This is a genomic window from Bacillus sp. FSL R5-0593, assembly GCF_038603755.1.
Lineage (GTDB): Bacteria > Bacillota > Bacilli > Bacillales > Bacillaceae > Bacillus > Bacillus velezensis.
This window is the reverse complement of record NZ_CP152011.1, coordinates 917501-974862: the sequence shown is the minus strand read 5'-3', so window position 1 is coordinate 974862 and position 57362 is coordinate 917501. Positions and strand designations below refer to the sequence as shown.

Here is a 57362-nt window from a genome sequence, read left to right as displayed (position 1 = left end):
TTTACCGAAGAAATGATAATCAACCGTTTTCGCGTACACATGAGAAGACGGTTTCACTTCCGGCAGCATTGATTTCGGCACGCCTAAAATATCAAGCAGCTCGTCATCCCATTTTAATTCATGTATATTAAACATCAGCGTTCTTGAAGCGTTGGAATAATCCGTTACGTGCGCCGCCCCTCCGGACATTTTCCAGATGAGCCATGAATCAATCGTTCCGAACAGAAGACTTCCGTTTTCCGCTTTTTCCCGCGCGCCTTCTACATTGTCAAGAATCCATTTGACTTTCGTTCCTGAGAAATAAGGGTCGATCAAAAGTCCCGTTTTTTCTCTGAATGTATCATTATATCCTTTTTCACGAAGCTCTTCGCAAATGCCGGATGTTTGTCTCGATTGCCATACAATCGCATTGTATACCGGCTTTCCGGTATCTTTATCCCATACGACCGTCGTTTCCCTTTGGTTCGTGATGCCGATGCCGGCAATTTGATCAGCGCTGATTCCGGACTCGGAGATCACAGTCGCGATAACGGCGAGCACCGATCCCCAAATTTCGTTCGCATTGTGCTCCACCCAGCCCGGCTGAGGGAAATGCTGTGTGAATTCCTTTTGAGCGGAATGCACGATTTTTCCTTCTTTATTAAAAAGAATCGCTCTTGAACTTGTTGTGCCTTGGTCAATTGATAAAATATAGGTCTCCATGATGCCGCTCTCCTTTTTAAATATATTCAGAATTTGATAATGTTTTCTGTGATTGAGATTTCTTGGTATAAAGATAAAGTATGAAAAGCACTACAACCATTATAACGCTTACAAACCAAAAGCTAGGTGTCACATTTCCTTTAAACGCGGCATTGTAAAATACGCCGCCGAACGCACCGCCCATGATCGGACCGATTACGGGAATCCAGGCATATTTCCAATTTGACGGCCCTTTTTTCGGAATCGGCAAAAAGGCGTGAGCGATTCTCGGCCCCAAATCCCGCGCAGGGTTGATCGCATATCCGGTCGTCCCTCCAAGAGAAATCCCGATGGCAACGATGAGGAATCCGACAATCAGCGGGTTCAGCCCTTTTGTAAATTCATTCGCTCCGATTGCCAAAATGCCGAGCACAAGCACAAACGTACCAATGACTTCACTTATCATATTCCCAAATGTATGAGGAATACTCGGGCCGGTCGAGAAAACGCCCAGTTTAGCGGCCGGATCATCCGTCGCCTTCCAATGCGGCAGATAATGAAGGTACACAACAACCGCACCGATCATTGCTCCGATCATCTGTCCTGCAATATAAACAGGGACCTCTTTCCAAGGAAAGCTGCCTTCAAGCGCAAGGCCTATCGTTAAAGCCGGATTCAAGTGGGCGCCGCTGATGCTGCCGACGGCATATGCCGCCATGGCTACTCCCAATCCCCAGCCGAATACAATAACAATCCATCCGGATTGGTATGAAAGCGATTTCTTTAAATTGACTCCCGCACAAACGCCGCCGCCGAAAATAACAAGCAGCATTGTACCGATTACTTCTCCCCAAAATGCTGTCATCATCATTCCTCCTAAATGACATAATAGCAGGTTTGACAGAGTTATAGAGAATAAAAAACCCACAACAAACCGCTTTACGCTTTATTGCTTCCGTAAAGAGCTGTTGTGGGTCTCCGGGTCTCCATCACATAGTATTAACCTAGGTCTATTGTAACAATGGGTGTAAGCGGTGTCAATCTTTTTTTGTCATAGAATGTTCATATTTAGCCCATAGGTCGGTGTCTGAAGTCGTCACGGCCGTGGCTCCTGCCTGCAAGGCGTTTTCAACGTCCTGCTCCGTGCGGATGAAGCCGCCGGCAAAAATCGGAATCCCCGTCATTTCTTTAATTTCTCTGATTAAAGTCGGAACGATGCCCGGGAGAACCTCGATAAAGTCAGGCTTATGCTTTCCGACGAATTCCATGCTTTTCTCCATGGCGCTCGTATCCAAGAGAAACAGACGCTGGATCGCGTATATTTTCTTTTGTTTCGCTTTGACGATGACTGATGATCTCGTCGAAATGATGCCCGCGGGCCGGATATCCTGGCAAATGAACTCCGCACCGTATTCATCATGCTTAATGCCGTGGATTAAATCGACGTGAACCATCAGAAGTTTTCCGTGTTTTTTCGCTTCATTCACGACACCTTTTAATTGACCGAGGTGGATATCTAAAATGACGCCGTATAAGAACGGACTTTCTAAAAATGCATCGAATTGCTTCATGTTCCGGATTGCCGGTAGAATCTGCTGGTTGTGAAAACTCATGTTTTACTCCTTTACATTAAAAATCAATGCTCAGCACGCTTTCCTTGACGGTCGAAATGATGAAAGAGAGCTCCTCGTCCGACAGGCAAAAAGGCGGAGACAGCTGAATGACATTATTATATCCCGCTACAGTATCGCCATTTTTCCCGACAAGCAGGCCTTTTTCTCTGCACGCGGTGATGACGTGCTGCACAAGGGCGGCATCAGCGGGTTCCTTCGTGATTTTGTCCTTGACGAGCTCAATGCCGGCAAGAAGGCCCTTGCCCCGTACATCTCCGACCGCCGGATGTTCTCTGAGCGGCTCAAGCTCACGGAGCAGCCTTTCTCCAAGCTCCCGGGAGCGGGCGATCAGATTTTCGTCCTCCATCAATTGCAGGTTTTTCAAGGCCAGGGCGCAGGCTGCCGGATTGCCTCCGAATGTATTCACGTGCCGGAAGCGGCCGTACGGCTCACCGCCCGAATACGCCTCAAAAATCTCCCGTTTTACTGCCGTTGCCGACAGCGGCAGATAAGCGCTCGTAATGCCTTTAGCCATTGTGACGATGTCCGGTGAAACGCCGTAATGCTGAAATCCGAACGGCTCTCCCGTGCGGCCGAAACCGCAAATGACTTCATCACTGATCAGAAGCGCGCCGTGGCGGCGGCAAATGTCCTCTACCTTTGCCATATACCCGTCCGGGGGCATCAGTATCCCTCCGCCTGTAATAATCGGTTCCATAATAACGCCGGCAATCGTTTCGCTTAACTCCCACGTCATGATCCGGTCGATTTCATGCGCGCTTTCCAATGTGACGGCATCGCCGGGATTCCGATAGAGATCAGGCGGCGCCGCGTGCAAAAAACCTTGTGAGAGCGGCTCATATTTATACTTTCTCTGCGCCTGGCCGGTAGCGGCGAGCGCCCCCATCGTATTGCCGTGATAGCCTCTGTACCGGGAGATGAATTTGAAGCGGCTGTGATCGCCGTTTTCAATGTGGTATTGGCGGGCAATTTTGAACGCGGTTTCATTTGCTTCCGATCCGCTGTTGGAAAAGAAGATTACATAATCGCCGCCGAGCCATTCATTCAATTTTTCCGCAAGCTCAATCGCGGGTTGATGGCTTTGGGTCAGCGGATAATAAGGAAGCTCCTTCAATTGGCTGTAAGCCGCATCGGCAAGTTCCTTTCTGCCGTATCCGATATTGACGCACCACAGGCCTGACATGCCGTCCAAATACCGTCTGCCGTCAATGTCCGTAACCCAGGCGCCTTCCCCTTTTTGGACGATTATGCTGTCATCCGGCTCCGCCCCTTTCATCGCGTGCCAAATCAGCTCTTTATCCTTTTGTTTGAGTGACTGATTTTTTTGTACATGTTCCACACCGCTCATCTCCCTTTCAATATCATTGCACTGTATCGAAAGCTGCCCGGCTTCTGACGCCGATTCTCTTGGTGAAGTTTTCCTCTTAATAAGAATATAAAGGCGCGGCATGGGCGAGTCAATAAAGCGGCGGCAATTAAAAAAACGCTTTCTCCCAGAAAGCGAAAGGGCTACAAGAGCATATCCCGAAACCGGGGCCGGTGCAAGTGTTTTTATAAAAAAACCCGCCCCTTAAGCGGAGCGGGCGTTTTTTTATTTCAGGTGCGTAATCCGGTAAATGTCTTTGCGCCGGTCTTTCAGCTGGCGCACGGTTCCGTTTTCACGCTGCCTTCTTAAGATTTCAAGGTCCACGTCCCCGATCACGACCATTTCGATATTCGGATTCGTTTCACCGACAATTCCGTCTCTGGCAAATTCAAAATCAGACGGAGCAAAAATAGCTGACTGCGCGTATTGAATATCCATATTTTCTGTTTGCGGCAGGTTTCCGACCGTACCTGAGATGACGGTGTAAATTTGGTTTTCAACCGCTCGCGCCTGAGAGCAGTACCTTACGCGCAAGTAGCCTTGGCGGTCTTCAGTGCAGAACGGCGTAAAGATAATTTTCGCCCCTTGATCCGCGGCAATTCTCGCAAGCTCCGGAAATTCGATATCGTAACAGATCTGAATGGCGATCTTTCCGCAGTCCGTATCAAATACGCGCACCCTGTCTCCGGCGCTGATGCCCCACCATTTCCGCTCATTCGGCGTAATGTGAAGCTTATATTGTTTTTCAATCGTGCCGTCACGTCTGAATAAGTACGCGATGTTATAAATTTTCCCCTCTTCTTCAACGAAGTGGGAGCCGCCGATGATGTTGACGTTATATTTCACCGCGAGATCTGTAAAGAGGCTGATATAGTCCTCGGTATATTCGGTAATCCTCTGAATGGCCAGACTCGGAGAACGCTCCTCGAGGAAAGACATGAGCTGCGTCGTGAAAATCTCCGGGAACACTGCGAAATCAGATCTCGCATCGGAAGCCACATCGACATAATATTCAACCTGATTGGCAAATTCCTCGAAGGAGTAAATCTTTTTCATTTCATATTGAATGACGCAGATGCGCACCGGAAATGCCGATTTGTAATAGCGCTTCGATTGCGGCAGGTAATCGACATTGTTCCATTGCATTAATGTCGCATATTTAATGGACGCGGTGTCATCCGGGAGATAATTCGGATTGATCCGCATGAGCGTAAATCCGTTCATCAGCTGGAAAGAAAGCACCGGATCATAAATCTGATGGCGCGTCACCTGTTCGACATAAGCTCTCGCCGTCATTTCTTCCGCATACTTATGATAATTCGGAATCCGCCCGCCGATAATGATGCTTTTCAGATTCAATCGTCTCGCCAAGTCTTTTCTCGCCTCATACAGCCGGTGTCCGATTTTCATCCGTCTGTATTCCGGGTGAACCATTACCTCAATCCCGTACAGATTCAATCCGTCCGGGTTGTGGTTCGTGATATAACCGTCGTCTGTAATGTCCTGCCACGTGTGGCGGTCATCATATTCATCGAAATTGATGATCAGGCTTGAGCATGAACCGATAATTTCCCCTTCGTACTCGGCGCAAAACTGACCTTCCGGAAAGTGCGCGAGATGGCTGATTAAATGCTCAGGCTCCCACGGCTCCATCCCCGGAAAACAATCCTTTTGCAGCTCAATAATTTTGTTGATATCTTTCTCTTCCATATTCCGTATGACCATTTTCTTTTCAAAACGGGTCAGATCAAGTTTCTCAGACAATGCTGCTTCCCCCTGCCGGTTCGTTTTGATCGTTCAATCGCTGTAAGAGTAATTCAAGTTCCATTTCCGCCATCGATTCCAGTCTGTGATCGTATTCTTCAAATAACAGGGCGCTTGTTACCTTATTCGGCACGATGACACATTTCATACCGGCGCGTTTGGCTGCGATTGAGCCGTTGACCGAATCCTCAAAGGCCAGACATTCAGATGGTTCAACGCCTAAATGTTCCGCAGCTTTCAGATAGAGTTCCGGATTCGGCTTCACTTCTTCTACGTCGTCAGCCGTCTGAATCACTTCAAATTCATCAAACAGGCCTAATTCCTTCAGGTGGCCCGATACCCATTTAAAATCTGAGCTGGAAGCGAGCCCCACCTTCAATCCTAATTCTTTTGCCGCGGCTAAATAAGCCTCCACCCCGGGGCGCGCCGTTTCCGTCTTCATCCGCTGTTCGAAGCGCCCGCGCCTGATCGACGTCAGTTCATCATGATCGAGCTTTCTTCCCAGCTGCTCCTCTAAATATGCGAACGGCTTAAACCCCGCGGCCGTTCCGATCACCTTTCCCCAGACGGATAAAGGCAATGTTGAACCGTGTTCCTCAAACATTTCCTGCAGCACTTCATATTCATGGGTTTCTGTATCTAAAATTAACCCGTCAAAATCAAAGATTAATGCTTTTATCAATGGTTACAGCTCCTTTAGCTAAACGTACTGACCTATGTATACACTATACCGTGAATTTCTTTCGTGTTCAAAATGTAACATTCTCACGGAAAGAAGAGCCTGCATGAGTGCAAGCTCTCTTCATCCGTTACTGTGTGTTTTGACTGGAAATATTGGAAAGAGCTGCTCCCGCAGACTCATTTGAACGCTGATCGACCGCTAAGTCTCCAAGCGCAACGATCCCGACCAGATGATTTTGATCGACAATGGGAAGGCGGCGGATTTGGTGTTGGGCCATCAGATGTGACGCCTCTTCAAGACTCATTTCCGGGTTTCCGGATACAACTGCAGAAGACATCACGTGTGAAACAGGTGTTTGGCCGTCGCGGCCTTGAGCCGTTGTTCTCAATGCGATATCACGGTCTGTCAGCATTCCTTTTAATTCGCCTCCGTCAACGACGGGAATTGCTCCGACATTATGCTGGTGCATCAGCGCAGCCGCTTCCTGAATCGTTTGATTGGGAGAAACGGTAGCCACGTGGGTAGTCATTGATTGTTTGATTGAACTCATTGTAAAGCACCCCTTTCGACATTTATTATGCTCGGGGATTTGTCTCATTATAAAGGGAGTTAGAGGAAAGAAATTGTGGTATCATGTCAAGGAAGCAAAAAAGAGCCTGTCAAAAGGCTCTTTATACCCGTCAGATCAGCCTTCTGCGACCGCAGGCTTCTGATCCGGCCCCTGTCTCGAAATCATCATAGGTAAAGGGAAAATTCATTCCGCATTCATTCAGCAAAGCGCAATTTTTATCAAACAGCGCCCGCTCTTTGACGTCATATACCGGGTGCGGCTTTGACAGCATGATATGTACCGTTTGCAGACAAGCCATAATTTGAAACGCTTCTTTTAAAGTTCCTTGGTAACGTTGGTTTTGTAATGATAATACGCCCCTTTTTTTAAAGCGCTGAATTTCCAGTTCGGAGAAATAAAGAGGAAAGACATTTTGAAACAATTCAGAGGAAAGCTCTTGTATCGCGCTTTCTTGTCCGTCAGTCGCTGCGTTCACAATTCTCACATCAATCACCTTTCTTGCCATGTGAATATCCTTAATCTTTATCAAGAATAGCATAGAAAAAAACGCGAAAGCTAAGGTAAGTGTTTCCTATTGAAACAGCCGCTTTCCGCTTGAAAAGGAGCTTTATGAAATGAAACAAAATGACCGCGGTCTGGAACTTCTGATTACGGAAAAGCACGCCGGACAATGGCTGTTTTCAGTCCTGAAATCTGAATTCCAGGCGTCAAAACCCGTAATTACGGAATGGATGAACCAAGAAAGCATTCAGGTGAATCGAACATCCCCGAAAAACAATATCATACTGAAGACCGGAGATCGCTTATTCATTGATCTTCAGGAAAAAACGGGTTCTTCGGTGACTCCGGAATACGGAGAGCCGGACATTTTATTTGAGGACAATCATATGCTGATTGCAAATAAGCCGGCGGGAATGCCGACTCATCCAAATGAAGAGGGTCAGACCGGCACCCTCAGCAACCTGATCGCTTACCATTTTCAAATCAACGGCGAGCAGGCGAAAGTGCGCCACGTTCACCGTCTTGACCGTGACACGTCAGGCGCGGTCGTTTTCGCGAAACACCGCCTGGCCCATGCAATCCTTGACCGTCAGCTCGAAACCAAAACATTAAAACGCACCTATATCGCCGCGGCGGAAGGAAAAGTGACGCCGAAAAAAGGCACGGTTGACTCGCCGATCGGCCGCGACAGGTCACATTCCGTCAGACGGCGCGTATCACCCGGCGGACAAGCCGCCGTCACCCATTACAAAGTGAAAGGCTATCATCCCGGTGCGCAGCTTACATTGGCAGAGCTTGAACTGGAAACCGGGAGAACACATCAAATCAGGGTGCATATGGCAAGCATCGGCCATCCGTTGGCGGGCGATGACCTGTACGGCGGAAGCAGGACGCTGTTTCACAGGCAGGCGCTTCACGCAAAAAAAGTCAGTGTCGTCCATCCGATCTCAGGAGAAGAAATCGTTGCCGAGGCGCCGATGCCGGCTGATCTGGCTCATTTTACCGAAACGTATTTTTCTTAAACAGGGTCGGCATATATAATATATCGTTTCGGCGCATTTCCAATGTAAGAAAACGGATAGCAAGTGGTCAGGATCAGTTCCTCCCGCTTGTGCTGAAGTGTGATGACAGATGTATCATCCCGGCTGACGATTTTTGTACGGCTGATTTTATAAGAAAACGTGCCGTAAGACAAAATCACGTTCAGTCTGTCTCCTTTTTTCAGTTCGCCGGTCCGGCGGAACACCGTGTCCCTGTGGCCGGATAACACAATTTGGCCGTGATCGCCCGGATAATAGCTGTCCTTATAATGTCCGACGCCTTTTGCTAAATCATCTGCGTCAGTCCCTTCGACGATCGGGAGCTCAGCGTCGATTTCAGGGATTTCTAAAATGCCGCTTGCCTCACCCGTTTCGGGGTGAAATTCTTTTTTGCGCTGTGTCAGCACAGCGCTTTTTGTTTCGTTCTTTTCCAATACAGGTTCTGTTGCTTTTTTTGCTTCTTCAAGCGATTGGTTCGTTTTCATATGTGAATCAATGATCTTCCAGCTTCCGTAACATGTGATGATGATACCGGCGATGATGACGAGAAGCGGAATATGTTTCAGTTTGTTCATCGTGTGCGGGTTCCCCTTTTCTTTCTGAAAAGCCAATATACGCCGGCACCCGTGATCACCAGGCCGGCCAATGCCGTCTGATGGCTGCCCGCTGAAGTATCAGGCAATGGGCGGCCTTTTTGTGTGCCGCTTTCAGTCTGTTTTGTGCTTTGTTCCGAATTTGCGGCAGACGCCGGACGGGATTCGGGAATTGACTGCACTGTATCAGATGCTGTTTCTTCTACGACAGGACGTTCAGGTTTTTTGGTTTGATCAGGCTGTTCTGCTGCATCCGGTTTTTTAGCGGGTTTTTCCGCTTGAGGTTTTTCTCCTTTATCAGGCCTGGTGCCGCCCGGTGTTTCCCCGCTTCCCGGCTGATTGCCGGTGTCATCAGGTGTTTCGGCGGCTGATGCCGTGCGGATGCGGCCGTCGGTTTGATAAGAAATCGGTGCGGAAAAGCTTTTGACATAGTCTACTGTCGCTTCCAAATCCTCAGGCCCCGTCACCGGATTCTTGCCGAGTTTCCCGATCGGACCGTATTTTGCCCCCGCTGCCGTCGCCATAAATTGATTGACTGTTACTGTATATCCTTTTTCGGGCTGTATGTCTGTCCCGTCCGCCATTTTCATTTCAACCGCTTGTCCGGTTTCCGGGTTCCATGTATAGGAAAATCCGCTGATGCTGTAATCCGGACCGTACACCGGAGAAATTTGCGCGTTAATGATCTCCCGCAAATCTTTTCCTTTGATTTCAAGCTTCGTCAGCACATTGCCGAACGGCTGTACATTATAAAGGTCTCCCCATGTAATCGTCCCTTTTTTTATACCGTCCCGGATGCCTCCTCCATTCATAAGTGCAAAATCGGATTTCATCTTCGCTTTCATACCGTCGGCAATCAGATTTCCGAGCGCCGTGTCGCCGTCATTTGAATACCCGCCCGTTATATCATGGGCCGCTTCCCCGACCGCTTCGCTGATAATCGGTTTCACTTTCTCTTCATATTTGCTTAATATGCCTGCCGCAGCCGGGTCAGGCTTGATTTTATTTTGATCGATATATTGGATTTCCGCTGATTTTTTCACGATATCCTTCGACTCTTTATCAAGTTCAAGATCGGCGATTCCGATTGCTTTTCCGTATTCAAATGCCTGCACGATCAGCTTGCCGTCGATTTCTCCGTTTACGACTTTATGATTGTGCGCGGCGAAAATCACGTCAATCTCTGAGTCTGTTCCGCTTGCAAGCTTTGCGGATTCTCCCGTGATGGCTGAGCCATTTTGTTCAGCAGACATATGGGCGAGCACGGCGATTGCTTTAATTCCTTTTTTCTTCAGGTCAGCAGCGGCGTCATTGACGGCCTTTACCTCATCCGTAAACGTAATATTTTTAATTCCGTCCGGGATGACCATGCCTGCCGCCGATCTGGTTACAACCCCGATAAATGCGACCGGAATTCCGGAAACGTATTTAATTTCATACGGCGGCAGAAAGGACTCCCCTGACTTCAGTTTACAGTTGGCGCAGACGAGCGGGAAATTTTGGCCGTCATAACCGCTTGTCCCCTTACCGTCCGGATGATCTCCTCCATTGATGATCCGTTTAAGCTCATTCGTTCCTTCATCGAATTCGTGATTGCCGACAGTTCCGACATCAAAACCGATGTCTTCCATCAATTCTACTGTCGGTTCATCCTGAAAAAGGGCTGACACGGGAGAGCTGCCCCCGATCATATCGCCCGCATGCACGACAAAGGCGTGTTCTTTCTCGGCTTTCGCCTTTTTAATGTACGCTGCGGCGTAGTCCATCCGCCCGAACGTGCCATCCGGTTTACCGTCTCCGTTAAGGTCAAGCTCATATTGCTGATCAATTTTTCCGTGCAGATCATTCATGCTGATGATTCTGAGCGGGACACGGCCGGAGTCTTCTGTCTGCTGTTCTTTATAGGCCTTATCTGTTTCAGCTTCATTCAGTGATCCTGCTTGTCCGATTGCTTCCGCATCTTTCACGCTGAACATCATAAAACAAACCGTCAGCAAACAGCACGAAAGACGCATACCCCTTTTTTTCTTCATTCATTTCCCCCCTGTCTTCTAAGAAATACGTTAGCTTATTTTCTTAAAAATCACATCACTTTTTTGTAAAGATTGTCTTCGCTGGCGCAAAATAGTAAATAATCCCCACGTAACGAAACAGGTCTTGATGTATAACGGATCGGCTTTTTTCACATCTTAATGATGATTTGACATGAAGGAGGAAAACAACCAGTGGAACAGCAGCAGAATCAGCAGCAGCCGCCAGTAAATCAAGGGATCCCGGATTCACCGCAAGTGAATCACGGAGGACATGAGCTTTTCGATATGCATGAAGTGCTGGCCGGAACAGTCGGCGTTTTGGATCAATTTATGATGCTCAGACAGTTTATACAGGATCAGCAGCTGGCCGACATCCTTGACCGCCAGTATCAATTCATTCTCGGACTCTATAATCTGACGGCAGAATGCTTTAAGACCGGCCAAAAGCCTTCTCAGGAAACGTCGACATATATGATGAAGGAACAGAACCAGGCCGTCTACGGTATAAAACCGACTCAGCCGAAAAAACCGAATCAATCATTAAATGATGTCAAAGATCTCGGGATCAGCGGCCATATGCTCGGCCTGATTAAAGCTCAAGCTTCTCTCTTGACGATGAGCTCGCTTGAAATGACCAATCCCGTCACTAGAAGAGTGCTCTCCGCCCAAATTCAGCAATATGTCGAAATGGCGTATGAAATCTTCTTATACCAAAACAAACACGGTTATTATCAGGTTCCTCAGCTCAATGCACAAGATATGCAGACCATGCTGAATTCATTTGCACCGGCTCAGGGACAGCCGCAAATGCCTCCGATTAAAGGACAAATGGGACAGCAGCAGCAAAACCTCCATTGATTAAAAAACGGCGTTGGAAACCTGACTCTCCAACGCCGTTTTCTTTTTTTCATATGCTTTTGTGAAATCATGTTCAAATCGTTTCAGGCTTTCTTTCGTAGCCGCTTCAAAGCCTTTTTCAAAATCCTGTGTTTCGGCGGTTTTATTGATAATGGTTAAGATAATGCCTTCTCCGAATGTTTCGGTTAAGTCCTTTATCATATAGAAGCTTTGCAAATAGACATCCGTTTCATATTCCATACGCGATTTCTGCCATTTTCGGTCGGTCGTTAATTGATCAAACGGCACGACGGAAAATGCAATCGGATCAATGACTACATCATAATGCGCGACCCACTCGCTCAGCCCCTCATGAAACCAAAGCGGAAATACAGACGTATCCGTCCCCAATTGCCGCGTTTTTTGATGAAACGCATAGTGTGTATATTCATGTATAATCAATTGCTTATACATGAAAACGGCCAGCTCATCTTTTTTCAAAAGCTGTTTTTTCTCTTCAGGCAAAAGCCCCATCATCTGCTCCTGTTCTGAATAAAAACCGACTACATTTTTCAATCCTGAATATTGCTCCATTTCATCTTCATCCGAAAAGAAAATGAGTTCAAGCGGCGCTGCACCTTTATAACCGACAATGATTTGATTGATACGCTTTGCGTGGTCCAGCGTAAGCTTGGTCAGATCCAAGAGCGGCTTTTCATCCGCCGTATAGTAAATCGCTGTATGTTTGTAAATTTCTTTATTCATGTGTTCAGTCACTTGTTCCTTCGTCGGAACAGAGCGGCTGTTTTGGCCTGACAGGACGTACATCATACTTACTGAAACGGCTGAACTGACAGCCAATATGACAAGGACTCCGCACAGGATCAGAGTGAATGCCGCCCGTTTCCCCATGCCGTCACGCAAACAAGCTCCCCTCCCCGATCCTTTCATTTTCATCTCATTCTTTACTTTATGCTCAGGAGCGCTGGGTCGTGACGGCAGATAAAATAAAAAAGCCGCAGCAAATGCGGCTTTTCCATTCAGTTATTTATTGGGGTTTGGGAATACACGCTGCACCATTTGGCCGAATTCATCAAACAGACCGGATACAGGATGTCCGTTTTGGATTCGTTTTCCGTAGCCTTGCATGCGTTCAACGAAGTCCGGGTTCGCTGATACATATACAGTCCGGACATGTTTATCGGCTGATTTCACCTTATCGGTAATCTTATTTTTCAAATGGTTGGCGATGGCGCCTTTTTGCCCGTTTGTCAAAACAACGGCAACATATGCGCTGTTTCCGGCAACGATCACAGTCGCATTTTTAACCTCTTTTAAATCAGTCACCTTGTCGGCGGCCTTATCAGCCACTCTCAGGTTACGATTGTCATTGTGATCGGTGTTTTGGTTATGACGGTTCACTGTATTCATATTTGTCGCACCGTCGTTAGGCGTGTTGCGGTAATTTACATTCTGGGTGCGGTTGTCATTTCGTTTTCCTTCTCCTTGGTTCCCCATACTGCACCCTGCGGTAATCAGCATCGGCAGAAGAAGGGCAGAGATAACTGCTTGCTTTTTTATCATGTGAATTCCTCCTTTCTCACTTTACGTATAGGTTTTTCTATTCGGCGGGATTTATGCACGCCGTTTGCATCCTGAGCGGTTTGGATAAATATCAGAAGGAAAGGGAAAGGTAAGCGTAATCAATTGAATGAGGAGGGATTTAACTTGTTCAGAAAAAAAAGCGGTATCAGCCCGACAGCGCTGCTGATCGGATCATCGATTCTGATTGCAGCTTTATCACCCGAAATCCGCCGGAAAATCTCCGGAATGGTTTCAGGCAGAATGCAGCATAAAGATGGCACACACTCCATGCAGCCTGCTGACCTGATTCAACAGGCGTTCGGCGGGGAATCCGGCGGACAGCAGCACGCAGACAAAGCCCGGCATTCACAAACCGGCTCATTGCAGCCTGCCGAGCTGATCAAACAGGCGTTCGGCGGCGAATCCGGCGGACAGCAGCACACGGACAAAGCCCGGCATTCACAAACCGGCTCCATGCAGCCTGCCGACCTGATTAAACAGGCTTTCGGCGGCGAATCCGGCGGACAGCAGCATGAGCAGACTTCCCGCAATCACTCCGGCTCATCCCATACGGACGGACAGGCAGACCGCAGCCGCAGTAAAGAAACTTCGCCGAAGCCTCACTATACCGAGCCGATTCACTTCGAAGAAAGCGCGGTGAATGTTTTAAATGACAGCACCGTGATGAATATGCTGGAAGAAATTGAACCCGGAAATCATTAGAAACGAAAAAAATCCTTCATTCGTTCAACGATGAAGGATTTTTCGTTTTAGTGCTATCTGCTTTTTTATTAAGCTTCTTCAGTTTCAATGACGATTGTGGAATCATTGTACACCGCGGTATCGGTTTCCTTCGTCATTTTACTTGTTAACAGCCCTGCGGTCATACTGCCGCTGACATTTAAGGCGGTGCGCCCCATGTCAATTAACGGCTCAATTGAAATGAGCAGTCCGGCAAGCGCGACAGGCATGTTCAAAGCGGATAGGACGAGCAGAGCCGCAAATGTCGCGCCGCCTCCCACGCCTGCTACACCGAATGAACTGATTGCCACGATGGCGATGACGGAAATGATAAATCCCGGTTCAAACGGGTTTTGCCCTACTGTCGGCGCAATCATCATCGCGAGCATCGCCGGATAAATACCGGCACAGCCGTTTTGACCGATTGATAAGCCGAATGAACCGGCGAAGTTCGCAATGCCTTCCGGTACGCCCATACTTTTTTGTGTTTTAATATTGAGCGGCAAAGCCCCTGCGCTTGAACGGGACGTAAACGCAAACACCATAACCGGAAATGCTTTTTTCACGTATGTGATCGGATTTAAACCGCTGAACGTGATCAGCAGCAAGTGAATGATAAACATGGCGATAAGCGCGGCGTATGAAGCGATCACAAACATCCCCAGTTTCGCAATGCTGTCGATGTCGCTTGTCGCGATCGTCTTGGTCATAATCGCCAATACCCCGTAAGGCGTCAGTCTTAAAATTAATGTCACAACGCGCATAATAATCGCGTATACCGCATCGACAATTCCGCTGAAAGTCGCAGCGTGCTCCGGCTGCTTCCGTTTCACGCCCAGAAAAGCGATGCCGAGGAAAGCGGCGAAAATAACGACTCCGATGGTGGAAGTCGGTCTGGCCCCCGTGAAATCAAGAAACGGATTCCCCGGCAGAAGCTCAACGATTTGCTGAGGCAGCGTTTTGGCCGTCATATCCTCAGATTTTTGCTGCAGCTCCTGACCCCTTGATAACTCAGTGCTCCCCTGGTCGATATGAACGGCTTTCAGATCAAAGGAAAGCGCCGAAACAATTCCGACTGCCGCGGCAATTGCTGTCGTAGCAATCAAAATTCCGATGATCAGTCCGCTGATTTTCCCAATGTTATGGGTCAGTTTAAGCTTCGTAAATGCGCCGAGAATAGAAATAAAGACTAGCGGCATGACGATCATCTGAAGCAATTTGACATAACCGCCGCCGGCAATATTAAACCAATCGGCCGTTTGTGTCACGACATGTGAGGCCGGCCCGTAAATCAATTGCAGTGCAAAACCGAATACAATGCCTAATCCGAGTGCGGTAAAGACACGTTTAGAAAAGGAAACGTGTTTCTTTTGCATGACAAACAGACCTGCTATAAGCAAAAGCATAATGAAAACATGTAAGACTATAAATAAATTCTCCAAAACAGGTAAACACTCCCTTGCTCATTTATCCTTTAACACTATATTATATGAATTCCGATCGGTCAAGTAAGAATTGACAAAATATGTATTTCTATAGACTTTTCTCTTTTCTTTCCACCCTTTCTCTAGTAACTTATATAAGGGTGATTGTTATGCTGAAGGAACTGTTTCTTAATTTAACGATTTTAATTACATTTAATTATCTCTTCACCCTTCTCTTTAAAGAGTCGCTTTCGTATAAAGAAGACCGTCTGATGTTTCAATTACTGAAGGGGACGGTCTGCGGGCTTTTAGGGGTTTTTCTGATTGCTTTCGGCTTTTCTTACTCCGATTCCATCATTGATCTCAGAAATATCCCCATTATCATCGCCGCTCTTTACGGAGGCTGGGTGTCTACGGCAGCCGCCTTTGCGATTATCGTCGCAGGCCGTATCCTGATCAATTTCAATGCCAGCGCCATTTTTTCCATCGTCGCCGTCGGGGTTATTGCGATACTTTCTGCAGCCGTCCTCAGAGGAAAAAAGCCGGATCACAAAATGGCGTTCGTTATGCTGCTTTTTTCAAATGTTATTTTCACCCTGACGCTGCTGTTTCTTATGCCCGAACAGCCTGCCGGGGCTCTCGTTTATTATTGGCTCATTTCCGTCTTGGGCGGAATGCTGTCGCTGTATATCATTAAACACGAAGCCGATGCCCGCCTTTTGTTCAAGCAATACAAGTTTCAAGCGAATTATGATTTTCTGACGGGGATTTTTAATAAGAGAAAATTCGAGGAAGTCTCGCGCGTTCTGTACGATCGGGCGTCTCAATCCCCCTCGTCTCAGCTCTCGCTTATTTATTTGGATATTGATCACTTTAAGCAAATCAATGATCAATACGGCCATTATGAAGGGGATCAAGTACTGAAGGAACTGGGGACGCGTCTGAGGTTCTTACTCAGCAGTTCTGATCCGTCAGCCCGCATCGGCGGGGAAGAATTTGCCGTGCTTATGCCCAATTGCACGTATACGAAAGGGCTTCACCTCGCAGAAGAAATCAGGCAGACGATTGACGCGAACCCGATTCTGCTGACGAGCGGAGATACAATTCCCGTGACCGTTTCCCTCGGCATCGCGCATTATCCGACAAATACATCGGATCCTCAGACATTGCCCCTGATCGCGGACCGGATGCTGTACAAAGCGAAAACATCAGGGCGCAATCAAGTGTGCAGCACTGAAAAAAAAGAATGATCGCCCGAAGAGGAAATCATTCTTTCTTTTCAGTGAGAAAACCGCCCCTCAGGAAAACAGGAATCAGGCTGCCCTCATATTCTTTTTCAATAAACGCCGCGGTATCATCTGATTGATACAAAGACAGGAGTTTTTGCATCCGTTCATCATCTTTATTCTCAGCTCTGACGGCGATCAGATGAATATATGCTTCCTTCATTTGCGCCGATCGGATCAGCGCGTCCTTCTCCGCATGAAATCCTGCTCTTTTCGCCTCGCTTTGACTGAGAACTGCTGCGTCAGCATGTTCCGCCGCCTGATAGGCGTTCTTTTTTGTTTCCGTTTTTAAGGTCAGATGCTTCGGGTTGTCCTTGATCATATCAGTTGAACCCGTACCGGTGAATCCCTTTTTCAATGTCATCAGTCCGGCCTCCTGCATGAGAAAAAGCGCCCTGCCGAAGGCCGCCGCTTCACCAGGCACGGCAATGACCGCTCCGTCCGGTATATCCTTCAGCCGTTTATGTTGCTTGGAATACACCCCCAGCGATGCCGCATATGTCGTTCCTAAAGGAGCCAGCTTCTTTTTCATATGAGGCGGCAAAGATTGAAAATAAGAAACGGATTGAAACGCATTGGCGTCGAGATCCCCACCGGCAAGCGCCAAATCGGCCTCGGCATAATCCGAAAACGTTACCAAAGAAAGCTGCAATCCTTCCTCACCGGCTTTTTTCGCGACAAACTCCCAGATCGATTGATCAGATTCATTGATTCCGATAGTAATTGTCCGGTTCCCGTCAGGATAATGACATGAAGTAAGTGACATGATCAAAATGAAAAGAAACAGACTGTTTATAAGCCGCAGGTTCAAGTTGACCTACTCCCTATCTATTTTTATGTACAGAGGCGGCACCATGGTATTCGGGCTCATGATTACATACAATACCGATTAAAAAAAAGGTTGTCAATTGCTTCCTTAAGAGACCGTAAAGCGGTTTTTATCAGCTGAAAATGGGCTGTTCTAGTCTCAAATCAGATTTCCGTATCAGAGCGTTCCCCTCTTAAAACATGTTATTTCGAAAAAAGTTACATTTAGCAGTTGTTTTTTCTTCGAATTACTGGTAGAGTAAAGGTAATTATTTTTGTTCGAACTATCTTTAAGAAGAAAGTTTTGTAAGAGTTTTCGTCTTGGAAGTTTGTTTTAGAGCAAGAATAGTGAATTTAAGCGTTATGTCGCTTTAGGAGGAAATTTCATGTTAGAAGGTAAAGTAAAATGGTTCAACTCTGAAAAAGGATTCGGATTCATCGAAGTAGAAGGTCAAGACGATGTATTCGTTCACTTCTCTGCTATTCAAGGCGAAGGCTTCAAAACTTTAGAAGAAGGCCAATCTGTTTCTTTCGAAATCGTTGAAGGAAACCGCGGACCACAAGCTGCTAACGTAACAAAAGCATAAATTGTTTAAAAACCCTGCCGGTGTACGCCGGCAGGGTTTTTTTCATCTAAAACGAAAAGCTGTTTTGCAAAGGCAAAACAGCTTTTTTATATCAGGTGGCAATATCGCGTTTTAAGAAGACGCCGAATGCGAGCGCCAGAAAAATGATGAAGTAAATCACAAGCATCACAACCGAAAATGTCATCGTCATCCCCTCTACTAAAGGAGTCCCGTTCATATATTGCGACAAATCCGTATTGGCGAATAAAATATATTTGGTCCATTCAAATTTCGTGGCAAGAAATACAGTCGCCGTGTTCCCCATAACCAATAGAAAAATAGAAAATCCGACCGCTAATGAGCTGTTCCGGAATACCGCAGACAGCATAAACGCCATCGTCGCAAGCATAAAAGCGGAGACAGATTCATAGACATATGTTTTAGCGAGGAAAGCGATGATATTTTGCTCAAAAACATGGCCGTCTTTGTATACGAGATGAACATCAGCCGCAGTATCTCCCCCTGTACCGAAAAAGACCAATCCCAGCAGAGCGGAGCCGGCAAATAAAATCACAAGCATCAGCAGTCCGAACAGCAGCACCGTCATATATTTAGAAAGCAAAATCTGAAAACGGCTGAGCGGACGGATAGCCAGCAGCTTGATCGTCCCCCAGTTGAACTCATTCGCCACGATGCCTGCGGCAATGATAATCGTAAACAGCCCGGTCAAAACCGTCATCATCGAAGAATCAGCTACGTATGACCACACTGTGTACCCTGTATCCTCAGGAATATTATGATCCATACGGTATTCATTTATCGCGATATTCTGTTTCAGACTATCAATGACAGTCTGATTTCCGGTTTCCTTCATCTGCTGTTTCATTTCTTTGTTTTCGGCCTGGAGCTCCTGTTTCCAATTCGGATTGGCTTCGCTCGAGGTGAAATGGTTTGACAGAAGCGCAAAACCGATCATCGAAACGCCTAAAATTACAATCATAGCCCACGTGCCGACGCGGCTGAAAATTTTTATCCATTCATTATAGATCAGCTTAAACATATTGAACCTCCTCTTTCGTCCCGCCGGTAATCTCCAAGAAACGGTCTTCCAAAGATTTTGTCATGATTTTCACTTCATATAAGCGGATGTTTTCACGGACGAGCAGTGATATCACATCAGGCACTTCCTGTTTTGACAGCCTGATCTCAATGCCGTTTGTCTTCTTCATACAGTCAAACTGACTCAGAACGGCCAGAGCCTCTTCTCTTTGTTCAATATGGAAGAAGTATGTATCTTTATCCTCTTTTCCTTCATCCCTTACTTTTTGAATATCGACAAGCTCCCCTTTTTGCAGAATGCCGATTCGGTCGCACATTAACTCCATTTCTGACAGCAGATGGCTTGAGACGATGACAGCCATTCCTTTTTCACGTGTCAGCTTTTTCAGATGGTCCCTGATTTCCCTGATGCCCGCGGGATCAAGGCCGTTTGTCGGTTCATCCAGAATCAGCACCTTAGGATTATGCAGCAGGCTTTGGGCGAGGCCGAGACGCTGTCTCATTCCGAGAGAGTAGGTTTTTACTTTGTCATGTATTCTGTCCTGCAACCCGACGAGCTCGATGACCTCATCTATTTTTTCTTTCGTAACGCCTTTTACCATCCTTGCGTACTGCTGTAAATTTTTATAACCGCTCAGGAATTTGTACAGCTCCGGGTTTTCCACGATGGCTCCGACGTGCCTGACCGCTTTTGCATAGTTTTTCGTAATGGATTCCCCGCAGATTACGATGTCTCCCTGAGATAGTTTCATTAATCCGACCATCATTCTGATCGTAGTGGTTTTCCCCGCTCCATTCGGCCCTAAAAATCCAAACACTTCGCCCGCCCGGACGGAGAAGCTCAGATCATGAATAATCGTTCGTCCTTTTATCGTTTTCTTTACCTGTTGCAGTTCTAAAACCGTTTCCAATTAGAATCCCCCTTCTATTTCGTGCGCCTGCATGACGCTTCTGTACCATTGAAGCACGGACATTCCTTCCTGTTCCCGAATTTCTTCGACCTCGCGCCGTTCAGCGATTTTCCCTTTTATGAAAACCATCACTTCGTCTAACAGCGTCTCAATCTCGCCGATCTCATGCGTGGCGATGACGACGATCTGGCTGTCAAAATCAATATAAGATACGAGACTGTTGACAATCGACTCTCTGACCGCCGGATCAAGACCTGAAAACGGCTCATCCAGCAGAATGACGGATGCTTTTCTCGACAGGGCCAAAACGATTTTCAGCCTGCCCCGGCTGCCTTTGGACAGCTCTTTTATCTTCTGCTTCGCTGAAAGATTCATTTCCGTTAATAGGTTATGTGCTTTTTCCAGCTGAAAATCCGGGAATTGCGAATGATAAAATGTGAGCATATCACCGACGGTCGTCCGGGCGAAAAACATATCATGTTCGGTTAAATAAGCCGTACGAAACAGCATGTTCCTGCTTACTGCGCAGTCTCCGATCCGGACGGCGCCCGAGGTCGGGAACGCAAGCCCGGCAAGCATTTTAAGCGTTGTTGATTTACCGCTTCCGTTCGGCCCTAAAATTCCGTAGATTTTACCCGGAGACAATGAAAATGATACATCGCTGACCGCGAGCCTGCGGCCGTATTTTTTTGTTACGCGTTCAAAATCAAGATTCATCGATCGTTTGCTTCCTCCGCATATTGTTTGATCCCGTCGATCATTTCCTCAGGAGATAACCCCAGCTCCGCCATTTCCTGAATAAAGCGTTTGAAAACGTCTTTAGTCAGCCTGTCTTTCAGCTCCGCTATCAGATCGGACCTTTCCGCTATAAAGGTTCCCTGTCCTCTTCTCGTCTCCACGATCCCCAGCCTTTCCATTTCACTGTACGTTCTTTGTATCGTATTCGGATTCACTTTCATCTGTACGGCCATCTCCCTTACGGACGGCAGTTTGTCCCCCGGTGAAAGCTCACTTCGGATCAGCCGGTAATATACACGATCGGCAATCTGCAGATAAATCGGCTTGGATGACTGAAATTCATTCTCCATCATTACACCTCAACCTTTCGATTCAGCAGCATAGAGGCCAGCGCGAGACAGAGCGCCGCAAGCACGATCACTGCCAGGAAGCTGAAAAGCGAGATGTGGACGGCCTTCAGCTCCACCGTCCAGCCGGTCAATTTTGTATAGTGAAAATCAAAATCCGCATACACTTTTACCGGCCATAAATCATGTTGAGATGAAGTGAATGGCGTAATGATTTTATCGTCAATATAGGTCCAGACAAACGCAAGCACGATGCAGATCACCCACCGGAGGACGGGAACATGTTTTAATGAGTGAAAAACAGTCCAAAATACGGCCACGATCACAGATACATACGCTGAACTGATCAGCAGGTAAGCATTCAGTCCGGTTAATGTGCCGGCCAGGGGAATGGTGTGTTCCAGCGCTCCTTTTGCAGAAAGCATCCGGTACATCCAAATGCCGTAACCGGTCAGCGCCAGCTGCCCGATCAACTGATACAGCAGTGAGGCCGTCAGCTTGGAAGCCAGCAGATAAAATCCTCCATTCGGATTGTAAAGCCACAGCTGATTTTTTCCTTCTTTATGAAGGTGATAGTACATAAAAAGCGGCGCTACAAGAAATTGAAAAAACCCCATTGCCGTAAAAAAGCCGAAAATGACGAGCGGTTCTTTCTGACGGGCAGCGATGACGTGGGCTGCAAACGCCCAGCAAATCATGCCGCAAAGCCACACCGCGAGCCAAATCCATGAAACTTTCGCATCTTTTTTCAGCAAACCTAAAAACGATGTCATTCTTTCTCTCTCCATTCGGATCAAGTGTATGAGTAACATAGTACACTAGATCATCACGTATTACAATATCTTCAATAAAAAAAAAGACAAATCCGCTCTTACGCAGATTTGCCTTTTCAATTACTTCTTTTTGTTTTTTAAGGAGAGCAGCGCATCACGATAGCTGCTATCCTGCATTTTGCCGCCGCTATCAGGATCGTTTGGTTCCTGATCCGTCTCAGAAGTCTTAAACTTCTGAAGCGCCTGACGGTACACATCATCGCCCATTGTATTCTTTTTCTCACGGGGAGATTCAGATTTTACAACGACGGGAGCATGCTCGGCTGAGCGCTCCTCGGCCGGATCATGCTTTTCCGGCTGTTCGGCTGTAGTGCCGATCGCTTCTCTCTTTTCTTCTTTGACATCCTGTCCTGCAGAAGTGCTGCGGACATTGAATGTGATAAGAAGTGCAATCACAATGACAGCAGCAATAACCGCTATAATAATGGCCATATAACCCTCTCCTTACTGTCGTCCGGCAGTTAGATTACCTGTGACTTGGCTGACACGTCTGCCAAGCGCACGGCCTAATTGAAGGCCTTCTTCCGTCATCAGCACATCGCTGTCAACCGGGCATGTGACGCCCGCACCGTAGTAAGAGCCGTACAGCGCGTTTTCAGGAACGTTGCCGGGAAGTCCGACAACAATCATGCCTTGGTGAAACATAGGAGTGATCAGATTGTGCATTGTCATTTCTAATCCGCCATGTGTTGTCGCCGTCGTACAGAATACGGCGCCGACTTTATCAATCAGCTCGCCTTCAGCCCACAGATAGCCGAGTCTGTCGATCCACGCTTTTAAGCCTGAACTGATGGTGCCAAAGTGTCCCGGGCATCCCCAGATAATGGCATCCATGTCTTTCAGCTTGCGGATGTCTGCTTGATCGACATGGTCGATCAGGACTTCAGCCTCAGCGTTTTCTCGTGCTCCTTCGGCAATGGCTTCAGCAAGGTGTTTTGTATGTTCGCCTTCACTATCGTACACTACGTAAATTTTCATTCAGGAAACCTCCCATTCAGATGATTAAGATTCCTTCACTTCTTTAGGGGCCGGAAGCAATGACAGCTCCTCTTTTTTCTTCGCCCGCTGTTTGTCTTTCCGTACGTCACGCAAGAACAGGCTCAGGACTACGCCGATAACCGCAAAGATCGTCGCCCACATAAACGCGTCATTAATCCCCATAACGTTGGAATTAAGTGAAGCTGTTTTGTAGAGATATGAATAAACGGTTTGTTTCGCCGCATCAAGCGACATGTTCATGTTGACCATTAAATTCGAAACCGCGCTTTGGAACGACTGCATGAAGCTTGGATCAGCCGTGCTCGTTTTATCCGCAATCTGCGAATAGTGCATTGTCGTACGGTTCGTATAAATCGTTGTGATCAAACTTGTTCCGATTGAACCGCTGATCTGGCGGAGCGTGTTGCTCATCGCCGTGCCGTGGCTGTTCAACCGTGCCGGAAGCTGGTTCATTCCGGCTGTCATAACAGGCATCATTAACAGTGACATACCGAATGCGCGGATGGCATAGACAAGCATAATATGCGTGTAAGGTGTGTCAATTGTCAATTTTGTGTACTGGAATGTCGTTGCGACCGTGATGACCAGCCCGATAATCGCAAGCGGTCTCGGACCGATTTTGTCAAACAGAATACCGGAAATCGGCGACATGATCAGCATGACAATCGCGCCCGGCAATAGCAAGAGGCCCGATTGCAGCGCCGTAAAGCCGACTAAGTTTTGCAGGTAAATCGGAAGCAGGAACATTCCTGTGTAAAGCGCAACGGTAATAATGATGTTAATCACACTGGAAAGTGAGAAAATATCATATTTAAATACCCGGAAGTCGAGCATCGGTTTTTCAGAGCGCAATTGCTGAATGACAAACGCGGCAATTGCGATGACACCGACAATGACGGTAGACAGCACGATCGGATCTCCCCAGCCGTCGCTGCCCGCTTCACTGACTCCGTAAAGCAATGAGGCAAATCCGACAATGGATAGAATCGCACCCAAGCTGTCGAGTTTGATTTTTTGCGGTTCCACCAAGTTCTTAAAGAGGAAGAACGCTATGATAATAACGATTGCCCCGATCGGAACAAGGCCGTAGAACATAATGCGCCATGTGTAATGCTCGATGATCCAGCCGGAAAGAGTCGGTCCGACCGCCGGAGCAAACATCATCGCAAGACCGAAAATCCCCATTCCTTTCCCCCTGCTTTCAGGCGGGAAGATAAGCAGAATGGTTGTCATGACCAGCGGCTGCAGGATACCGCCGCCGACCGCCTGAATTAACCGGCCGATCAGCATGGTTGAGAAGTTAGGCGCGATTCCGCAGACTAACGTTCCCGCTGTAAAACAGAACATGGCTACGAGAAAGAGGCTTCTCTGTCCGAACCGGGTAATTAAGAACGCAGATAACGGAATCAAAACACCGTTGACCAGCATGTATCCGGTCGTAAGCCACTGAATCGTCGTCGCACTCACACCGAACTCGGTCATTAAGTGCGGCATCGCCACGTTAAGAAGCGTTTGGTTCAAGATCGCCAGGAATAACCCGGCCATAAGCACAATAAGCAATGTTTTAGGACTTTTTACTTGATTATCTGATTTAGCCACCTAAGACAACCTCCCTTCATGGTTTGATGACTGATCTGTATTATTCAGAGATTTTTACAGATGCGTTCATACCAGGAAGCACCTTGTCAGATGGGTTGCTGAGTGAAATTTTAACAGGAACTTTTTGCGTTACTTTTGTGTAGTTGCCGCTTGAGTTTGAAGAAGGCAGCATATCAAATGTTGAATTTGTCGCATAACCGATTTCTTCTACTGTTCCGTCAAATGTTGTATTAGGGTCGCCGTCAACAATTACGTCTACTTTGTTTCCTACTTCAATGTCTCTAATGTCTGTTTCTTTAATGTTTGCAGTGATGTAAAGGTGTTTCATGTCAATTTCCTGGGCAATTGTCGTACCGGCTTGCACCATTTGGCCGTTTTTCACTTCGTTTTTCACGATTGTTCCATCCATGATGGCTTTTACGTCAGCATTTTGCTGTCCTTTGATTTTTGCAACAACGTCGTTTTTGCTTACTTCTTTCCCCTCATCAAGGTTCCAGTCAGTTACTTTACCCGCAGCAGGAGCTGTGATAGCAGCCATGTCGCCGGCAACTTTTGCTTCATCGGTTTTTACATAGTGTGTGCTTTGATAATAGTAGTAAGCACCTCCGCCTATAATTGCAAGAACAACAATCAAACCGATAATGTTGGTCAGAATTAAACGTCCTCTGTTCATTTTGTTTTCTCCTTTCGTTTCTTCCTCTATCATTTTGTGGAATGATGATAAAAATATGTGGGGATTTTTTTATTTTCCGTTTTTCACTGCACAGCCGTTTGCAAGCTTCGTTAAACTTTCCGCAAGCTTGCGCAGGTACTGCAGTTCAGCGGTATTGAGCTGCCGGTATAAGACCGCCGCTTTTTCGGCATATTGAACAGCAGCTTTCTTTAGAAGTTCTTCCCCCTCTTCGGTTAACTGAATCATAACAACACGCCGGTCGTCGTGATAGTCGCTCCGAACCATTAGGCGGCGCTTATACAGAATATCGGTCATTCTCGTGACAGACGCCGGTTTCAGATCAAGCGACAAAGCCAGCCTTGAAAGCTGCGTGCTTTTGCTCTTATGTATTTTGAACATCAGCAGATACTGCAGCACTGTAATATCAAAAGGTTCAAGAACTGTCTCCAGAATCATTTTCTGCTTTTTGTAAATCGATCTGGAAGTATCAAACAGTTGTTCAAAACTGAGCAAAGCGAGCTCTGATTCAATCACCGTATTTTCACCTCATTCCCTTAATAATAGTTCACAAGATAAAATATTAATAAATGAAAGAAGGTTTGTAAAGAGAAAAGTTTCATTTTTTAAGGATTTTTTTTATGCCGTTTTTTCTCTTTATTTTTAATTTAAAAAAGCCGGGTGAAGAACCGCGGCCGCACGATTCTTCACTCGGCTTTATATTTCATACGATGCTTTGCTTACACCGGCTTCCTCATTTTTAAAAAAGCTTTTCAGCGCTTGAAATACGTCTGATTTCTGTTTCAGGATGTAGTATTTAAATTTATCATCTTTGACATTTTTATAGGCGGACATGAGGGTGGAATGCCTGTTATATTGATTGACCTCACCGTAACAGAACAGGTTCGATTTTTTCATGATGTCATTGACGAGCTTTACGCACCGGGCGTTATCCGAAGTCAGGTTATCTCCGTCTGAAAAATGAAACGGATAGATGTTGTAGCGGGCGGGGTCATATTTTTCATCAATTAATTCAAGAGACTTCCGGTAAACGGAGGAACAGATGGTGCCCCCGCTCTCGCCTTTCGAGAAAAAATCTTCTTCGGACACAACCTTCGCTTCCGTATGGTGGGCGATAAATTCGATATCAACCGTTTCATACTTTGTCCGTAAAAATCGTGTCATCCAAAAAAAGAAGCTCCTCGCCATATACTTTTCCCATACGCCCATCGAACCGCTTGTATCCATCATCGCTAAAACGACAGCTTTCGATTCCGGCTTCGTCACATCATTCCATGTTTTGTATTTCAGATCTTCCGGATAAATAGGGTAAAACGACGGCTTGCCTGTCATGGCGTTTCGTTTATAGGCCGACAGCATCGTCCTTTTCTTATCGATATTCCCTGTCAGCCCGGTTTTCCGGATATCATTGAACTCGATATCGGTATGGACGATATTGTCCCTTTCCTTTTGCTGCAGATTCGGCAGTTCTAATTCCTGAAACAGCGCTTCTTCCAGATCCATCAATGAAACTTCCGCTTCATAATAATCCTCGCCTGCCTGATCGCCGGCTCCCTGGCCTTTTCCGGCCCCCTGCTTTTTATCTGCGCCGTCTCTTGCGACGACATCGCCGACTTCGCTGTCGCCGTCGCCTTGGCCGACATGTTTATTTTTATCATAGTTATAACGGATTTTATATTCATCAAGCGAACGAATCGGGATTTTCACGACATCTTTTCCGTTGGACATAATAATGCTTTCCTCAGTAACAAGGTCCGGAAGGTTGTTTTTTATCGCTTCCTGTACTTTCTTTTGGTGGCGCTGCTGGTCGTCAAAGCCTTTGCGATGGAGGGACCAGTCTTCCTCTGAAATCAAAAAATTTCCGCTGTCATTACGGGACATGAATTCCCCTCCTTAACCGTTATGGTCGTTTTACATGTGTATTCCGGCTTGGTCCTGTTTATGAAACAAGTCCGGCGAAAAGATTTATTTTTATCTTATGCCGGCCGGACTCTCCAATTGACAAACAATTGTGAAAAACAGACAAAAGAACCCGTCCTTTTACAGACGGGCCTCTCAATGAAATCAAACATCAGCGGTTTAACAAGCTTCCGACATACTTCAGCAGTTCATTAGCGCTAGTCGAATTATAGCCGTGTTCATCTATTAACCTTGCCACTACCTCATTGACCTTTTTAAGCTGCTGCTCATCCGGCGTTTTGGTTGAGGTCGTAATTTTCACCACATCTTTTAAGTCTGCGAACAGCTTTTTCTGAATCGCTTCGCGGAGTCTTTCGTGCGAATTATAGTCAAAGCGTTTTCCTTTTCTTGCATAGGCGGATATGCGGATTAAGATTTCTTCGCGGAACGCTTTTTTCGCGTTTTCTGAAATGCCGATCTGCTCTTCAATGGATCTCATCAGTTTTTCGTCAGGATTCATTTCTTCACCCGTCAGCGGATCGCGGAGCTTATTTTTATTGCAGTACGCTTCCACATTATCTAAATAATTGTCCATGAGAGTTTTCGCGGATTCTTCATATGAATAGACGAATGCCTTCTGCACTTCTTTTTTAGCGATGTCATCGTACTCTTTCCTGGCGGCGGAAATAAAATTCATATACCGCTCTTTGTCCTCGGCGGAGATGGACGGATGCTGGTCAAGTCCTTCTTTTAAGGAACGCAGCACGTCAAGCGAATTGATCGATTCCATATTTTTTCTGATAATTGTTGAGGAAATGCGGTTGATGACATAGCGCGGGTCAATTCCGCTCATTCCTTCATCATGGAATTCCTTCTTCATATCCTCAAGATCAACGGAATTGTAACCTTCAACGCTTTCTCCGTCATAGAGCCTCATTTTTTTGACGAGATCAATATCAGAGCGGTTCGGTTCCTTCAGCCGGGTCAAAATAGAAAACATCGCGGCCACTTTTAATGTATGGGGGGCGATGTGTACGTCAGAAACATCACTTTCAGAAATCATTTTTTCATAAATCCGTTCTTCCTCTGACACCTTTAAATTATAAGGAACAGGCATCACGATGATCCTGGAGTGAAGGGCTTCATTTTTCTTATTGGCAATAAACGAGCGGTACTCCGTTTCGTTCGTATGCGCAACAACCAATTCGTCGGCTGAGATGAGCGCAAACCGTCCGGCTTTGAAATTCCCTTCCTGCGTGAGTGACAGAAGGTGCCACAGAAATTTTTCATCGCATTTCAGCATTTCCTGAAACTCCATCATTCCGCGGTTCGCTTTATTTAATTCACCGTCAAACCGATAAGCGCGCGGATCTGATTCTGAGCCGTATTCGGCAATTGTTGAAAAATCAATACTCCCCGTCAAGTCGGCGATATCCTGTGATTTCGGGTCAGACGGGCTGAAGGTTCCGATTCCGGTACGTTTATCCTCAGAGAAGAATATACGTTCAACCTTTACATCCTCAATTCTGCCGCCGTATTCTTCTTCAAGCCGCATGACATTAAGCGGAGAAAGGCTGCCCTCAATTCTGATGCCGTATTCTCTGTAGAAGTCGTCGCGCAGATGATGGGGAATGAGATGGAGAGGATCTTCATGCATCGGGCAGCCTTTAATGGCGTAAACAGCGCCGTTGTCTGTCAATGAGTAGGCTTCAAGCCCTTTTTTCAGCATGGTGACAAGAGTTGACTTTCCGCCGCTGACGGGTCCCATCAATAGTAAAATCCGTTTTCTTACATCGAGCCGCTTGGCAGCCGGGTGAAAGTATTCCTCCACGAGCCGTTCCAGAGATTCCTCAAGGCCGAACAGCTCCCGCGAGAAAAAGCTGTATGTCTTTTTACCGTCATCCTCCTCGATTCCGCTGTCTTTTATCATATTAAAAACGCGAGAATGAGCAGACTGCGCGACCAATGGATTTTCTTTTATGATCTCCAAATAATCAGCGAACGTCCCTTCCCATTTGAGACGCTGCTCTTCCTCTCTGTACTTTTCAATTTTCTTTAATATATCCATAAGAACCTCCTCTATCATGGTTAATGCACTAGAAATAAGGTACTTTGTTACAATCTATGCGGTGACGTGATAATACATGCTTTTCGTTTCTTAAAAATAAAGACGTTACAAGGCCGTCATTGACAAGGGTCCGGTGCACCGTTCATAATGAAAGAAATACAGTTTCATCCAGACTCGGACATCAAATGGAAAAGCAAAGAGGAGGAGAAATGATGAAAACGATCATTTTACTTGGGGTCATTCTCACTTTTTTAGTATCCATTTTTACGGCGGGTTACGACAGCAAACCTGAAAACAAATAACGGCAAAAGGGTGCTCTTTATGAAGAGCACCCTTTCCTGTACAACATAACAATGTTTCATATTTGAATATGTTCTTGGACAGTTGATTTTTCATGAGATTTGCAGCTTGTTTGATACTCGATTTTTTCGATTTTGCAGCCCGGGCCGATTTCCACATGTTTCCCTCTGACGATGTCTGCTTCCGTGTATTCGAGATAAATTGCGTCTCCTTCGATCAATTCAGCAGAAAGCGTGCCGGCTTTCCGTTTAAGAAAACCGGGTTTCCGTCTGACGGTGATCGATGTGCCGCCGATTTCTTTCACGCGGCTTCGGTCATAACGCAAATGGATGTTTACGTCCCCTGCGTTTAACAATCCTGCCACATTGATACATCCTGTTACATGAAGCAGCTCCGTCTCGCAATCGCCGCCGACGGTGAGACTGCCTTTTATATGACACTGCTCTCCCGCGGCCCCGCCGCCAATTTCAGCAAGTCCTTTCAGCCTCATCGTGGCGAAACGCATGGAGCCGCCGACTTTCAATGTGCCCATCACATTTGCTGAACGTGCTGATAAATCTCCTGCAACTTCATGCTCTCCGAAAATTTTCAGCCTGTTGATCTCGGCATCTCCTAGAAAAAGTCCCGTACCGAATATCCGGCAGCGTTCGCTTTGAAGTCCTTCGCCGACAGTTCCTTCCCCTTTAATGCTTACATTTTGGTAGGAGCCGCCGGAGGCGTGTCCGGCTCCGTACATTTTTAAATGACTCAATTTTTTTGTCGTTTCCATCGCAGTTCCTCCTATCGTTTCACGACTTTGTTAACCAAAGCGGAAGGATCACATGTAAAATCGCCGCTGTATTCCACAGTCCCAATGGTGCAGCCTGCGCCGATCCGCACATGATTTCCGCGGACTGTCTTCGCGTTCGTGTCCGCCAATTCAATGATGTCACCTTCAATCAGCTCCGCTGTCAGCACCGGGGCCGGCATCAGCTTAAAACGCGTTAGCACGCTCTTTCTGCTCATCACTTTCAAATGGCGGCATCCGATTTCTTTCACATGGCTTTCTCCCGCCGCCAGCTTAATACTGACTTCATCGGCATTCAGCAGGCCGCCGATCTTGCATTTGCCTTCCGAACGGAACGTCTCTGTCTCGCAATCGCCTTCAATCGCGGCTTTCCCGGATATGAAAATATCATCAGCTTTCACACCGCCGCCGAAAGATGAAAATCCCACGACGTTCAGCCGCTCCGTTTTGACATCACCTTTAATGACACCCGTTCCGTTGATACGGATGGATTCAGCTTCGGCACTGCCGCCAATTTTCCCCGAACCGCTGATCGTCAGCGTTTGCGTCTTGACATGTCCGTCTGTTTTTCCGCTGCCGTTAAACAAAAAGCTCACGCACTCCACATCACCTGACACCGTGCCGCTTCCGTTGATCTCCACTGTATGAAAACGGCCTCCTTTTGAACTTCCTGAACCGTTGATGATTAACTTATCTGTTACTTCCATTGATGGTCCTCCTGCATCCATTTCGTTTTTAATTCTTCCGATGCCGCAGCAAGCGCCACCCGTTCAACCACTTTGACAGTCGGTTCAAATAAAATATGTTCCGCGTCTGCGATGAAGCACGTCGTTACGCCTAGCTTTCGGAGCATGACAAGCTCCGTATTCGCTTTCAGTTCGGAAGCCTCATACGTTTTCAGCACCCCTGCCGCCAATTTTCCTTCCTCAAGGCTGATATTGCCTGATTGCAAAAGTCCTTCAAGCACATATAAAGACAGCAGCGCGCGGGACGTGAATGTCACACCGTCTTCGCCATAAACTTGCAGCGCGGCTTTTGAAATCAGTCCCTTTTGAAGCAGTTCCGCAGACGTTATATTGACATCAGTCATTTGCGGAGACAGCATTTCTCTCATTTCATCCAAAGACAAATTTTCTTTCATTTTCTGTATTTTTGAGATACGTTTTAATATTTCCGCTCTCGGAAAAAATGTTTCCTGGCCTGTAAATGTTGATTTTCGGATAAACCATTCTTCAGGGATTAAATTTTTCCGTTTCCAGCGGTACAGCTGCCCGTATGAAATTGATGTTTCTTCCAGCAATTCTTTTTTAGAAATCAGTTGTTCCTCCATGAATCCAGCTCCTTCGATGAATGTATTGTAACATAACACTGTTACGTTGTTAAGCCTGGAATTATAAAAATGCCGTGAACAGCTGCTGTCCGTCTTTTTTATTCAATAAAAAAACGCCCGGATGCGGGCGTTTTTTCTCACGTCAAATCTCTGTAATTTTGCTGGCGCAGCGCTTCATATACAAGAATCGCGGCCGTGTTGGACAGGTTTAATGATCTCACATGCTCGGTCATCGGCAGACGCAGGCAGCGGTCCATATTGTTTTCGATCAATTCTTTCGGAAGTCCGCTCGTTTCTCTGCCGAATACGAAGAAAAAGTCTTCCTCCGTATTTGAGTAATCAAATGATGTGTGCGGCTTTTGGCCGAATTTTGTAATGAAGAAAAACTTTCCGTTCTCATATGCCTCAAATAACTCTTCCAATGAATCATGATATACGACGTTGACGAACTCCCAATAATCGAGTCCGGCGCGCTTCAGCATTTTATCATCGGTTGAGAATCCGAGCGGGCGGATCAAATGAAGCGTTGTGTCTGTTGCCGCACAAGTACGTGCGATATTTCCCGTATTGGCCGGGATTTCGGGTTGATATAAAACGACATGTAATGCCACGATGTTCACCTCTGTTTTTTATTCCGCCCACCATTATATCATTAATTACTCTTTTGTCGTATCATCCGTAATATGAAAAAACGCATATCTGATGGAAGGAGTATACGCCGTTGAATCCTCATATGACCAATATCTCATTCTGCTGTCATACGTTTGGGCATTGACAAGCGGCATATTGCTTTTATCTTTCGCGACCACGATCGCCGTATGATTAAAACGGCCGTCCCCTTCAAAATCATAGCAAATGATATCTCCGGGCATCAGTTCTTCAGCTCTTGATACTTGCACCGCGCGAAGCCCTGCCTTGGATTGGGCCAGATACATCTTCATCGAATGCGCGACCGTCCAGCTGTAGCTCCACGAGCTTGCCTTCATCCACCAGCCTGAGCCTCTGTTCGGATGCCCCCGCATCGGTGCTTTTCCGGCATGTAAACATTGGGAAATAAAATTGGTGCAGTTGTCGCTGAAATTTTTATAAGCGGGATTTCGTTTATTCCAAAACTTCTCCGCGTACTGCACGGCAGCCAGACGGTCGTATTGAAACGCCCGCCCGAAATCTTCCCGTTCACTCCGCTCATATTCAATTACGCTGTTTCCGTCAGAAAATCCCGCCGGTTTTTTCTTTACTTCCCGGTCTTTAATCAAAAGCTGATCATAGAGAAATGCAGTCCGTTCCTCAATCTGCTCTTCTAAGTAAAGGTGTCCGTCATGCTCCTTGCACAAATATTCGAAATGAATCGTGTACATGACGCATAACGTGCCGTCGTCCTCAAGGCTGCTTTTGACAATGACGGCTTTTGCCTTCGCTTTCACGATGTCAACTTTCCGTTTTTCAAACAGCTCTTTTTTTCTCGTCAGGACCTCAAGATCGCCGGGCTGCCCATTGTGCCTCATCTCGGTTCCGTTGATTAAATAATGAAGCCGGGCCTCCGCTAAATCTTCAATAATATGCTTCAAGCGCTCCACCCACCATACTGTTTTATAAAGAAAAAACACTTGAACTCACGCCAAGTGCTTTTTCTCTATACATATGTCAGGACCGGCCGGTTTTAGTCTTATCAGAAACCGATAACAGCTCCAGTCCCTTTTCAATTTCCCGTATAGCTTCCTCATCCTGCTCCTTTTGAAGCGCTTTTTCTAATTCCCCCGCATAATCAGGATCACCGATTTTCCCGATGGCCCAGGCGGCCGTCCCCCTGATAACGGGGCGCGGATCTTGGTGCATCAAGGCCGTTAATTCCGGAAGAGACGAGGCATCTTTAAAATGAGCCAAAGCTAAAATCGCATTCCGCTGTATCGGCTTCTTGCCGCGCCATGATCCCGATACATGTCCGAATTTTTCTTTGAATTCGCGGTTGCTTATGGTCAAAAGCGGCTTTAACAGCGGCTTTGCGATTTCCGGATCAGGCTCCATCTGCGGATGAAGATGAAAATCTTTCCCCTTATTAATCGGACAGACCGTCTGGCACGTGTCACAGCCATACAGACGGTTTCCGATTTTCGTGCGGAACTCATCCGGCAAAAATCCCTTTGTCTGGGTCAGGAACGAAATACAGCGCTGGGCGTTAAGCTGTCCGGGATTGACGAGCGCGCCGGTCGGACACGCGTCTAAACATTTTGTGCACGTACCGCACATATCTTCAATCGGCACATCCGGTTCAAAGGGCAGATTGGTGATCATTTCAGCCAGATAGACGTAAGAGCCGTATTCAGGCGTGGTGATCATGCAGTTTTTGGCGCTGAAGCCGATTCCCGCCCTTTCAGCCACGGCCCTGTCGGACAATTCCCCTGTATCCACCATTGACTTTGTGCGGATATCCTCATGTTTGCTTTGGAGAAAATTCTCCAGCAGATCAAGCTTTTCCCTCAGCACGTCATGATAATCCTTCCCCCAGGAAGCTCTGCAAAAAATGCCGCGCCGCCCGTCCCTCGTGCTCCTCGGCGCATCTTTCATTTTGGAAGGATAAGCAAGGGCGATGGCGACGATTGATTTGGCTTTCGGGAGAAGCAAAGACGGTGTAACCCGTTTTTCAATATCCGGCTCTTCAAACCCGGATAAATAGCCGAGTGATTCCTGAAGAATCAGCCGGTCCCGCAGACTGTCGAACGTATCAGCCGTCGTAAACCCGATTTTGTCGACTCCGATGCTTTTGGCGTATTCGATTAATTCCTCTTTCAGTTTATGAATATTCATTTTTTGCACAGCCTCCTTTCTTTGTGATCAGGCTCCCGCACAGGTATAATAGAGTTTTATCATCCCGAAATGGAGTGAACACACTTGAACATCAATTTAGATCCACTTATTGCTGAACGGGTGCCGGGGATCAAAGCGGCAGCCGTCTTATATGAACAGATCGAAGTCGGGCCTGCTCCGCAAATGCTGAAAGGCCGCCTCCGTTTATTTCAAGAATCTCTTTACTTTGATTATGCTGACGGGGGTATAGAAGAGCAGCCTTTTGTAAAAGAGTGGGCGCGTATAATGGAACAGCTCAGCCCCGCCTTTTCAGGACAAAAAACGCCGATGGAGCTTATGCTCGGCGATATTTCCCGGGAACGATTCATTGAAAGTGTGAATTCAGCCCATGATACCATACTTTTTTTCTCCTTGAAATATTCATTGCCTATCATGGCGTATGATGCCGCAGAAATAGATCAACCAATTTCAATTACGATCGGAGAAAAAGAAAGCGTACTGTCTTTCTCCGGCCCGGACGGCGTTTTCGGCGACTTCACCGGACATATCAATACACGCCCTGTCACGCCCGGCACAAAGAAAATGCTGCAGCTGATCTTTTTCCCGCCTTCATTTCATGCCGACGCGGCGGATGAGCTGCTATCATCCTTAACAAAAATGTTTGAACAAATTCACGGAGGCACGCATACCGTCTCTTGGCTTTCATAAAAAGACACGCCTTCGTGTCTTTTTTCACATAAAAAAACGCAATACTTCGTTTATCAGAGAAACGAAACACTGCGTTAATAACGTATGTATGGAGCGGGTGATGAGAATCGAACTCACGACATCAGCTTGGAAGGCTGAGGTTTTACCACTAAACTACACCCGCATTAAAATTATTTTTTGTCAGTACCGATTTGATGTTTCTAATATTACATGTTTATTTTTTTTTCGTCAAGGGAATGTTAAAAAATTTGTCGAAAAAAATTCTTTTTTTGTCCACATGTTAAGTTGGGTTTACATTTTGTTAAGAGTCTCATACAATATAAAAAAGAAGAAAACTTGAGGTACGCCTGATGATGAAAAATAAAGTAAAAGAGCTGAGAGCCAGATTCGGCTATTCTCAGGAAACGCTCGGAAAAGAAGCCGGAGCCACCAGACAGACGATTGCAGCGATTGAAAAAGGAGATTATGTGCCTTCACTTTTATTGGCGCTTAACATCTGCCGGGCTTTCTCCCTGCCGATGGAGGAAGTTTTCTGGCTGGAGGAGGAGAAAAAATGAGTTTGAAAAGAAAAGCGTGTTTTCACCTTGCACTCTACGGATTGGCCTGCTGGACACTTATTTCCTTTATGGAAGCGGCGCCGCGGATCGCTCAGTTTTTCCAAACGGAGGGGAGCGGTTCATTTGAGCTGAATATCACGCCGTTTCTGCTGTTTACCGTTTGTGCCGCATTGTATATCTATGCCGAAAAGAAAAAACGGAACGGCAAAAAGCACAGGCTTGTGCCCGATGAATTTGAGGAACAGGATGAAAGAGAACGAATGATGACGGCTAAAGCTTGCCGTTCCTCGTATATCGCCGTTTACTTCTCATTGCCGGCCGCAGCCGTTCTGCTTTTGTTTTATCCGCTGATTCAGCCGCATCTACCCTTTTTTCCGATTCTTTTGATTTTCATTCTGATGATGATTCAGCATTTGGCTTATGTTTTCACTTTTCATAAGCACGGCAAAAACTCCGGTTCATGACAGATCCGGAGTTTTTTACATTACCAGCTCGCTTTTTTCACCCCGGGAATCCGGCCTTTATGCGCCAGCTCCCTGAATGCGATTCTGGACAATTTAAATTTTCTCATATATCCGCGGGGCCGCCCCGTCACCGTACAGCGGTTATGAAGCCTGGCCGGAGCAGAATCACGCGGCAGTTTGCCCAGCGCTTCCCAGTCTCCTTTTGCCTTTAATTCTCTTCGGATGTCCGCATATTGTTCAACAAGCTTCTGCCGCTTGAGCTCTTTGATCACTTTTGATTTTTTTGCCATTTCAGCACTCCTAACAAATCGTAATAATTACGTTTTGTATCATACCATCCATATGAACATCATGCAAGCTAAGCGCTTAAAAAGGCGAGTGAATACCCGCCTTCACTGCCGGCATTTCCCCGGAAATGAATCCGCAGAAAGCGTCCGCCGTCAATTATCCGCCTTGCGACGTCATCAGACTGTCGCTTTATTTCCTCTTGCAAAATGGTCGTTTCCCATTGCTTCACCCAGTCTGCGCTCAAGCTTTTTAGTCCGTTCATTCTGAAACGGCAGAAGCGGAAACACGAGTTCAGCCAGATAATAAGCTTCTTCCAGATGCGGGTAGCCTGAAAAGATAAACGTCTCAATGCCGAGTGCCTGATACTCTAAAATTCGAGCAGCGACAGTCTGCGGATCACCGACAAGCGCCGTGCCCGCTCCGCCTCTGACCAGTCCGATGCCGGCCCAGAGATTCGGGCTGATCTCAAGCTTCGAGCGGTCACCGTTATGGAGATCGGCCATCCGTTTTTGTCCCGAAGAATCAGCGCGCCGAAGCGCAGCCTGCGCTTTCGCAATCGTCTCTTCGTCTAAGTGGCTGATTAATCGATCAGCCGCTTCCCATGCCTCTTCCTCAGTCTCCCGGACAATCACGTGAAGTCTGATGCCAAAACGCATCGTCCTTCCTTCCTTGGCAGCCTGTTTTTTAACGGTTTCAATCTTTTCTTTTACCTGCTCCGGCGGCTCTCCCCATGTTAAATAGACATCTGTATGTTTCGCCGCAGCTTCAATTCCCGCCTGTGATGAACCGCCGAAATATAATGGCGGATGCGGAGACTGCTTTGGCGGAAACAGCAGATTGCTGTTTTCCACTTTGATATGGTCCCCTTCATATGTCACCGTTTCGCCCCGCATGAGTCCGCGCCAGACGGTTAAAAATTCTTCAGTCGCCTTATAACGTTCATCGTGGCTGATAAACATGCCGTCTCCCGCCAGTTCATAAGGATCTCCGCCCGCTACGACATTTACGAGCAAACGGCCGTCTGACAGCCGATCCATTGTCGACGCCATTCTCGCGGCGACAGACGGTTGCATCAGTCCCGGACGGACCGCCACTAAAAATTTTAAGTCACTCGTTTCCCCCGCTAAAGCGGCAGCCGTCAGCCACGGGTCTTCACATGATCTCCCCGTCGGCAGCAGAACTCCCGTATACCCGAGTCTGTCCGCCGCCTGTGCCACTTGCTTAAAATAAAGATGATCCGCCGTTCTCCCTCCCGTTTGCGTCCCTAAATACCGGCCGTCACCATGCGTCGGAATAAACCAAAGAATCTCCATATGAATCTCTCCTTTTTTAATAGGTTACCCTTCATAACTGTTCCGCCATTTTAATAGTTTCCGTTCGAGCATTCTGACCAATGCATCTGTCAGCTTGCCGACAGCCGCAAAAATGATAATGCCGACAAACACCTTATTTGTCTGTGAAAATTGTCTGGCATCCATAATCATATAACCGACGCCCTCGCTCGATCCCATCAGTTCCGCCACCACGAGACCGAGCCACGCAATGCCTAGAGAGAGCCTGATGCCGAGCAGGATATTCGGCAGAGATGCCGGAAGAATTAATTTCGTCATCTGCTGATACCAGTTAAATTCCAGCACCCGCGCGACGTCAAACAGCTTCGCGTCCACACTGCGGATTCCGAGAAACGTATTAATGTACACGGGGAAAAATGCCCCTAATGCGATCAGCAGAATTTTTGATGTCTCATCAAACCCGAACCACAAAATAAACAGAGGAGTCACGGCCAAGTGCGGAACCGTTCTGAGCATTTGAAGAGACGGATCTAGATATGCTTCCGTCCGCTTTGAGAAACCGACCAGCAGCCCGAAAACAAGGCCGAGGCCCGCGCCAAGCAGAAATCCGGCAGCAGCCCTGTATAAACTGATCTCTAAATGACCCCAAAGTTCACCTGAAAGAAGAAGTTCCTGAAACGTCTGCAAGATGACGACAGGTGACGGGAGCACCGTGGCCGAGACGATGCCCAGACTTGCGATAACCTGCCATACTGCGATGACCGCAGCCGGGAGTACAACCCCTTTCATCCATTGGTATGAATACTTCCGGGATCTTGCCAGAGCTTTCTCTTCTGATTGGCTTATTGCGCCGGCAGCCGTTGATGCTTCTGCTTTCATTACTTGCCATCCCCCGTTTCAAGCGCTTTTTTAATAAATGAATTGTCGACAACGTCTTTTACATGAATTTTCTTATGAATCGCTTTTGTTTGATATTGAAAATCAGCGGTTTCCTGCTGGGCTTTGACAATATCATCATTGATCGGTTCATTGAGAGGCTCAGTATTGTTAAGCACGTTTCTGACGACTTTCAGATCAAGATGTTTGATTTTCGCATATAAGGAGACAGCTTCATCTTTGTGTTCCTTTTGCCATGCAACTGCTTTATTGAACACTTTCAGAAAACGGACCACCTCATCCGGGTGTTCTTTGGAAAATCCCGTTCTGACTAACGTGAAACCGGGAGAATATAAATCTGTGCTTTCTCCGTTCGCCAATATTTCCGCCCCGTGCTGCAGCGTTTCAATCGACAAATACGGCTCCCAAATGGACCATGCGTCAACTGATTTGTTTTCAAAAGCGGAAACCGCCTCATCAGGCTGAAGCTGGATGATGGTGACGTCATCGGCGGAAAGCCCCGCTTTATCTAAAGCTTTATAGAGAAAATCAAAGCCGCTGCTGCCTTTGGCTACAGCGATTTTTTTACCTTTCAATTCTTTCAGGCTCTGAATCCCGCTGCCCTTGTTTACGAGAATGCCGTTTGCCTTTAACCCGTCCTGAGACAGCCCGATCTCTTTAAAATCAATTCCAGCCGCCTGACCGGAAATGACCGGTGAATTGCCGACCTGGGAAAAATCAAGCTTATCGGCGGCAAGACCTTCAAATTGCGGAGGACCGCTTTGGAATTCGACCCATTTTACTTTTATTCCGTCTTTTTTGAAGGCCTCTTCAAACCAGCCTTTTTCCTTGGCAATGAGAAGCGGGCTTAAACTCTGCTGGATGCCGATCCGGATTTCTTTCACCGTTTTCCCGCTCCCCCCTGTCCTGTCTGCACTGCATCCGGCTGACATCATGACTGCTGCGGCTAAAAGAATGATGATTTTTTTCACTTCACTTCGTCCCTTCTATATCCCGGACCCATCCGCAAACCGGAGGTCTTCCGTTTTCTCAAACTCAGAAAGCACCTTCTGCCGGACGGCCTGAAAATCCGCTGAGGTCCGATTGCGCGGATGCGGAAGCTGAATCGGCATCAGGCTGTGCAGCCGGCCGGGCTTTGCCCTGAGGATCGCCAGCTTATCGCCTAAATAGACGGATTCATCAATATCATGCGTGACCAGAATCATCGTCGTTTTTTTCTCGCGCCATATATCAAGCAGCACATCCTGCAAATGTTTTCTCGTAAAAGCGTCAAGCGCCCCGAACGGTTCATCTAAAAGCAGCACCTCCGGCTCGCGCAAAAGGGCTCTGGCGATGGCAACCCGCTGCGACATGCCGCCGGATAATTCGCGCGGATAAGCGTTCTCCGCTCCCTGCAGCCTGACAACCTCAATCAGATCATCCACTTTTTTCCGAACGGCCGGGTCGTTCATATTGAGATCGGCAGCGATGTTTTGTTTTACCGTCAGCCAGGGAAACAGCCGGTGCTCCTGAAAGATAAATCCCTGCCGGATGCCCGGTCCCGACACATTGCGGCCGTTTATTGTGACAGAGCCTTTATAATCGGTATCAAGACCGGCAATCAATTTTAAAAGCGTGCTTTTGCCGCATCCGCTCGGCCCGATGACAGTCAAAAATTCTCCCGATGCAATTGACAGCTCAATATCATTCAGCACCGGCGTTTTCCGGCCTTCATGCTCAAAAGCTTTTTCTTGTATGCTGATGGTTACAGCCATCTGTCTTCCCCTCTCTTTCTGCCGCGTGCGATCGAAAAACAAAAAGGCCCCCATCTCCGATTGCTTGCAGAGATGGGAGCCTTCGGCGGTCCGATCGGCAACCCGTTTGTTTTTAAATTTGAATATCATGTTAATTCAAATTATTCCGACTTGTCAACTGTTTTTTATAAGGATTAAAATACGCCCTCCGGCATACCCCTGCCAGAGAGCGCATCGGCTGTATCACGCATTTACTTCCTTTTCTTGGCGGGCGATTTTCAATAATGTCCGCGCGTTGTTGCCGAAAATGTTCTCTATATCTTCTTCCCGCATATTGATTTCCCGGCAGGTCCTCACCTGCTCCTGAAGATATCTGTATACATATCCTCTCGGAAATCCGTTCGAATCCGTCCCGAAGATGATCCGTTCAGCACCGATTAATTCAGATGTCTTCCGAAACAGAATTTCCAAATCAAGCGGGTACGGCATCCACCTCATCCACTGATTTGAGCCGGACGTGTCAATATACACATTCGGGCAGCTCCAGCACAGCTGCAGCAGTTCCTGATAATATCCGGCGCCGAAATGCGGAATGATGAACGGAATATCAGCATACTCTCTCGCGACGCGGTAGATGGAGAGCGGGTTGATGTTGCGATGGCTGACAATGCCCCCCGCTCTTCCTAAAAGCCCGAAGTGAATTAATACAGGCAGCCTTTTGTCAGCCAGATACGTCCACAGCTTTTTCAGCGACGGATCATGAAAATCAATGTCTGTCAGCGGCCCGAACAGTTTATATCCTTTCAGACCGAGCTCTTCTACCGCTCTTTTCAGCTCTTCATACGCATCCTCCCGCTCCAAAGGATGATATGCAAATCCGGTAAATCTCGCAGGATTGGCTTGAATAAACGCCGCCATCCGGTCATTGCTCTCTGCTGTTAAAAAATTCAGCACGTCAATGCCGTACTTATCTAATTCATTCTCCCATCTTGTCATCAAAGCGATTTCGCCGTCATCGCCCTCAACATCATGCGGATCAGGAAAATCCCAAGTCAGATTCATTCTATCTGACCGCTCCCGGTTATAATCGGAAAATGTCTTATCGTTTTTGCCGAAATAAAGGCTGTACGGCAGATGACCGTGAATATCGACAGGTTTAAAATGCTGCCGGAAAAGCATACAATCGCCGCCTCCCTTACCGCCTGACAATAAAAAAAGGCCCTTATCCAGTGAAGAATAAGAGCCTCTTGTGTCCAAGTCAGCGGTTTCTATTTTTCCTCATCTTAAACCCATTATTCCCGCCAGTCAAGTAGTCTTTCAAACCCAAACCCTTTTTCGATAATAAAAATAATTATTTTATAATCATTATAAAATAATATTGACTTTTTAATGATAGGTGATATTATGTTTTTATAAATCTAAAGAGGTGATCACATGAGTTCAAATAAATTGACAACCAGCTGGGGCGCTCCTGTCGGAGATAACCAAAACTCAATGACGGCCGGCGATCGCGGTCCTGCTTTAATACAAGACGTCCATCTGCTTGAGAAATTGGCGCACTTTAACAGAGAACGCGTTCCCGAGCGTGTCGTTCACGCAAAAGGCGCGGGCGCACACGGTTATTTTGAAGTCACAAATGACGTTACAAAATATACGAAAGCCGCATTTCTGTCAGAAGTCGGTAAACGCACGCCGCTCTTCATCCGTTTCTCAACCGTTGCGGGCGAACTGGGCTCTAGTGACACAGTGCGCGACCCGCGCGGATTTGCCGTTAAGTTTTATACAGAAGAAGGAAACTACGACATCGTCGGAAACAATACACCCGTGTTCTTCATCCGCGATGCCATCAAGTTCCCTGACTTTATCCATACACAAAAAAGAGATCCGAGAACACATCTGAAAAATCCAACGGCCGTTTGGGATTTCTGGTCTCTGTCGCCGGAATCCCTGCACCAGGTAACCATTCTGATGTCAGACCGGGGCATTCCGGCGACTCTTCGCCATATGCACGGATTCGGAAGCCATACATTTAAATGGACAAATGATAAAGGCGAAGGCGTCTGGATTAAATATCACTTTAAAACAGAGCAAGGCGTGAAAAACCTTGATGTTAATACAGCTGCAAAAATCGCGGGCGAAAATCCCGATTACCATACGGAAGATTTGTTCAATGCGATTGAAAACGGCGATTTCCCCGCATGGAAATTATATGTTCAAATCATGCCGTTAGAAGACGCAAACACATATCGCTTTGATCCGTTTGACGTCACAAAAGTATGGTCTCAAAAAGACTATCCGCTCATTGAAGTCGGCCGCATGGTTCTGAACCGCAATCCGGAAAATTACTTTGCGGAAGTAGAACAGGCGACGTTCTCTCCCGGCACATTAGTCCCCGGCGTCGACGTCTCACCTGACAAAATGCTTCAAGGCCGGTTGTTCGCATACCATGACGCGCATCGCTACCGTGTCGGCGCGAACCATCAGGCGCTGCCGATCAACCGTTCCCGCAATGAAGTGAAAAACTATCAGCGTGACGGACAAATGCGTTTTGATGATAACGGCGGCCGCTCCGTCTATTACGAGCCTAACAGCTTCGGCGGCCCGAAAGAGTCACCTGAAGATAAACAGGCGGCATATCCTGTATCAGGTTTCGCAGACAGTGTAAGCTATAATCATCATGATCATTACACACAAGCCGGCGACCTGTACCGCCTGATGAGCGAAGAAGAGCGCGCGCGCCTTGTCGCCAATATCGTCAGTGCGATGAAACCTGTGGACAAAGAAGAAATTAAGCTGCGCCAGATCGGCCACTTCTATAAAGCTGATCCTGAATACGGCAGACGCGTTGCCGAAGGACTCGGACTGCCATCACCAAAATAACATTAAAAAACCTGCCGGTCTGCCCGGCAGGTTTTTCCTGTTTATTATCAATAAAACCGTTTTTTTCTCAATTATACGAAGTGGCATGCCGCAAAATGGTGAAGCCCTTTTTCTGACAGCGCCGGACTTTTCTCAGCACATATCTTCTTGGCTGCCGGGCATCTCGTTCGGAATTTACAGCCTGAAGGCGGATCAGAGGGGCTCGGTATATCACCCTTTAAAATTATCCGCTCCCTTTTCGCTCCGGGATCGGGAACAGGCACGGCTGATAACAGCGCTTTCGTATAAGGGTGAAGCGGCCGTGAAAAGAGCTCCTCCTTTGACGCGTATTCCACAATCATCCCTAAATACATAATGGCGACCTTCGTACATAAGTGCTCCACCACGCTTAAATCATGAGAAATGAACAAATATGACAGCCCGTGCTGTTTTTGAAGGCTGCTGAACAAATTGATCATCTGCGCCTGGATGGAGACATCTAACGCCGCCACGGGTTCATCCATAATGATAAATTGCGGCTTGAGCGCCATCGCTCTTGCAATCACGATCCGCTGCCGCTGCCCTCCGGAAAATTCATGCGGATAACGGTCGATAAAGTTTGCGGAAAGTCCGCAGGCTTCAAGAACCTCCGCCGCTTTATCACGCGCGTTCCGTTTCACCGCCAATTGATGCTCGATCATCGCTTCACCGATGGCTTCTCCGATCCGGCGCCGGGGATTTAAAGAACTGAACGGATCTTGAAAGATGAGCTGCGCTTCTGATCTGAAAGTTTTGAGCTCGCGCCGGCTCATCCGAAACACATCACGCCCCTGAAAAAACACCTCTCCCGCTGTTTTTTCATGAAGCCTCAAAATGGTCTTGCCGATTGATGACTTTCCGCTGCCCGATTCTCCCGCTAAGCCGAACACTTCTCCCTTTCCTATCGTAAAACTGACACCGTCGACCGCTTTTACGGGATTTTTGCGGGTCCTTCTCATCCCCCCATGCTCCTCGTAATATTTTTTCAGCCCCTTGACCTCCAGCAACACATCACTCATCTGCTTTCTCCTCTCTGTAAAGCCAGCACGCCGCCTGATGCCCCTTCCCGAATTCAGTAAAATGCGGGCTCGATTTCCGGCATATTTCCGTGCTGTGTTCACATCGCTCCGCAAAATAACAAGACGATCCCGACAGGTCCCAAAGCTCGGGGACTTGCCCCGGAATGGTGTACAACATCTCCCTTCTTTGACCGATAACCGGCTTGGCCGCGAGCAGCCCTTTCGTATACGGATGCTTCGGATCAGAAAACAGCTTTGCAACCGGTCCTTCCTCCACAATTTTTCCCGCATACATGACAATCACATAATCAGCCATTTCAGCAACCACGCCAAGGTCATGAGTAATGAATAAAATAGACGTGCGAAATTGCTTTTTCATATCCCGCAATAAATCCAATATCTGCGCCTGAATGGTTACGTCAAGCGCTGTCGTCGGCTCGTCGGCAATGATCAGTTTCGGTTCGCAGCTTAGCGCGACAGCCGTCATGATGCGCTGCAGCATGCCGCCGCTCAGTTCATGAGGATATTGGTGCATAACCTGCTCGGCATGCGGGATCTCCACTAACGTGATCAGTTCAACGGCCCTCCGCCATGCTTCTTTCTTACTCAGCAATAAATGTTCGCGAATCGGTTCGGCCAGCTGCTCACCGATTGTAAACACCGGATTCAAAGATGTCATCGGTTCCTGAAATATCATCCCGATTTCGCTGCCGCGGATTTTCTGCATGTCTTTTGGTTTCAATTCCAACAGGTTCCGTCCGGAAAAATGCACCGCTCCCCGTTCGATTCTCCCCGTCTCGGGAATAAGCTGCATAATGGACAATGACGCCATGCTTTTCCCGCAGCCGGACTCCCCTACAATACAAACCGTTTCCTCCTCATGTATCGTAAAGCTGACATCGTCCACGGCCTTTACCGCCCCCTCCTCAGTATAAAAAGCCGTTTCCAAATGCCTCACTTCTAAAAGCGGTTTTTTCATTTCATTTTCACCTGCCGTTTTACTTTAGGATCAAAAGCGTCTCTTAAACCGTCTCCAAGCAGATGAATCGCCACAACGGTCAGAAAAATGGCCGTTCCCGGGGGAATCCACAGCCACGGACGGAGTGTAAAATCCATAAAATGATTCGCCGCTTCCATCATGTTTCCCCAAGAAGGTGTCGGCGGAGCAACGCCAAGCCCGAGAAAACTCAGCGCCGATTCACTCAGCATCGCTCCCGCCACATGCAAAGTCGCCGCTACCAGTAATAACGGCAATGTATTGGGAAGCAAATGATAGAGGATTTTCCGTTTATCACTAAGCCCCAGAACTTCCGCGGCCATCATAAACGGCTGCTCCTTGAGCGACAAAATCTGTCCGCGTACAAGCCGCGCCAGACCGGGCCATCCGATCAGGCTTAACATCATCATAATCAGGTACATTCTGTATTCAGAAGGCACTTTCCACTCCGACATCACCGCAGCCAAAATCAAAAGCAGCGGCAGTCCCGGGATGGACATGAGCATATCAGCGATGCGCATAATGATCATATCAGCGGCTCCCCGATAAAATCCGGCCGCAGCCCCGAGTAAAGAACCGATGACAAGCGACAGCACCATTGAAGCAAGCCCCACGGTCAGAGAAATCTGCCCCGCCAGCATCAGCCTCGTCAGCACATCTCTCCCGTACTGGTCAGTTCCCAGCCAATGATGGATTCCCGGCTGCTGATTGGCATTTGAAATATCCGTCCGATCTGTTATGTACGGAGAAAAAGACGGCCCGATAAAGCACAATAAAAACATAAAACATAAGAAAAGAAGACTGATGACCGTCAGCTTATGCTGCAGCAGACGGCGGTACGTCTGCTTCCAAAGAGAAGGCGGCGCCCCTTTTTGTTTTTTCATTCCGAACACCCCCTATTTCAGCCTGACCCGCGGATCAACCGCGGCATAAGCGATATCCGCCAAGAAGTTCCCCACAATCGTTAAACAAGACAAAAACAAGGTAAACGCCATCAAAACCGGATAATCACGATAATGCACAGATTCCAGCTGAATACGCCCGACACCCGGCCACCCGAAAATCTGTTCAATAATGATGGCTCCGGAAAACAGTCCCGGCAGTTCAAAAGCAAGCAGGGTGATGGCCGGAATGAGCGCGTTTTTCAACGCATGTTTCCAGATGACGGTGCGCTCTTTCAATCCCTTCGCTCTCGCCGTTCTGATATAATCCTGTCTGATCACGTCCAGCATGCCGGAGCGGAAATACCTTGTCAGCGAGCCGATGCCGAGCATAGATAAAATCACGACCGGAAGAATTATATGTCTGGCGGCTTCAAGCACGTACGAAAAACCTGTACTCGTGCTTCCGGTATCAATCATCCCGCCGACGGGCAATATTTTCAAATCCACCCCAAACCACTTAATAAACAGAAGGCTGATAAAAAAAGACGGGAACGCCATGGAAGCAAAAACAAGAAACGTCACGATCCCGTCAAACCATGAGTATTTCCTGACAGCGGATATGACACCCGTTATCATCGCGGCTGACCATGTGACAAGCAACGCCAAAAACGCGACAAAAAACGAATTCCAGACATATTTCCGAAGCAGTGACAGGACGTTCTCCTGATATTTCAAAGAAAACCCAAAATCTCCGCTGAGCACATTTCCGAGCCATGTCACATAGCGCTGCCAAATCGGCTGATCCAGCCCGTAAAGCGCTTTTAACTCCTGCGCTCTTTCAGGAGTCAGGTTTACATTGGAATCAATATAGTCGCCCGGCAGCATGGCGAATAAGAAAAAAATAATAAAGGACGTACCGAATAAGATCACAAGCATTTGAATGAATCGTTCTGCGGCATACCGTTTCACAAAAAGCCCCTCCTTTCCGCTGAAAGGGCAAAATCCCCAGGATGCACCGGGTATTTTGCCCAACCGTTCTATTGAATTGAGACATTTGAGAGACTTGAACTGATTCCAGAATAATTGTCAGGCTCAAGCCCTTTTATTTTTCCGCTGACCGCCCTTGCGCTCTGACGGTAATGAATCAGAATGTAAGGCGGGTTTTCCCCGAGCTCCCGGTACAGCTGGTGATAAATCTCTTTTCTTTTGCTGATATCAAGCGTGCCGGCTCCTTTCTCTATCAGCCGGTCCGCTTTCGGATTGGAATACCCCGTTACATTATTGGGATGGCCGGAAGCCAGCTTTTCCACCGTGTCATTCGGATCAAGAATCTGCGAGGTGGAAACGGCGGCAAGGTCATATTGTTTGTCATTTATTTTCGCTACTTCTGTATTAAAATCCATCACTTCCGGCTTTAATGAGATTCCGATGTCCGCGTAATTTTCTTTCGCGATCGGGATGAAATCATCATCCGCTTTAGACGTGTAATAGCTGATTTCAAGCTTTTTGCCGTTTTTTTCACGTACACCGTCTTTGCCCGTTTTCCAGCCTGCTTCATCGAGAAGCTTTTTGGCTTTTTCAGGGTTAAACGCGTACCGATTGACATCTTTGTCATCATAAGCCCACGAAACCGGAGACACCGGCACATTCGCGACTTCTCCGTAGCGTTTAAAGCGGACATCGACGATTTTTTGACGGTCAAGTCCGTAAATAAGCGCCTGGCACACTTTCTTATCTCGAAAAGGCGGACGCTTGTGATTGACGTACACAAGCCCGTAATCATTCACGACAGATACGCTTATATTGGCAAAACCGAGACTTTTTAAATGCTGAACCGTATCATCATCAGGTGAAAAAGAAGCGTAATCAAGGTCACCCGTTTCAAACAGCTGAAGGGAAGTTGACGGATCGATAATTTTATAAATCAGCTTTTCGGTTTTTGGTTTTCCTGCATAATAGTGTTCATTAGCCTGATAGCGTATTTCCTGTCCCGGAAGATATTCTGTAAATTGATAAGGTCCCGCTCCGAGCGGTTTGGCATAAAGCTCTTTTAAATAGTCCAGTTTGCCGAATTGATAATTCTTTCCGTAGTAGGATTCTGACAGCACCTGCCCGCCTAAAAGAAGCAGCGACTTCGCACTGACTTTCTCAGTCGTGATTTGAATGGTTCTGTCATCAAGGACGCGAATGCCCTCTATCGTCTTTGCCTTTCCTTCTTTGTAAGCCTTGCCGCCTTTAATATAGGCCGTGGTGATATCTTCATAGCCCGCGTACGCAGGATCATGCAGCAGTGTTAAAGTGAATGCGGCATCCTTTGCGGTCAGCGGTGAACCGTCGCTGAAAACAAGATTTTTTCTTAAACGGAACGTGTAGGTAAGCTGATCCTTGGAAATTTTCCAGCTTTCCGCAAGAGCCGGGGCAGGCTTCCCCGTTTTATCCAGTTTGACTAACGGTTCAAAAATAGGATCTGTCGCATTTCCATCCCAGCCGTTTTCGTAAAAGTACGGCAGAAACACACCGCCCGGCGCGGAAATCCCAGCAACAAAAGTGTCAGTTCTGGCTTTCGATTTAGCGGGAATGGCCGCCGGATGAGAAGCTTTAAATTCCTTTGTCTTGACATGGGCAATACGTGTTTCTTCCTTTTTATCCGCCGCAGATGACGGTTCTTCCCCGGCGCTCCCTAACGCGCACCCTGATAACATGATGGATACCGACAGCGCGAGTACCGTTGTTTTCAACCTCCATTTTCTCTCCTTCATCTTTATCGAACCCCCGCATGCTTTTCATCTATCTTTATATAAATCTGCTCCATCTGTTCCTCATTTCTCATAATCTCCCGTTTGTTTTTCTCTACAAGCAGTTCGAAATTCAATGTGTATTTTCTGTACTTTTTTCGTTTTTTGCTCTTTTTGCGTACATGTGATACCTTTTTTAACGCCACTTTTATCCCTCCGCTTTTCATTTCATTCATGACTTTCACGCAAAAAAGGCCCTTATCTGTTTAAAAGATAAGAGCCTTCGGTGATCCGATCAGCCATCGTTTGGAAATATGTAATGATTATGTTAATTCATACAATCCCTACCTGTCAACTATAATTTAAAATATCGTTTCCTTCCGGGGGTTTTCCTCATACACTCTCTCATTTTTCCGCATATGCTAGAAAACATAGCAGAGTACAAGTGAAAGTGAGTGAGAGTGTGGAAAAGACAACATTGACCGGTCGCATCGTCAAAAAAGATGACCCGGACTATAATGCTGCAAGAACCAATATCAATTTAAGCCTGCAAAGATATCCAGACATCATTGTGTTTTGTCAAAACAAACATGACGCCCTCAATGCGGTGAGATGGGCGCGTGAGAACAATGTGCCTTTCCGTATCAGAGGCGGAAGACACAGCTACGAAAATTTTTCCCTGTTAAATGACGGACTAGTCATTGATCTCAGTGAAATGAAGAAAATAAGAGTAAATGAGGATAAGCGGCTGGTCTCGATTGAAGCGGGAGCCGAATTGGGGGAAGTCTACCGGACACTTTGGCGGTACGGATTGACCCTTCCTGCGGGAACCATTGCGAATGTGGGAATCACGGGGCTGACGCTCGGGGGAGGAATCGGATATTTAACAAGGACAGCCGGACTTACTTGCGATCGTCTCCTCCAGCTCGAAATGATCATAGCGGACGAAAAAGCGGGTGCTGACTTGATCACAGTCAACCGTTCAAAGCACTCTGATCTATTTTGGGCGTCTCAGGGAGGAGGGGGAGGCAACTTCGGCATTGTCACATCCATGATGTTTAAAGCCGTACCGATCTCGTGCGTGTCTGTTTTTTCTGTCACTTGGGGCTGGGATGATTTTGAGGAAGTATTTAACACATGGCAGCGCTGGGCTCCATTTATAGACAACCGGCTTACCTCATCAATTCAGTTTTGGCCTAAGGAAGTAAACCGCATAGAAGCGCTCGGTCAATTTACCGGGACAAAAGATGAGCTGAAAGAACTGCTGGCTCCGTTAATGAAAGCGGGAAAACCGGCAAGCGGAATGGTCAAGACAGTGCCATTTATTAAAGCGGCAGCCTTTTTTAACAGCTCGGGAGGCAATCAGCCGCAAAAGATGAAGCGGTCAGGATCCTTTATTGAAAAACCATTATCAACACGCGCGATTTCCACTTTAAAGCGCTATTTAGAGCACGCTCCGAACGAAAACGCCAGTGTGTGGCAGCAATCTCTCGGCGGGGCGGCCGGACGGATCGCTCCGGACCAAACGGCATTCTACTATCGCAACGCAATCATTGCCCAAGAATATATTACAACTTGGACATCTGCTGAAGAAGAAAGACAAAATGTCCGCTGGATCGAAGGACTGAGAACGTCCCTATCAAGAGAAACGATGGGAGATTACGTGAATTGGCCTGATAGAGAAATCAGAAACTGGCTGCAAACGTATTACGGAGAAAATGTTCACCGCCTCCGTCAAGTCAAAACGAAATACGATCCGGAAAATATATTCCGCTTTGAACAGAGCATTCCGCCGCTTCGCCGTTCACCGTTTTTCTAAAAAAGATGAAGATGGGCAAACTCCATCTTCATCTTTTCTTTTATTGATATAAGCGGCTTCCCTTCTCTGCAAACTCTTTTGCTTTTTCTTTCAGCCCTTCGTTGACGGCCTCGTCTTCAGTAAGTCCGTTTTCCTTCGCATAATCACGAATATCCTGAGAAATTCTCATACTGCAGAACTTCGGACCGCACATCGAACAGAAGTGAGCCGTTTTTGCGCCTTCAGCCGGCAGCGTTTCATCATGATATTCCATTGCTCTTTCAGGATCAAGCGACAAATGAAATTGATCACGCCACCGGAATTCAAACCGCGCCTTAGACAGAGCATCGTCACGGATCTGTGCACCCGGATGCCCTTTAGCAAGGTCTGCGGCATGTGCCGCGATTTTGTACGTGATGACACCTTCTCTTACATCATCACGATTCGGCAGCCCCAAATGCTCCTTCGGCGTGACATAGCAAAGCATCGCCGTCCCGTACCAGCCGATCATCGCCGCGCCGATTGCTGAAGTAATGTGGTCATAACCCGGAGCGATATCCGTCGTTAATGGTCCGAGCGTGTAAAAAGGCGCCTCTTTACAAATTTCCAGCTGCTTGTCCATGTTTTCCTTAATTTTATGCATCGGCACATGACCCGGTCCTTCGATCATCACTTGCACATCGTGCTTCCACGCAATCTCCGTCAATTCTCCGAGAGTCTCCAATTCCGCAAACTGCGCTTCATCATTGGCATCCGCAATCGAACCGGGGCGAAGCCCGTCACCAAGAGAAAAAGCGATATCATAGGCCTTCATAATTTCACAAATGTCTTCAAAATGCGTGTACAGAAAGCTTTCCTGATGATGAGCCAGGCACCATTGCGCCATGATTGCCCCGCCGCGGGATACGATTCCCGTCGTGCGTTTAGCCGTTAACGGGACGTAACGAAGCAGTACGCCGGCATGGATGGTGAAATAATCCACGCCCTGCTCCGCCTGCTCAATCAATGTGTCACGATAAATGTCCCACGTTAAATCCTCGGCAATGCCATTTACTTTTTCAAGCGCCTGATAAATCGGCACCGTCCCCACAGGCACGGGGCAGTTGCGGATAATCCATTCACGCGTCGTATGAATGTCTTTTCCCGTGGATAAGTCCATCATCGTATCGGCGCCCCAGCGAATCGCCCACGTCATTTTTTCGACTTCTTCTTCGATAGAAGATGTAACAGCCGAGTTGCCGATATTTGCATTAATTTTCACATGAAAATTCCGGCCGATAATCATCGGCTCGCTTTCCGGGTGGTTGACGTTAGAAGGAATAATCGCCCGGCCGCTCGCCACCTCTTCCCTGACAAATTCGGGAGACACATGCTCACGTATTGCGATAAACTCCATTTCCGGCGTAATGATGCCTTTTCTCGCATAATGCAATTGTGTTACATTTTTCCCCGGCTTGGCCCGAAGCGGTTTCCGCTGTAGGCCGGGGTATTCGGCGGTACGGCCCTCTTTTTTATAGCCGTTGTCTTCAGGTCTCACGGTCCGGCCGTTATATTCTTCTACATCTCCGCGCCCGGTAATCCACTTTGTGCGGAGCGCCCCCAGCCCTTCATGAATATCAATCTGTACATCTGGGTCTGTATACGGCCCGCTCGTATCATAAACACGGACCGGCGCATTCTCCTCTTCCCCGAATGCCCCCGTAGTCGCACTCAGGCTGATTTCCCGCATCGGCACTCGTATATCGGGCGAAGAACCTTCTGCATAAACCTTTTTACTGCCGGAAAAACTCGACATAATGGAAATGTTCGCTTGCTGTACTGATTGATTTTGCATACAAATCTCTCCTTTATCATTTGAATAACAGAACCAAGCTCAGCACCAGCACAAAAAAACCGGGTTCAAAGAAGAACCCGGTTTTGCAGTCAGAAAGAAACTATTATTGTTTTCATCAACAATAATAAAACCTTTACTTCCCCACGCTGGTACGAACCAGATCAGGTCCAAAGGGTTAAGAAGCCGCCGCTTCTCTCTCAGCCCGCTCAGACGGGCACCCCCAGTAACTATTGATTTCGCTCTCATCGTAACATAAGTTGTGTACAAAAAAAAGCATATTATCAAAATTCAGATAACGGTAAGGTCATAAGCTCTGTTTCCCGAACGCCTTTTTCGGTATTAAAAACCCGATAACCCTTTGCGGTTTCCCGGGAGGAGACAGCCCGGAACAGCTGACCGTCTTTATAATGAAGCGCAGCGCCGTCATCAGCGGCATAGCCCTCCCTGAGTTTCTTTTCTGAAATCAGACGGTGATACACCGGCCGGCGCTCCGCTTCTCCGTCATAGTGCGGACAAAAGCTTCCCCGCAAAAATCCTAAAGCTCTTAACTCTCTCAAATCTCCAGCTGAATCCGTCACTCCTTCTTCATACCAGCAAATCGCCCCGGCGCTGAGACCCGCCAACATGATGCCGTTTTCCCAAGCCTCACGAAGAATAAGGTCAAGCCCCCACTCTTTCCATAAGACAAGCATATTGCGCGTATTTCCGCCGCCGACATATATAATATCTTTCTTCATGAGAAAGGATCTGAGATCAGAACCCGGCGGTTTAAACAGCGACAAGTGATCCGGCTCACACCGCAGCTTTTGAAAAGCCTGATAAAACCTGCCGATATAATTCTCCGAATCTCCGCTTGCCGTCGGCAAAAAACAAATTTTCGGCTTTGACCGCGCCGACTGCTCTAAAATATACTGATCCAGCACAAGATGATCCGGCTCCATGGAAAAGCCCCCGCCGCCCATTGCAATAATCTGCTTCAATGTCATCACCTCTTTTTTCCTCTAGTATAACAGCTCATAAAAAGGCGTTACCCCCCATTCCGGATACCGCCTTTAAAAAGTATTTGTTATCTGAAAAATGAAAACGCACCGTATAACACAACGGAGATCCCCGCGGCGATAAGCGCCGGAACAAGCTTCGAACGGGCATACTTCACAACATCGATCCCCAACACCGTACAGGTTGTCACCGTATTATCACTGAGAGGAGAAGCAAACGCTCCAAATGTTCCGCTCGCAAACACGGCCCCGATCGCTAATAATAAGCTGGTATGTGACTGTACCGCCAGCGTTACGCCGAGCGGCATTAATAGCCCCCAAGTCCCCCAGGATGACCCGATAAAATAGGATATAACAGCCCCCAGTATAAAAAGAGACGGCGCAATAAACATATGAGGGATCCATGACGTTAAATGAGATGTAACATATTTCGAGAATCCCAGATCTTCAGATACTGCTGTTACGGCCCAAATCAGCGATAACATAATAATAACGTTGACCAATTCGTTTCCGCCCTTAATAAAATGGGTAACAAGCTCGCCTGCATGAAAACGCTGAAACATAAAAAGAGCAAATGCTGCAATAACCGCTGCCAATAATGCGGTTAACATGACGCCAAGCATATCGCTTTTGATAAAAGCATTCAAAAACCCTTGTGCTTTTGAATGGCCGTCCCACCAACTGAGAAAGAGTGTTAATAGCAAAAACAGCCCGATCGGAATGATTAAATTCCAAGGCCGAATCGGTGTTTCCTTAATATAAGCACGGTGCGCCGAATCCAGCTCCTCCTGCTGGTCAGCATGCTCATCACTTTCGAACATTCCCGTATGTCCATCGTGAATATCTGAGATCGTCCCTGTTTCCATGTTGAATGAACCTGAGCCTTTTGAAAGCAACACACCGCTGTTCCGCGGAATCGGTTCCGTATTTTTGTTATGTTTGCGAGCAGAAGTTTGTCCGCTCTTTTCTGTTTTTTCTAAGCTTTCGTCCGCTTTTTGTTTCTTAAAAAAGCAGTAATAAATTCCGACTACTATAATCACAATGGAGAAAAAATTGAAGGGAATACTTTTCACATACACCGTGTAAGCCGGCTGATCTATTCCTGACGTTTTAAGGGCCTGTCCGATAATGGAAACCATGTAGCCGACAAATGCCGTTGCTATCGGAATCAAGGCAATGACAGGGTTTGCCGTAAACTCAATGGCATACGCAATTTTCTGTTTCGACAGGTCCAGACGCTTGCTTAAAGCTTTCATGATCGGTGCAATTGTGACGATGCGAAAGTCCGGTTCACTGAACGTGCCAAATGTCGACAGCCATGCAAGCAGCATCGCACCTTTTTTGGTTTTAACTTTTTTACTGATCAAATGGACGAATCCTTTTATCCCGCCGGTCAGCTTTATAATCCCTACAAGGCCGGCAAATGAATATAGAAACACAATGATTCTAATATTATTGGTGACGACAATGTTGCTGATTACATATTGAACCATATGTTCAATCCCGCCAAGCAAGCTGGGATGCAAAAGATAGCTTCCGACCAGCAAACCGACAAACAGACCGGACTGCACTTGCTTTGTAATGATTGAAATAGGAATGACCAGAATAAATGGGATAAGACAAGCCCAAGTCCCTTCCATAAAAAACACCTCTTTCAAAGAACTTTTTGTTAGTATCTTTGAAAAAAGCGGATTTATACAATCTGCACGCGTATCATGTTTTCACAAGCCTTGGAGGATATTTTCACACAAAAAAAAAGGCTTCTACATATTGTAGAAGCCTTTGTATACCGGTGGCCGGGGTCGAACCGGCACTCCAGAAGGAACACGATTTTGAGTCGTGCGCGTCTGCCAATTCCGCCACACCGGCATGTAATTCGTCGTGTTCAACCGACGTATATAAATATAACATGTATTTCATAAAACGTCAACGGTTTTAGCAAAGTTTTTTAAATGGTAATGCAGTATATACGATACAAGCAAGAAACTTATATTGATAGTCATTACGTTTTTATTATATAAAAAAAGTGATCTGCAATATGCAAATCACTCTCATATATGTTTTATAATGTGAAAACTGATGACCAATTTAACATAGTTCGTTCAAAGTTAAATTGGTGCCGAGGGCCGGACTTGAACCGGCACGGTAGTCACCTACCGCAGGATTTTAAGTCCTGTGTGTCTGCCAATTCCACCACCCCGGCAATAGAAAGGCGACACCCGGATTCGAACCGGGGATAAAGGTTTTGCAGACCTCTGCCTTACCACTTGGCTATGCCGCCGTAATTTGGAGCGGAAGACGGGATTCGAACCCGCGACCCCCACCTTGGCAAGGTGATGTTCTACCACTGAACTACTTCCGCAACATGTAAAAGAACTTAATACATCTTATGCTGTTGTTTTTAAAAAAATGCAACTGGGCTAGCTGGATTCGAACCAACGCATGACGGAGTCAAAGTCCGTTGCCTTACCGCTTGGCTATAGCCCAATGATAATATGGGGCGATTGATGGGAATCGAACCCACGAGTGCCAGAGCCACAATCTGGTGCGTTAACCACTTCGCCACAACCGCCATAATCTGAAGATGAATAAATAATATAGTGGCAGGGGCAGTAGGAATCGAACCCACACCGGAGGTTTTGGAGACCTCTGTTCTACCGTTAAACTATGCCCCTATTTATAAAATGGTGGAGGGGGGCAGATTCGAACTGCCGAACCCTGAGGGAGCGGATTTACAGTCCGCCGCGTTTAGCCACTTCGCTACCCCTCCATCATTTAGAGTGCCGGCCAGAGGACTTGAACCCCCAACCTACTGATTACAAGTCAGTTGCTCTACCAATTGAGCTAGACCGGCAAATGGTGGCTCGGGACGGAATCGAACCGCCGACACACGGATTTTCAGTCCGTTGCTCTACCAACTGAGCTACCGAGCCTTTTTATAAATGGCGGTCCGGACGGGACTCGAACCCGCGACCTCCTGCGTGACAGGCAGGCATTCTAACCAACTGAACTACCGGACCATTTTTTTGGTTGCGGGGGCAGGATTTGAACCTGCGACCTTCGGGTTATGAGCCCGACGAGCTACCGAACTGCTCCACCCCGCGATGATAATGGTGGAGGATGACGGGCTCGAACCGCCGACCCTCTGCTTGTAAGGCAGATGCTCTCCCAGCTGAGCTAATCCTCCATCATATAAGTGACCCGTACGGGATTCGAACCCGTGTTACCGCCGTGAAAGGGCGGTGTCTTAACCGCTTGACCAACGGGCCCTGGTATTTTTTCGTTTGTTATGTATTGATAATTAGTGGCGGAGAGCAAGGGATTCGAACCCTTGAGACGGGGTTACCGCCTACACGATTTCCAATCGTGCTCCTTCGGCCACTCGGACAGCTCTCCATAAATGGCTCCGCAGGTAGGATTCGAACCTACGACCGATCGGTTAACAGCCGATAGCTCTACCACTGAGCTACTGCGGAATGAAGTCTGCCTGGCGATGTCCTACTCTCACAGGGGGAAACCCCCGACTACCATCGGCGCTGAAGAGCTTAACTTCCGTGTTCGGCATGGGAACGGGTGTGACCTCTTCGCCATCATCACCAGACGTTTTAGTGACATGTATTATTATACTATGTATTTCAGAAAAAGCAAGAGTTTTTTTAAAAAATTCTCTCAAAACTAGATAACAGTAAGCATACATTCAAATTGGTTAAGTCCTCGATCGATTAGTATCTGTCAGCTCCATGTGTCGCCACACTTCCACCTCAGACCTATCAACCTGATCATC

The 57362-nt window shown here is 47.2% G+C and carries 57 protein-coding genes, 17 tRNA genes, 2 rRNA genes and 1 riboswitch (2 of these 77 running past the window's edge); of the genes, 10 read left to right on the top strand and 66 right to left on the bottom strand.

Going from position 1 to position 57362, the window contains the following annotated elements; translation table 11 throughout:
* The 8 genes from glpK to NYE36_RS04805 all read right to left on the bottom strand — a co-directional run.
* On the bottom strand, positions 1–702 hold the 5' end (the start) of the coding sequence (glpK, locus tag NYE36_RS04840) for a glycerol kinase GlpK (RefSeq protein ID WP_007409284.1). It extends 789 nt beyond the left edge of the window; 702 of the gene's 1491 nt are visible here — the first part of the coding sequence; it begins with the start codon at positions 700–702; its stop codon lies off the left edge, out of view.
* 16 nt (positions 703–718) lie between these two features.
* On the bottom strand, positions 719–1546 hold the full coding sequence (locus NYE36_RS04835; protein ID WP_007409285.1) for an MIP/aquaporin family protein: 828 nt from the start codon (positions 1544–1546) through the stop codon (positions 719–721).
* Between the two features lie 172 nt (positions 1547–1718).
* Entirely contained in the window at positions 1719–2294 is a 576-nt protein-coding gene (locus NYE36_RS04830; RefSeq protein ID WP_007409286.1) for a glycerol-3-phosphate responsive antiterminator, read from the bottom strand.
* Between the two features lie 16 nt (positions 2295–2310).
* Positions 2311–3663, bottom strand: a complete 1353-nt coding sequence (locus NYE36_RS04825) for an aspartate aminotransferase family protein (protein ID WP_102422641.1) — start codon at positions 3661–3663, stop codon at positions 2311–2313.
* 243 nt (positions 3664–3906) lie between these two features.
* The gene (locus tag NYE36_RS04820) at positions 3907–5445 is read right to left on the bottom strand and encodes a bifunctional GNAT family N-acetyltransferase/carbon-nitrogen hydrolase family protein (RefSeq protein WP_007408451.1); all 1539 of its coding nucleotides are present in this window, start codon (positions 5443–5445) and stop codon (positions 3907–3909) included.
* Positions 5438–6127: an HAD family hydrolase gene (locus tag NYE36_RS04815; protein WP_144664037.1), complete on the bottom strand. Its 690-nt coding sequence runs from the start codon at positions 6125–6127 to the stop codon at positions 5438–5440. Before NYE36_RS04815 ends, NYE36_RS04820 begins: the two co-directional genes overlap by 8 nt.
* Before the next feature lie 127 nt (positions 6128–6254).
* Positions 6255–6677, bottom strand: coding sequence for a CBS domain-containing protein (locus NYE36_RS04810; protein ID WP_007408449.1), 423 nt, complete (start codon positions 6675–6677; stop codon positions 6255–6257).
* Positions 6678–6807: 130 nt separating this feature from the next.
* Entirely contained in the window at positions 6808–7203 is a 396-nt protein-coding gene (locus NYE36_RS04805) for a DUF5365 family protein (RefSeq protein WP_029325982.1), read from the bottom strand.
* A 109-nt stretch (positions 7204–7312) separates the two neighbouring features.
* Between NYE36_RS04805 and NYE36_RS04800 the strand changes: the two genes are divergently transcribed.
* Positions 7313–8221: an RluA family pseudouridine synthase gene (locus NYE36_RS04800; protein WP_007408447.1), complete on the top strand. Its 909-nt coding sequence runs from the start codon at positions 7313–7315 to the stop codon at positions 8219–8221.
* Here the strand turns inward: NYE36_RS04800 and NYE36_RS04795 are convergent.
* Both NYE36_RS04795 and NYE36_RS04790 read right to left on the bottom strand, forming a co-directional pair.
* Positions 8218–8814: a class D sortase gene (locus tag NYE36_RS04795; protein WP_061581855.1), complete on the bottom strand. Its 597-nt coding sequence runs from the start codon at positions 8812–8814 to the stop codon at positions 8218–8220. The two genes, NYE36_RS04800 and NYE36_RS04795, sit on opposite strands and share 4 nt — an antisense overlap.
* Positions 8811–10865, bottom strand: a complete 2055-nt coding sequence (locus NYE36_RS04790) for a 5'-nucleotidase C-terminal domain-containing protein (RefSeq protein ID WP_251257048.1) — start codon at positions 10863–10865, stop codon at positions 8811–8813. The genes NYE36_RS04795 and NYE36_RS04790 overlap by 4 nt, the downstream gene beginning before the upstream one ends.
* A gap of 192 nt (positions 10866–11057) precedes the next feature.
* Here NYE36_RS04790 and NYE36_RS04785 point away from each other — a divergent pair, with 192 nt between their 5' ends.
* On the top strand, positions 11058–11723 hold the full coding sequence (locus NYE36_RS04785; RefSeq protein ID WP_251257047.1) for a spore coat protein: 666 nt from the start codon (positions 11058–11060) through the stop codon (positions 11721–11723).
* Here NYE36_RS04785 and NYE36_RS04780 read toward each other — a convergent pair whose 3' ends face one another.
* Positions 11724–12626 (bottom strand): hypothetical protein, encoded by a 903-nt coding sequence (locus NYE36_RS04780; RefSeq protein WP_039254966.1) that lies wholly within the window; start codon positions 12624–12626, stop codon positions 11724–11726. It lies immediately after the preceding gene.
* A 120-nt stretch (positions 12627–12746) separates the two neighbouring features.
* Complete coding sequence (locus NYE36_RS04775) at positions 12747–13286, bottom strand: YhcN/YlaJ family sporulation lipoprotein (protein ID WP_003155362.1); 540 nt, start codon at positions 13284–13286, stop codon at positions 12747–12749.
* A gap of 144 nt (positions 13287–13430) precedes the next feature.
* On the opposite strand from NYE36_RS04775, the gene NYE36_RS04770 reads away from it, so the two are divergent.
* Positions 13431–14009: a hypothetical protein gene (locus NYE36_RS04770; RefSeq protein WP_251257046.1), complete on the top strand. Its 579-nt coding sequence runs from the start codon at positions 13431–13433 to the stop codon at positions 14007–14009.
* Between the two features lie 68 nt (positions 14010–14077).
* Here the strand turns inward: NYE36_RS04770 and NYE36_RS04765 are convergent, their stop codons facing one another.
* Positions 14078–15469, bottom strand: coding sequence for an L-cystine transporter (locus tag NYE36_RS04765; protein WP_265451305.1), 1392 nt, complete (start codon positions 15467–15469; stop codon positions 14078–14080).
* Positions 15470–15621: 152 nt separating this feature from the next.
* Here NYE36_RS04765 and NYE36_RS04760 point away from each other — a divergent pair, with 152 nt between their 5' ends.
* Positions 15622–16701, top strand: coding sequence for a diguanylate cyclase (locus NYE36_RS04760; protein WP_251257044.1), 1080 nt, complete (start codon positions 15622–15624; stop codon positions 16699–16701).
* A 16-nt stretch (positions 16702–16717) separates the two neighbouring features.
* Here the strand turns inward: NYE36_RS04760 and NYE36_RS04755 are convergent, their stop codons facing one another.
* A complete protein-coding gene (locus NYE36_RS04755) occupies positions 16718–17548 on the bottom strand; it encodes a MetQ/NlpA family ABC transporter substrate-binding protein (protein WP_053573517.1) in 831 nt (276 codons plus the stop codon).
* A 382-nt stretch (positions 17549–17930) separates the two neighbouring features.
* On the opposite strand from NYE36_RS04755, the gene cspB reads away from it, so the two are divergent.
* Positions 17931–18131, top strand: a complete 201-nt coding sequence (gene cspB, locus NYE36_RS04750) for a cold shock-like protein CspB (protein ID WP_003155376.1) — start codon at positions 17931–17933, stop codon at positions 18129–18131.
* 91 nt (positions 18132–18222) lie between these two features.
* Here cspB and NYE36_RS04745 read toward each other — a convergent pair whose 3' ends face one another.
* The 18 genes from NYE36_RS04745 to queG form a co-directional block, all read right to left on the bottom strand.
* Positions 18223–19170: an ABC transporter permease gene (locus NYE36_RS04745; RefSeq protein WP_064115722.1), complete on the bottom strand. Its 948-nt coding sequence runs from the start codon at positions 19168–19170 to the stop codon at positions 18223–18225.
* Complete coding sequence (locus tag NYE36_RS04740) at positions 19163–20080, bottom strand: ABC transporter ATP-binding protein (protein ID WP_031378427.1); 918 nt, start codon at positions 20078–20080, stop codon at positions 19163–19165. Before NYE36_RS04740 ends, NYE36_RS04745 begins: the two co-directional genes overlap by 8 nt.
* Positions 20081–20797 carry an ABC transporter ATP-binding protein gene (locus tag NYE36_RS04735; protein ID WP_025284469.1) on the bottom strand — a complete coding sequence of 239 codons (717 nt, stop codon included), beginning with the start codon at positions 20795–20797 and terminating at the stop codon, positions 20081–20083.
* Positions 20794–21168, bottom strand: coding sequence for a GntR family transcriptional regulator (locus NYE36_RS04730; RefSeq protein WP_060675175.1), 375 nt, complete (start codon positions 21166–21168; stop codon positions 20794–20796). Before NYE36_RS04730 ends, NYE36_RS04735 begins: the two co-directional genes overlap by 4 nt.
* 2 nt (positions 21169–21170) lie before the next feature.
* Positions 21171–21938, bottom strand: a complete 768-nt coding sequence (locus NYE36_RS04725) for a hypothetical protein (RefSeq protein ID WP_265451306.1) — start codon at positions 21936–21938, stop codon at positions 21171–21173.
* 120 nt (positions 21939–22058) lie between these two features.
* Positions 22059–22430: a hypothetical protein gene (locus NYE36_RS04720; protein WP_003155385.1), complete on the bottom strand. Its 372-nt coding sequence runs from the start codon at positions 22428–22430 to the stop codon at positions 22059–22061.
* A gap of 12 nt (positions 22431–22442) precedes the next feature.
* Positions 22443–22976 (bottom strand): NAD(P)H-dependent oxidoreductase, encoded by a 534-nt coding sequence (locus NYE36_RS04715; RefSeq protein ID WP_003155386.1) that lies wholly within the window; start codon positions 22974–22976, stop codon positions 22443–22445.
* 24 nt (positions 22977–23000) lie between these two features.
* Positions 23001–24596 carry an MFS transporter gene (locus NYE36_RS04710; protein WP_003155387.1) on the bottom strand — a complete coding sequence of 532 codons (1596 nt, stop codon included), beginning with the start codon at positions 24594–24596 and terminating at the stop codon, positions 23001–23003.
* Between the two features lie 40 nt (positions 24597–24636).
* A complete protein-coding gene (locus NYE36_RS04705; protein ID WP_007610259.1) occupies positions 24637–25302 on the bottom strand; it encodes an HlyD family secretion protein in 666 nt (221 codons plus the stop codon).
* Between the two features lie 36 nt (positions 25303–25338).
* Entirely contained in the window at positions 25339–25803 is a 465-nt protein-coding gene (locus tag NYE36_RS04700; protein ID WP_003155389.1) for a MarR family transcriptional regulator, read from the bottom strand.
* A 180-nt stretch (positions 25804–25983) separates the two neighbouring features.
* Positions 25984–27168: a sporulation protein YhbH gene (gene yhbH / locus NYE36_RS04695; RefSeq protein WP_007408433.1), complete on the bottom strand. Its 1185-nt coding sequence runs from the start codon at positions 27166–27168 to the stop codon at positions 25984–25986.
* Positions 27169–27358: 190 nt separating this feature from the next.
* Complete coding sequence (gene prkA / locus NYE36_RS04690; RefSeq protein ID WP_003155391.1) at positions 27359–29254, bottom strand: serine/threonine protein kinase PrkA; 1896 nt, start codon at positions 29252–29254, stop codon at positions 27359–27361.
* 358 nt (positions 29255–29612) lie between these two features.
* Positions 29613–30323, bottom strand: coding sequence for a hypothetical protein (locus NYE36_RS04685; protein WP_039252241.1), 711 nt, complete (start codon positions 30321–30323; stop codon positions 29613–29615).
* An 11-nt stretch (positions 30324–30334) separates the two neighbouring features.
* Positions 30335–31048 carry a polymer-forming cytoskeletal protein gene (locus NYE36_RS04680; protein ID WP_094032145.1) on the bottom strand — a complete coding sequence of 238 codons (714 nt, stop codon included), beginning with the start codon at positions 31046–31048 and terminating at the stop codon, positions 30335–30337.
* On the bottom strand, positions 31039–31671 hold the full coding sequence (locus NYE36_RS04675; RefSeq protein ID WP_015417094.1) for a YhbD family protein: 633 nt from the start codon (positions 31669–31671) through the stop codon (positions 31039–31041). Before NYE36_RS04675 ends, NYE36_RS04680 begins: the two co-directional genes overlap by 10 nt.
* A 137-nt stretch (positions 31672–31808) precedes the next feature.
* On the bottom strand, positions 31809–32291 hold the full coding sequence (trmL, locus tag NYE36_RS04670) for a tRNA (uridine(34)/cytosine(34)/5-carboxymethylaminomethyluridine(34)-2'-O)-methyltransferase TrmL (RefSeq protein WP_007610253.1): 483 nt from the start codon (positions 32289–32291) through the stop codon (positions 31809–31811).
* 36 nt (positions 32292–32327) lie between these two features.
* Positions 32328–33239, bottom strand: a complete 912-nt coding sequence (locus NYE36_RS04665; RefSeq protein WP_012117141.1) for an amidase domain-containing protein — start codon at positions 33237–33239, stop codon at positions 32328–32330.
* 76 nt (positions 33240–33315) lie between these two features.
* On the bottom strand, positions 33316–34476 hold the full coding sequence (gene queG, locus NYE36_RS04660) for a tRNA epoxyqueuosine(34) reductase QueG (RefSeq protein WP_015239452.1): 1161 nt from the start codon (positions 34474–34476) through the stop codon (positions 33316–33318).
* Positions 34477–34560: 84 nt separating this feature from the next.
* On the opposite strand from queG, the gene NYE36_RS04655 reads away from it, so the two are divergent.
* Positions 34561–35184, top strand: a complete 624-nt coding sequence (locus NYE36_RS04655) for a hypothetical protein (RefSeq protein ID WP_042634991.1) — start codon at positions 34561–34563, stop codon at positions 35182–35184.
* A gap of 89 nt (positions 35185–35273) precedes the next feature.
* Here NYE36_RS04655 and NYE36_RS04650 read toward each other — a convergent pair.
* A tRNA-Gly gene (locus NYE36_RS04650) sits at positions 35274–35347 on the bottom strand.
* Between the two features lie 190 nt (positions 35348–35537).
* On the opposite strand from NYE36_RS04650, the gene NYE36_RS04645 reads away from it, so the two are divergent.
* Positions 35538–35741, top strand: a complete 204-nt coding sequence (locus tag NYE36_RS04645; RefSeq protein ID WP_003155407.1) for a helix-turn-helix transcriptional regulator — start codon at positions 35538–35540, stop codon at positions 35739–35741.
* Positions 35738–36205 carry a hypothetical protein gene (locus tag NYE36_RS04640; protein ID WP_012117138.1) on the top strand — a complete coding sequence of 156 codons (468 nt, stop codon included), beginning with the start codon at positions 35738–35740 and terminating at the stop codon, positions 36203–36205. Before NYE36_RS04645 ends, NYE36_RS04640 begins: the two co-directional genes overlap by 4 nt.
* A 20-nt stretch (positions 36206–36225) precedes the next feature.
* Here the strand turns inward: NYE36_RS04640 and rpsN are convergent, their stop codons facing one another.
* The 6 genes from rpsN to NYE36_RS04610 all read right to left on the bottom strand — a co-directional run bounded on the left by rpsN (position 36226) and on the right by NYE36_RS04610 (position 41594).
* Complete coding sequence (gene rpsN, locus NYE36_RS04635) at positions 36226–36495, bottom strand: 30S ribosomal protein S14 (RefSeq protein ID WP_015239450.1); 270 nt, start codon at positions 36493–36495, stop codon at positions 36226–36228.
* Between the two features lie 174 nt (positions 36496–36669).
* Positions 36670–37806: an FMNH2-dependent alkanesulfonate monooxygenase gene (ssuD, locus tag NYE36_RS04630; RefSeq protein WP_015417089.1), complete on the bottom strand. Its 1137-nt coding sequence runs from the start codon at positions 37804–37806 to the stop codon at positions 36670–36672.
* 24 nt (positions 37807–37830) lie between these two features.
* Positions 37831–38664 (bottom strand): ABC transporter permease, encoded by an 834-nt coding sequence (locus NYE36_RS04625; RefSeq protein WP_064115718.1) that lies wholly within the window; start codon positions 38662–38664, stop codon positions 37831–37833.
* A complete protein-coding gene (locus tag NYE36_RS04620; protein WP_064115717.1) occupies positions 38664–39653 on the bottom strand; it encodes an aliphatic sulfonate ABC transporter substrate-binding protein in 990 nt (329 codons plus the stop codon). The genes NYE36_RS04625 and NYE36_RS04620 overlap by 1 nt, the downstream gene beginning before the upstream one ends.
* Before the next feature lie 15 nt (positions 39654–39668).
* The gene (locus NYE36_RS04615) at positions 39669–40436 is read right to left on the bottom strand and encodes an ABC transporter ATP-binding protein (protein ID WP_014417255.1); all 768 of its coding nucleotides are present in this window, start codon (positions 40434–40436) and stop codon (positions 39669–39671) included.
* A gap of 222 nt (positions 40437–40658) precedes the next feature.
* Positions 40659–41594 carry an amidohydrolase family protein gene (locus tag NYE36_RS04610; protein ID WP_265451307.1) on the bottom strand — a complete coding sequence of 312 codons (936 nt, stop codon included), beginning with the start codon at positions 41592–41594 and terminating at the stop codon, positions 40659–40661.
* A 255-nt stretch (positions 41595–41849) separates the two neighbouring features.
* Between NYE36_RS04610 and katA the strand changes: the two genes are divergently transcribed.
* Positions 41850–43295, top strand: coding sequence for a catalase KatA (gene katA, locus NYE36_RS04605; RefSeq protein ID WP_077391951.1), 1446 nt, complete (start codon positions 41850–41852; stop codon positions 43293–43295).
* A gap of 71 nt (positions 43296–43366) precedes the next feature.
* Here the strand turns inward: katA and NYE36_RS04600 are convergent, their stop codons facing one another.
* The 6 genes from NYE36_RS04600 to NYE36_RS04575 all read right to left on the bottom strand — a co-directional run bounded on the left by NYE36_RS04600 (position 43367) and on the right by NYE36_RS04575 (position 49154).
* Entirely contained in the window at positions 43367–44332 is a 966-nt protein-coding gene (locus NYE36_RS04600) for an ABC transporter ATP-binding protein (protein WP_094032143.1), read from the bottom strand.
* Positions 44325–45311, bottom strand: a complete 987-nt coding sequence (locus NYE36_RS04595; protein ID WP_094032142.1) for an ABC transporter ATP-binding protein — start codon at positions 45309–45311, stop codon at positions 44325–44327. Before NYE36_RS04595 ends, NYE36_RS04600 begins: the two co-directional genes overlap by 8 nt.
* Positions 45308–46213, bottom strand: coding sequence for an oligopeptide ABC transporter permease (opp4C, locus tag NYE36_RS04590; RefSeq protein ID WP_033574444.1), 906 nt, complete (start codon positions 46211–46213; stop codon positions 45308–45310). Before opp4C ends, NYE36_RS04595 begins: the two co-directional genes overlap by 4 nt.
* Before the next feature lie 12 nt (positions 46214–46225).
* A complete protein-coding gene (locus NYE36_RS04585) occupies positions 46226–47182 on the bottom strand; it encodes an ABC transporter permease (protein ID WP_064115715.1) in 957 nt (318 codons plus the stop codon).
* 68 nt (positions 47183–47250) lie between these two features.
* On the bottom strand, positions 47251–48972 hold the full coding sequence (locus NYE36_RS04580) for an ABC transporter substrate-binding protein (protein WP_064115714.1): 1722 nt from the start codon (positions 48970–48972) through the stop codon (positions 47251–47253).
* 2 nt (positions 48973–48974) lie between these two features.
* Positions 48975–49154, bottom strand: a complete 180-nt coding sequence (locus NYE36_RS04575) for an FbpB family small basic protein (protein WP_015417079.1) — start codon at positions 49152–49154, stop codon at positions 48975–48977.
* A 257-nt stretch (positions 49155–49411) separates the two neighbouring features.
* Between NYE36_RS04575 and NYE36_RS04570 the strand changes: the two genes are divergently transcribed.
* Positions 49412–50767, top strand: coding sequence for an FAD-binding oxidoreductase (locus NYE36_RS04570; RefSeq protein ID WP_241458073.1), 1356 nt, complete (start codon positions 49412–49414; stop codon positions 50765–50767).
* 40 nt (positions 50768–50807) lie between these two features.
* Here NYE36_RS04570 and thiC read toward each other — a convergent pair whose 3' ends face one another.
* From thiC to NYE36_RS04465, 21 genes are all read right to left on the bottom strand, one after another.
* Complete coding sequence (gene thiC / locus NYE36_RS04565) at positions 50808–52580, bottom strand: phosphomethylpyrimidine synthase ThiC (RefSeq protein WP_064115713.1); 1773 nt, start codon at positions 52578–52580, stop codon at positions 50808–50810.
* Positions 52581–52701: 121 nt separating this feature from the next.
* A riboswitch (TPP riboswitch) is annotated at positions 52702–52812 on the bottom strand.
* Positions 52813–52861: 49 nt separating this feature from the next.
* On the bottom strand, positions 52862–53560 hold the full coding sequence (locus tag NYE36_RS04560; protein WP_033574442.1) for a Type 1 glutamine amidotransferase-like domain-containing protein: 699 nt from the start codon (positions 53558–53560) through the stop codon (positions 52862–52864).
* Positions 53561–53646: 86 nt separating this feature from the next.
* Entirely contained in the window at positions 53647–55218 is a 1572-nt protein-coding gene (locus NYE36_RS04555) for a Na+/H+ antiporter NhaC family protein (protein ID WP_033574441.1), read from the bottom strand.
* Between the two features lie 147 nt (positions 55219–55365).
* Positions 55366–55447: transfer RNA gene (locus NYE36_RS04550), tRNA-Leu, on the bottom strand.
* Positions 55448–55692: 245 nt separating this feature from the next.
* Positions 55693–55781, bottom strand: a tRNA-Leu gene (locus NYE36_RS04545).
* 7 nt (positions 55782–55788) lie between these two features.
* Positions 55789–55859: transfer RNA gene (locus NYE36_RS04540), tRNA-Cys, on the bottom strand.
* 6 nt (positions 55860–55865) lie between these two features.
* A tRNA-Gly gene (locus NYE36_RS04535) sits at positions 55866–55940 on the bottom strand.
* 53 nt (positions 55941–55993) lie between these two features.
* Positions 55994–56065: transfer RNA gene (locus NYE36_RS04530), tRNA-Gln, on the bottom strand.
* A gap of 9 nt (positions 56066–56074) precedes the next feature.
* Positions 56075–56150: transfer RNA gene (locus tag NYE36_RS04525), tRNA-His, on the bottom strand.
* Between the two features lie 29 nt (positions 56151–56179).
* Positions 56180–56253 (bottom strand) — tRNA-Trp (locus tag NYE36_RS04520).
* 10 nt (positions 56254–56263) lie between these two features.
* Positions 56264–56348, bottom strand: a tRNA-Tyr gene (locus NYE36_RS04515).
* 11 nt (positions 56349–56359) lie between these two features.
* A tRNA-Thr gene (locus tag NYE36_RS04510) sits at positions 56360–56432 on the bottom strand.
* Positions 56433–56435: 3 nt separating this feature from the next.
* Positions 56436–56511 (bottom strand) — tRNA-Phe (locus NYE36_RS04505).
* Positions 56512–56521: 10 nt separating this feature from the next.
* Positions 56522–56598: transfer RNA gene (locus tag NYE36_RS04500), tRNA-Asp, on the bottom strand.
* Positions 56599–56605: 7 nt separating this feature from the next.
* Positions 56606–56682, bottom strand: a tRNA-Met gene (locus NYE36_RS04495).
* Positions 56683–56689: 7 nt separating this feature from the next.
* Positions 56690–56765, bottom strand: a tRNA-Val gene (locus NYE36_RS04490).
* A 10-nt stretch (positions 56766–56775) separates the two neighbouring features.
* A tRNA-Glu gene (locus NYE36_RS04485) sits at positions 56776–56847 on the bottom strand.
* A gap of 36 nt (positions 56848–56883) precedes the next feature.
* Positions 56884–56974, bottom strand: a tRNA-Ser gene (locus NYE36_RS04480).
* Between the two features lie 5 nt (positions 56975–56979).
* Positions 56980–57054 (bottom strand) — tRNA-Asn (locus NYE36_RS04475).
* Positions 57055–57063: 9 nt separating this feature from the next.
* Positions 57064–57179, bottom strand: a 5S ribosomal RNA gene (rrf, locus tag NYE36_RS04470).
* Between the two features lie 101 nt (positions 57180–57280).
* Positions 57281–57362, bottom strand: a 23S ribosomal RNA gene (locus NYE36_RS04465) (it continues 2848 nt past the right edge of the window).

Bases quoted from the DNA above. Each gene is read 5' to 3' on its own strand.
- NYE36_RS04835 (WP_007409285.1), bottom strand. From the start codon at position 1,546: ATGACAGCATTTTGGGGAGAAGTAATCGGTACAATGCTGCTTGTTATT.
- NYE36_RS04830 (WP_007409286.1), bottom strand. From the start codon at position 2,294: ATGAGTTTTCACAACCAGCAGATTCTACCGGCAATCCGGAACATGAAG.
- NYE36_RS04825 (WP_102422641.1), bottom strand. From the start codon at position 3,663: ATGAGCGGTGTGGAACATGTACAAAAAAATCAGTCACTCAAACAAAAG.
- NYE36_RS04810 (WP_007408449.1), bottom strand. From the start codon at position 6,677: ATGAGTTCAATCAAACAATCAATGACTACCCACGTGGCTACCGTTTCT.
- NYE36_RS04805 (WP_029325982.1), bottom strand. From the start codon at position 7,203: ATGGCAAGAAAGGTGATTGATGTGAGAATTGTGAACGCAGCGACTGAC.
- NYE36_RS04800 (WP_007408447.1), top strand. From the start codon at position 7,313: ATGAAACAAAATGACCGCGGTCTGGAACTTCTGATTACGGAAAAGCAC.
- NYE36_RS04795 (WP_061581855.1), bottom strand. From the start codon at position 8,814: ATGAACAAACTGAAACATATTCCGCTTCTCGTCATCATCGCCGGTATC.
- NYE36_RS04790 (WP_251257048.1), bottom strand. From the start codon at position 10,865: ATGAAGAAAAAAAGGGGTATGCGTCTTTCGTGCTGTTTGCTGACGGTT.
- NYE36_RS04775 (WP_003155362.1), bottom strand. From the start codon at position 13,286: ATGATAAAAAAGCAAGCAGTTATCTCTGCCCTTCTTCTGCCGATGCTG.
- NYE36_RS04760 (WP_251257044.1), top strand. From the start codon at position 15,622: ATGCTGAAGGAACTGTTTCTTAATTTAACGATTTTAATTACATTTAAT.
- cspB (WP_003155376.1), top strand. From the start codon at position 17,931: ATGTTAGAAGGTAAAGTAAAATGGTTCAACTCTGAAAAAGGATTCGGA.
- NYE36_RS04745 (WP_064115722.1), bottom strand. From the start codon at position 19,170: ATGTTTAAGCTGATCTATAATGAATGGATAAAAATTTTCAGCCGCGTC.
- NYE36_RS04735 (WP_025284469.1), bottom strand. From the start codon at position 20,797: ATGAATCTTGATTTTGAACGCGTAACAAAAAAATACGGCCGCAGGCTC.
- NYE36_RS04730 (WP_060675175.1), bottom strand. From the start codon at position 21,168: ATGGAGAATGAATTTCAGTCATCCAAGCCGATTTATCTGCAGATTGCC.
- NYE36_RS04725 (WP_265451306.1), bottom strand. From the start codon at position 21,938: ATGACATCGTTTTTAGGTTTGCTGAAAAAAGATGCGAAAGTTTCATGG.
- NYE36_RS04720 (WP_003155385.1), bottom strand. From the start codon at position 22,430: ATGGCCATTATTATAGCGGTTATTGCTGCTGTCATTGTGATTGCACTT.
- NYE36_RS04715 (WP_003155386.1), bottom strand. From the start codon at position 22,976: ATGAAAATTTACGTAGTGTACGATAGTGAAGGCGAACATACAAAACAC.
- NYE36_RS04705 (WP_007610259.1), bottom strand. From the start codon at position 25,302: ATGATAGAGGAAGAAACGAAAGGAGAAAACAAAATGAACAGAGGACGT.
- yhbH (WP_007408433.1), bottom strand. From the start codon at position 27,168: ATGTCCCGTAATGACAGCGGAAATTTTTTGATTTCAGAGGAAGACTGG.
- prkA (WP_003155391.1), bottom strand. From the start codon at position 29,254: ATGGATATATTAAAGAAAATTGAAAAGTACAGAGAGGAAGAGCAGCGT.
- NYE36_RS04685 (WP_039252241.1), bottom strand. From the start codon at position 30,323: ATGGAAACGACAAAAAAATTGAGTCATTTAAAAATGTACGGAGCCGGA.
- NYE36_RS04680 (WP_094032145.1), bottom strand. From the start codon at position 31,048: ATGGAAGTAACAGATAAGTTAATCATCAACGGTTCAGGAAGTTCAAAA.
- NYE36_RS04675 (WP_015417094.1), bottom strand. From the start codon at position 31,671: ATGGAGGAACAACTGATTTCTAAAAAAGAATTGCTGGAAGAAACATCA.
- queG (WP_015239452.1), bottom strand. From the start codon at position 34,476: ATGAATATTCATAAACTGAAAGAGGAATTAATCGAATACGCCAAAAGC.
- NYE36_RS04645 (WP_003155407.1), top strand. From the start codon at position 35,538: ATGAAAAATAAAGTAAAAGAGCTGAGAGCCAGATTCGGCTATTCTCAG.
- NYE36_RS04640 (WP_012117138.1), top strand. From the start codon at position 35,738: ATGAGTTTGAAAAGAAAAGCGTGTTTTCACCTTGCACTCTACGGATTG.
- rpsN (WP_015239450.1), bottom strand. From the start codon at position 36,495: ATGGCAAAAAAATCAAAAGTGATCAAAGAGCTCAAGCGGCAGAAGCTT.
- ssuD (WP_015417089.1), bottom strand. From the start codon at position 37,806: ATGGAGATTCTTTGGTTTATTCCGACGCATGGTGACGGCCGGTATTTA.
- NYE36_RS04625 (WP_064115718.1), bottom strand. From the start codon at position 38,664: ATGAAAGCAGAAGCATCAACGGCTGCCGGCGCAATAAGCCAATCAGAA.
- NYE36_RS04615 (WP_014417255.1), bottom strand. From the start codon at position 40,436: ATGGCTGTAACCATCAGCATACAAGAAAAAGCTTTTGAGCATGAAGGC.
- NYE36_RS04610 (WP_265451307.1), bottom strand. From the start codon at position 41,594: ATGCTTTTCCGGCAGCATTTTAAACCTGTCGATATTCACGGTCATCTG.
- katA (WP_077391951.1), top strand. From the start codon at position 41,850: ATGAGTTCAAATAAATTGACAACCAGCTGGGGCGCTCCTGTCGGAGAT.
- NYE36_RS04600 (WP_094032143.1), bottom strand. From the start codon at position 44,332: ATGAGTGATGTGTTGCTGGAGGTCAAGGGGCTGAAAAAATATTACGAG.
- NYE36_RS04595 (WP_094032142.1), bottom strand. From the start codon at position 45,311: ATGAAAAAACCGCTTTTAGAAGTGAGGCATTTGGAAACGGCTTTTTAT.
- opp4C (WP_033574444.1), bottom strand. From the start codon at position 46,213: ATGAAAAAACAAAAAGGGGCGCCGCCTTCTCTTTGGAAGCAGACGTAC.
- NYE36_RS04580 (WP_064115714.1), bottom strand. From the start codon at position 48,972: ATGAAGGAGAGAAAATGGAGGTTGAAAACAACGGTACTCGCGCTGTCG.
- thiC (WP_064115713.1), bottom strand. From the start codon at position 52,580: ATGCAAAATCAATCAGTACAGCAAGCGAACATTTCCATTATGTCGAGT.
- NYE36_RS04555 (WP_033574441.1), bottom strand. From the start codon at position 55,218: ATGGAAGGGACTTGGGCTTGTCTTATCCCATTTATTCTGGTCATTCCT.